This window comes from Bdellovibrionota bacterium, assembly GCA_040386775.1.
Classification (GTDB): domain Bacteria; phylum Bdellovibrionota; class Bdellovibrionia; order Bdellovibrionales; family JAEYZS01; genus JAEYZS01.
This window is the reverse complement of record JAZKEU010000008.1, coordinates 157,215-214,885: the sequence shown is the minus strand read 5'-3', so window position 1 is coordinate 214,885 and position 57,671 is coordinate 157,215. Positions and strand designations below refer to the sequence as shown.

General features: G+C 37.3%; 51 protein-coding genes and 1 tRNA gene (2 of these 52 cut by a window edge). 34 read left to right on the top strand and 18 right to left on the bottom strand.

What is annotated here, in order from left to right:
• Positions 1 to 141 carry the beginning of a serine protease gene (locus V4596_03955; protein MES2768277.1) on the bottom strand. It extends 846 nt beyond the left edge of the window, so 141 of the gene's 987 nt are visible here — the first part of the coding sequence; the start codon lies at positions 139 to 141; its stop codon lies off the left edge, out of view.
• Between the two features lie 211 nt (positions 142 to 352).
• Here V4596_03955 and V4596_03950 point away from each other — a divergent pair, with 211 nt between their 5' ends.
• From V4596_03950 to V4596_03940, 3 genes are all read left to right on the top strand, one after another.
• Positions 353 to 1,720: a peptide MFS transporter gene (locus V4596_03950; GenBank protein ID MES2768276.1), complete on the top strand. Its 1,368-nt coding sequence runs from the start codon at positions 353 to 355 to the stop codon at positions 1,718 to 1,720.
• Positions 1,721 to 2,055: 335 nt separating this feature from the next.
• Positions 2,056 to 2,919, top strand: a complete 864-nt coding sequence (locus V4596_03945) for a hypothetical protein (protein ID MES2768275.1) — start codon at positions 2,056 to 2,058, stop codon at positions 2,917 to 2,919.
• A 405-nt stretch (positions 2,920 to 3,324) separates the two neighbouring features.
• Positions 3,325 to 4,875 carry an FMN-binding glutamate synthase family protein gene (locus V4596_03940; protein MES2768274.1) on the top strand — a complete coding sequence of 517 codons (1,551 nt, stop codon included), beginning with the start codon at positions 3,325 to 3,327 and terminating at the stop codon, positions 4,873 to 4,875.
• A 21-nt stretch (positions 4,876 to 4,896) separates the two neighbouring features.
• On the opposite strand, the gene V4596_03935 is transcribed toward V4596_03940, so the two are convergent.
• From V4596_03935 to V4596_03910, 6 genes are all read right to left on the bottom strand, one after another.
• Positions 4,897 to 5,592, bottom strand: coding sequence for an SRPBCC family protein (locus tag V4596_03935; GenBank protein ID MES2768273.1), 696 nt, complete (start codon positions 5,590 to 5,592; stop codon positions 4,897 to 4,899).
• A gap of 1 nt (position 5,593) precedes the next feature.
• The gene (locus V4596_03930; protein MES2768272.1) at positions 5,594 to 5,944 is read right to left on the bottom strand and encodes a metalloregulator ArsR/SmtB family transcription factor; all 351 of its coding nucleotides are present in this window, start codon (positions 5,942 to 5,944) and stop codon (positions 5,594 to 5,596) included.
• Positions 5,945 to 6,102: 158 nt separating this feature from the next.
• Positions 6,103 to 7,416: a hypothetical protein gene (locus V4596_03925; protein MES2768271.1), complete on the bottom strand. Its 1,314-nt coding sequence runs from the start codon at positions 7,414 to 7,416 to the stop codon at positions 6,103 to 6,105.
• A gap of 576 nt (positions 7,417 to 7,992) precedes the next feature.
• A tRNA-Leu gene (locus V4596_03920) sits at positions 7,993 to 8,084 on the bottom strand.
• Between the two features lie 128 nt (positions 8,085 to 8,212).
• The gene (locus tag V4596_03915; protein MES2768270.1) at positions 8,213 to 10,525 is read right to left on the bottom strand and encodes a DUF4105 domain-containing protein; all 2,313 of its coding nucleotides are present in this window, start codon (positions 10,523 to 10,525) and stop codon (positions 8,213 to 8,215) included.
• Positions 10,526 to 10,746: 221 nt separating this feature from the next.
• Positions 10,747 to 11,535 (bottom strand): hypothetical protein, encoded by a 789-nt coding sequence (locus V4596_03910; protein ID MES2768269.1) that lies wholly within the window; start codon positions 11,533 to 11,535, stop codon positions 10,747 to 10,749.
• Between the two features lie 279 nt (positions 11,536 to 11,814).
• Between V4596_03910 and V4596_03905 the strand changes: the two genes are divergently transcribed.
• The 6 genes from V4596_03905 (at position 11,815) to V4596_03880 (ending at position 18,113) form a co-directional block, all read left to right on the top strand.
• The gene (locus V4596_03905; GenBank protein MES2768268.1) at positions 11,815 to 12,459 is read left to right on the top strand and encodes a hypothetical protein; all 645 of its coding nucleotides are present in this window, start codon (positions 11,815 to 11,817) and stop codon (positions 12,457 to 12,459) included.
• A gap of 21 nt (positions 12,460 to 12,480) precedes the next feature.
• Positions 12,481 to 13,548 carry an IMP dehydrogenase gene (locus V4596_03900; GenBank protein ID MES2768267.1) on the top strand — a complete coding sequence of 356 codons (1,068 nt, stop codon included), beginning with the start codon at positions 12,481 to 12,483 and terminating at the stop codon, positions 13,546 to 13,548.
• Positions 13,549 to 13,905: 357 nt separating this feature from the next.
• Positions 13,906 to 14,997, top strand: coding sequence for a hypothetical protein (locus V4596_03895; GenBank protein ID MES2768266.1), 1,092 nt, complete (start codon positions 13,906 to 13,908; stop codon positions 14,995 to 14,997).
• A 32-nt stretch (positions 14,998 to 15,029) separates the two neighbouring features.
• The gene (locus tag V4596_03890) at positions 15,030 to 16,103 is read left to right on the top strand and encodes a hypothetical protein (GenBank protein MES2768265.1); all 1,074 of its coding nucleotides are present in this window, start codon (positions 15,030 to 15,032) and stop codon (positions 16,101 to 16,103) included.
• Between the two features lie 39 nt (positions 16,104 to 16,142).
• Positions 16,143 to 17,330 carry a hypothetical protein gene (locus tag V4596_03885; protein ID MES2768264.1) on the top strand — a complete coding sequence of 396 codons (1,188 nt, stop codon included), beginning with the start codon at positions 16,143 to 16,145 and terminating at the stop codon, positions 17,328 to 17,330.
• Positions 17,331 to 17,399: 69 nt separating this feature from the next.
• Entirely contained in the window at positions 17,400 to 18,113 is a 714-nt protein-coding gene (locus V4596_03880; protein ID MES2768263.1) for a hypothetical protein, read from the top strand.
• 2 nt (positions 18,114 to 18,115) lie between these two features.
• On the opposite strand, the gene V4596_03875 is transcribed toward V4596_03880, so the two are convergent.
• On the bottom strand, positions 18,116 to 20,068 hold the full coding sequence (locus V4596_03875; GenBank protein MES2768262.1) for a hypothetical protein: 1,953 nt from the start codon (positions 20,066 to 20,068) through the stop codon (positions 18,116 to 18,118).
• A 51-nt stretch (positions 20,069 to 20,119) separates the two neighbouring features.
• Between V4596_03875 and V4596_03870 the strand changes: the two genes are divergently transcribed.
• Positions 20,120 to 21,679: a peptide ABC transporter substrate-binding protein gene (locus V4596_03870; GenBank protein MES2768261.1), complete on the top strand. Its 1,560-nt coding sequence runs from the start codon at positions 20,120 to 20,122 to the stop codon at positions 21,677 to 21,679.
• 58 nt (positions 21,680 to 21,737) lie between these two features.
• On the opposite strand, the gene V4596_03865 is transcribed toward V4596_03870, so the two are convergent.
• Positions 21,738 to 21,962, bottom strand: a complete 225-nt coding sequence (locus V4596_03865; protein MES2768260.1) for a hypothetical protein — start codon at positions 21,960 to 21,962, stop codon at positions 21,738 to 21,740.
• 271 nt (positions 21,963 to 22,233) lie between these two features.
• Here V4596_03865 and V4596_03860 point away from each other — a divergent pair, with 271 nt between their 5' ends.
• From V4596_03860 to V4596_03845, 4 genes are all read left to right on the top strand, one after another.
• Complete coding sequence (locus V4596_03860; GenBank protein ID MES2768259.1) at positions 22,234 to 23,964, top strand: HD domain-containing phosphohydrolase; 1,731 nt, start codon at positions 22,234 to 22,236, stop codon at positions 23,962 to 23,964.
• A gap of 167 nt (positions 23,965 to 24,131) precedes the next feature.
• Positions 24,132 to 24,632: a hypothetical protein gene (locus V4596_03855; protein ID MES2768258.1), complete on the top strand. Its 501-nt coding sequence runs from the start codon at positions 24,132 to 24,134 to the stop codon at positions 24,630 to 24,632.
• A 9-nt stretch (positions 24,633 to 24,641) separates the two neighbouring features.
• Positions 24,642 to 25,988 (top strand): DUF4105 domain-containing protein, encoded by a 1,347-nt coding sequence (locus tag V4596_03850; GenBank protein ID MES2768257.1) that lies wholly within the window; start codon positions 24,642 to 24,644, stop codon positions 25,986 to 25,988.
• Positions 25,989 to 26,111: 123 nt separating this feature from the next.
• On the top strand, positions 26,112 to 26,663 hold the full coding sequence (locus V4596_03845) for a transposase (GenBank protein ID MES2768256.1): 552 nt from the start codon (positions 26,112 to 26,114) through the stop codon (positions 26,661 to 26,663).
• A 139-nt stretch (positions 26,664 to 26,802) separates the two neighbouring features.
• Here V4596_03845 and V4596_03840 read toward each other — a convergent pair whose 3' ends face one another.
• A complete protein-coding gene (locus V4596_03840) occupies positions 26,803 to 27,915 on the bottom strand; it encodes a Glu/Leu/Phe/Val dehydrogenase (GenBank protein MES2768255.1) in 1,113 nt (370 codons plus the stop codon).
• A 273-nt stretch (positions 27,916 to 28,188) separates the two neighbouring features.
• On the opposite strand from V4596_03840, the gene V4596_03835 reads away from it, so the two are divergent.
• Positions 28,189 to 30,222 carry a hypothetical protein gene (locus V4596_03835; GenBank protein ID MES2768254.1) on the top strand — a complete coding sequence of 678 codons (2,034 nt, stop codon included), beginning with the start codon at positions 28,189 to 28,191 and terminating at the stop codon, positions 30,220 to 30,222.
• A gap of 7 nt (positions 30,223 to 30,229) precedes the next feature.
• Here the strand turns inward: V4596_03835 and V4596_03830 are convergent, their stop codons facing one another.
• Positions 30,230 to 30,883 carry a hypothetical protein gene (locus V4596_03830; protein ID MES2768253.1) on the bottom strand — a complete coding sequence of 218 codons (654 nt, stop codon included), beginning with the start codon at positions 30,881 to 30,883 and terminating at the stop codon, positions 30,230 to 30,232.
• 358 nt (positions 30,884 to 31,241) lie between these two features.
• Between V4596_03830 and V4596_03825 the strand changes: the two genes are divergently transcribed.
• From V4596_03825 to V4596_03795, 7 genes are all read left to right on the top strand, one after another.
• The gene (locus tag V4596_03825) at positions 31,242 to 31,775 is read left to right on the top strand and encodes a site-specific integrase (protein MES2768252.1); all 534 of its coding nucleotides are present in this window, start codon (positions 31,242 to 31,244) and stop codon (positions 31,773 to 31,775) included.
• 132 nt (positions 31,776 to 31,907) lie between these two features.
• Complete coding sequence (locus V4596_03820; protein ID MES2768251.1) at positions 31,908 to 32,615, top strand: outer membrane beta-barrel domain-containing protein; 708 nt, start codon at positions 31,908 to 31,910, stop codon at positions 32,613 to 32,615.
• Positions 32,593 to 34,173 (top strand): hypothetical protein, encoded by a 1,581-nt coding sequence (locus V4596_03815; GenBank protein ID MES2768250.1) that lies wholly within the window; start codon positions 32,593 to 32,595, stop codon positions 34,171 to 34,173. Before V4596_03820 ends, V4596_03815 begins: the two co-directional genes overlap by 23 nt.
• Complete coding sequence (locus V4596_03810; GenBank protein ID MES2768249.1) at positions 34,170 to 37,436, top strand: tetratricopeptide repeat protein; 3,267 nt, start codon at positions 34,170 to 34,172, stop codon at positions 37,434 to 37,436. The genes V4596_03815 and V4596_03810 overlap by 4 nt, the downstream gene beginning before the upstream one ends.
• A gap of 31 nt (positions 37,437 to 37,467) precedes the next feature.
• The gene (locus V4596_03805) at positions 37,468 to 39,651 is read left to right on the top strand and encodes an AgmX/PglI C-terminal domain-containing protein (protein ID MES2768248.1); all 2,184 of its coding nucleotides are present in this window, start codon (positions 37,468 to 37,470) and stop codon (positions 39,649 to 39,651) included.
• Positions 39,652 to 39,737: 86 nt separating this feature from the next.
• Positions 39,738 to 40,814, top strand: coding sequence for a cytochrome-c peroxidase (locus V4596_03800; protein ID MES2768247.1), 1,077 nt, complete (start codon positions 39,738 to 39,740; stop codon positions 40,812 to 40,814).
• Positions 40,795 to 42,459, top strand: coding sequence for a DAHL domain-containing protein (locus tag V4596_03795; protein MES2768246.1), 1,665 nt, complete (start codon positions 40,795 to 40,797; stop codon positions 42,457 to 42,459). Before V4596_03800 ends, V4596_03795 begins: the two co-directional genes overlap by 20 nt.
• Positions 42,460 to 42,474: 15 nt before the next feature.
• On the opposite strand, the gene V4596_03790 is transcribed toward V4596_03795, so the two are convergent.
• Positions 42,475 to 42,861, bottom strand: coding sequence for a hypothetical protein (locus V4596_03790; protein ID MES2768245.1), 387 nt, complete (start codon positions 42,859 to 42,861; stop codon positions 42,475 to 42,477).
• Positions 42,862 to 43,166: 305 nt separating this feature from the next.
• Between V4596_03790 and V4596_03785 the strand changes: the two genes are divergently transcribed.
• Positions 43,167 to 43,862, top strand: a complete 696-nt coding sequence (locus V4596_03785) for a DUF4423 domain-containing protein (protein ID MES2768244.1) — start codon at positions 43,167 to 43,169, stop codon at positions 43,860 to 43,862.
• Positions 43,863 to 43,873: 11 nt separating this feature from the next.
• Positions 43,874 to 44,290: a hypothetical protein gene (locus V4596_03780; protein ID MES2768243.1), complete on the top strand. Its 417-nt coding sequence runs from the start codon at positions 43,874 to 43,876 to the stop codon at positions 44,288 to 44,290.
• Positions 44,291 to 44,295: 5 nt separating this feature from the next.
• Here V4596_03780 and V4596_03775 read toward each other — a convergent pair whose 3' ends face one another.
• Positions 44,296 to 45,333 (bottom strand): HNH endonuclease signature motif containing protein, encoded by a 1,038-nt coding sequence (locus V4596_03775; GenBank protein MES2768242.1) that lies wholly within the window; start codon positions 45,331 to 45,333, stop codon positions 44,296 to 44,298.
• Positions 45,334 to 45,890: 557 nt separating this feature from the next.
• Here V4596_03775 and V4596_03770 point away from each other — a divergent pair.
• The 6 genes from V4596_03770 (at position 45,891) to V4596_03745 (ending at position 50,350) form a co-directional block, all read left to right on the top strand.
• Complete coding sequence (locus tag V4596_03770; protein MES2768241.1) at positions 45,891 to 46,532, top strand: MotA/TolQ/ExbB proton channel family protein; 642 nt, start codon at positions 45,891 to 45,893, stop codon at positions 46,530 to 46,532.
• A gap of 11 nt (positions 46,533 to 46,543) precedes the next feature.
• Positions 46,544 to 47,011 (top strand): biopolymer transporter ExbD, encoded by a 468-nt coding sequence (locus V4596_03765; protein ID MES2768240.1) that lies wholly within the window; start codon positions 46,544 to 46,546, stop codon positions 47,009 to 47,011.
• Positions 47,008 to 47,586 (top strand): biopolymer transporter ExbD, encoded by a 579-nt coding sequence (locus V4596_03760; GenBank protein ID MES2768239.1) that lies wholly within the window; start codon positions 47,008 to 47,010, stop codon positions 47,584 to 47,586. Before V4596_03765 ends, V4596_03760 begins: the two co-directional genes overlap by 4 nt.
• A 321-nt stretch (positions 47,587 to 47,907) precedes the next feature.
• Positions 47,908 to 48,465: a hypothetical protein gene (locus V4596_03755; protein ID MES2768238.1), complete on the top strand. Its 558-nt coding sequence runs from the start codon at positions 47,908 to 47,910 to the stop codon at positions 48,463 to 48,465.
• Positions 48,466 to 48,475: 10 nt separating this feature from the next.
• Entirely contained in the window at positions 48,476 to 49,342 is an 867-nt protein-coding gene (locus V4596_03750) for a hypothetical protein (protein MES2768237.1), read from the top strand.
• A 51-nt stretch (positions 49,343 to 49,393) separates the two neighbouring features.
• Positions 49,394 to 50,350 (top strand): hypothetical protein, encoded by a 957-nt coding sequence (locus V4596_03745; GenBank protein ID MES2768236.1) that lies wholly within the window; start codon positions 49,394 to 49,396, stop codon positions 50,348 to 50,350.
• On the opposite strand, the gene V4596_03740 is transcribed toward V4596_03745, so the two are convergent.
• From V4596_03740 to V4596_03730, 3 genes are all read right to left on the bottom strand, one after another.
• The gene (locus V4596_03740; GenBank protein MES2768235.1) at positions 50,347 to 50,625 is read right to left on the bottom strand and encodes a hypothetical protein; all 279 of its coding nucleotides are present in this window, start codon (positions 50,623 to 50,625) and stop codon (positions 50,347 to 50,349) included. The genes V4596_03745 and V4596_03740 overlap by 4 nt on opposite strands.
• A gap of 101 nt (positions 50,626 to 50,726) precedes the next feature.
• Complete coding sequence (locus V4596_03735) at positions 50,727 to 52,370, bottom strand: vWA domain-containing protein (GenBank protein ID MES2768234.1); 1,644 nt, start codon at positions 52,368 to 52,370, stop codon at positions 50,727 to 50,729.
• Positions 52,371 to 52,701: 331 nt separating this feature from the next.
• Complete coding sequence (locus V4596_03730; GenBank protein ID MES2768233.1) at positions 52,702 to 53,970, bottom strand: CCA tRNA nucleotidyltransferase; 1,269 nt, start codon at positions 53,968 to 53,970, stop codon at positions 52,702 to 52,704.
• A gap of 81 nt (positions 53,971 to 54,051) precedes the next feature.
• Between V4596_03730 and V4596_03725 the strand changes: the two genes are divergently transcribed.
• From V4596_03725 to queG, 3 genes are read left to right on the top strand one after another with little or no spacing between them, the layout of a single operon-like run.
• Positions 54,052 to 54,369, top strand: a complete 318-nt coding sequence (locus V4596_03725) for a nucleotidyltransferase domain-containing protein (protein ID MES2768232.1) — start codon at positions 54,052 to 54,054, stop codon at positions 54,367 to 54,369.
• On the top strand, positions 54,362 to 54,748 hold the full coding sequence (locus tag V4596_03720; protein ID MES2768231.1) for a HEPN domain-containing protein: 387 nt from the start codon (positions 54,362 to 54,364) through the stop codon (positions 54,746 to 54,748). Before V4596_03725 ends, V4596_03720 begins: the two co-directional genes overlap by 8 nt.
• Positions 54,741 to 55,787, top strand: coding sequence for a tRNA epoxyqueuosine(34) reductase QueG (queG, locus tag V4596_03715; protein MES2768230.1), 1,047 nt, complete (start codon positions 54,741 to 54,743; stop codon positions 55,785 to 55,787). Before V4596_03720 ends, queG begins: the two co-directional genes overlap by 8 nt.
• Before the next feature lie 180 nt (positions 55,788 to 55,967).
• Here queG and V4596_03710 read toward each other — a convergent pair whose 3' ends face one another.
• Complete coding sequence (locus V4596_03710; protein ID MES2768229.1) at positions 55,968 to 56,966, bottom strand: polysaccharide deacetylase family protein; 999 nt, start codon at positions 56,964 to 56,966, stop codon at positions 55,968 to 55,970.
• A 111-nt stretch (positions 56,967 to 57,077) separates the two neighbouring features.
• A complete protein-coding gene (locus V4596_03705; protein MES2768228.1) occupies positions 57,078 to 57,524 on the bottom strand; it encodes a hypothetical protein in 447 nt (148 codons plus the stop codon).
• Between the two features lie 23 nt (positions 57,525 to 57,547).
• On the opposite strand from V4596_03705, the gene V4596_03700 reads away from it, so the two are divergent.
• Positions 57,548 to 57,671: the beginning of a hypothetical protein gene (locus V4596_03700; protein ID MES2768227.1), read on the top strand. It continues 983 nt past the right edge of the window; 124 of the gene's 1,107 nt are visible here — the first part of the coding sequence; the start codon lies at positions 57,548 to 57,550; its stop codon lies off the right edge, out of view.

The following is a 57,671-nucleotide window of genomic DNA, read 5'->3' as shown; positions in this document are numbered from 1 at the left end:
TTTTACTTTCTTTTTTGAAAGGCTGTTCAATACAGCTCTCGGAGCCGGTTTTTTTACATTACGGATATCCCAGTTCGCTTGAGCTTGAACTTGGAATAACATCATTGACAACATAACGATCGATAGAAAAATATTTTTCATAGAATTCCCCCTTTAAAGAGGCAGAGAATCTAAAAACCACCCTTAAAAGGCAACTCTATTCTTAGAATTATGTTTAACGTGAGGCGACATATCCATATCAACTCTTGATACATCTGCCAAATTTTATTAATCAAGATACCTTACTTTAGCTTCCAAGAAAGTGGCTAAAATTAAAGACTTAACAATCTCTGTGAATCGAGAGGGAAAAAATATGAAAAGTTTGGTAACTAAGAAATTACAAGGTAAGGAGTTCTTCGGACATCCGGCTGGTTTGTTCGTTTTGTTCTTTACTGAAATGTGGGAAAGATTCTCGTACTACGGCATGAGAGCTCTTCTTGTCCTTTATATGACTAAATATCTATTACTGGAACCAGAAAGAGCAAAAGCAGTTCTTGGTTATGCAGCATTGGAATCAATGTTGATGTCGACATTTGGGGAAATGAATATTCAGCAGATGAGTTCTCAGATTTACGGTCTTTACACGGGCTTTGTATATTTCACACCATTTTTTGGTGGTATCATTGCCGATAAAGTTTTAGGTCAGTACCGCACAGTGTATCTTGGCGGTATTTTGATGGCGATTGGTCACTTTTTGATGGCTTCAGAAGAAATGTTCTTGTTGGCACTTCTTTTTATCATCTTGGGTAACGGTTGTTTTAAACCAAATATTTCTACTCAAGTGGGTAACCTTTATCCAGAAAACGATCCAAGACGCGATAGAGCATTCTCGATCTTTTACATGGGGATTAACTTAGGTGCGTTTTTCTCCCCTCTTGTTTGCGGAACACTAGGACAAAAAGTGGGATGGCACTGGGGCTTTGGCGCTGCTGGTGTGGGTATGATCATCGGTCTCTTCACTTACTGGTTAGGTAGTGATTTAGTTCCAAGAGATGTTTTTAAAGAAGATGAGAAAGTTGAAAAAAGACCTCTGACTAAAGCAGAGTGGAATTCTGTTTGGGCATTGGCCGTTCTTTGTTTCTTGAACATCACTTTCTGGGCGATTTTTGAACAGCAAGGTAATACGCTTCAGTTGTGGGCAGATGACAAAACAGATTGGAATTTCTTTGGCTGGGAAATACCATCGACATGGTTTCAATCTTTCAACCCAATGTTCATTTTCCTATTCGTTCCTGTAGTAAATATCCTATGGACTTGGCAAGCTAAGAGAAAATCAGAACCTTCTTCAGTATTGAAGATGGGTATTGGTTGTTTCCTTTGCGGTGCTGCTTATATTGTGATGATTGCCGCTGCGAAATTTGTTCCAGGGGCAGAAAAAGGAAGTGTGTTCTGGTTGATGGCTACAACATGGATATTCACTATGGGTGAAATCTTCTTGTCTCCAATCGGTCTATCGCTTGTAACAAAAGTTTCACCAAGACCAATCATGTCTATGATGATGGGTATGTGGTTCTTGTCTAGCTTCTTTGGAAACTACATGACTGGATTCTTAGGTACTTTCTACACCAAGATGTCATCAGACAGCTTCTTTATGATGCTTACAGCATTGGGAATCGGAACTGGTTTGGTTTTCTTCATATTGAAAAAACCATTATCAAACGCGATCGGAAAAGAAGTTTAACTTTCCTGTTTCAGCGTCGACATTTTGTTGACAACTATACTTAATTTTAAGGGCACTTCAGAGAGTGCCCTTTTTATTATTTAGAGACAGATATTTTCATAAGTAATCTGTGGTTGAATTTATTGTAGCCTATATATTGCAACAATATTGCAGCAATCCTTTAGATAACATTTTAGAGCCTTAAAATCAGAAGCTTAGACATCTTTTTTTCTTCAAAAACAAATAAACCTATTTTTAAGCAGGCATAATAACTGCAATATAATAGGTTTGAAAGCCCCTCAGATTTGAAAACCTTGGAAATTAATCCAACAACCTTCTGAAGCTACATCTTTTTTATGAAACTTTTAAATATAATTATTATAATTATCTTTTTCTATTCTCCCCATTCTTATTCAAGTGAATGTGCTAGCTTATTTGAAGCTAAAATACATGTGATTTCTCCAGACACTCAAAGATCTTCTGAGAGAAGATTGTCATTAAATAAATTTGTTATTAGTCGAGGGTTGTGGAGATACAATCGGTATCTTGGTACATTTTTTAAAAATGCTTTAAAAAAATTATCAAGCAATTCTAGTTGGTTTGATTTGGGCGCCGGACTAGCCAACGCCCAGAGAGATTTTGCAATAAAAAATCCAAAACTCAATGCAGATTTTATTGCGGTATCATATCAAAAGCCTCAAAATGAAGAGCTTATTAAATTTGAAAGAACAAATCCCAATTTTAGATACATTGATGGTAATTATTTTGAAAATTTAAATCTTCCTATAAAGTCGGCAGATCTAGTTACAGATCTATTTGGTCCGTTAAGTTACACTCGTGACATCACTCATACATTGTATAAAAGTTTGAATTTACTAAAAGAAGGAGGAACCTATACTGCAATTCTAGCAATTGAAGATACAACGGCATTACTTACGGCCATGTATCGTCGTGATCATATGGGAGGTTCTGCCTCAGTAGAAATTCTTAATACTATTTACGATAGAAAAGGTGAAAAAATAGATTTTACTGAATTTTTTAAAAAAGTTCGAGGCGTAGATATTTTGTTAGTGGAATCAAGGTCTTCATTCTTAATCGATACCCCAGTTATTAAAATTGCTTTCAGAAGAAACTCCGATACCCTTTTTGTTCCTAACTTGGAGCTGAGCTCTTACGTTGATAGCAGCCCCCCTACCCGTATCTTTTCTTGGCATGATTAATACAGAAGAGATCTCGCAACTAGATCTAAGCCTGCAATTAATGTTTTCTGCGCCATAACTAGCGATCTCAATGAGATTACTTATACTAAAATAGATCTGTCTTTTGCAGGGGTAGATTCCTGCCAGCTCTCTTACGGCTCATGTAGTTATGATTTGTATATAGACTTTTCCTTAGCAAATCCCACATTAAATTTTTCAGGCAACTCTGTTTGCGACTGATATAAAAAAACCGTTAAAGGCCGAAGACTAGTCCCATAACTTTTGATTCGAGCTAGACTCTTTATATTTATTGATGAAGATACCGATAGTTACTTCAGTTATATATTGAGTGGAGAGTCGATGAGAAAACAATTTATTATTGTAGCCTGTGCAGTTTTTGCGTTTTATTTTTGGGCAGCATTTTTTATGCCCATGGCACTTTATAGTTTAGTTGTTGTGGTGCCAATACTGGCTATTGGATTTAAAGATTACTTTCAAAAGAAGCAATCGATCTTGCGAAACTTCCCAGTCCTTGGACATTTTAGATATTTAATGGAAGCAATTCGCCCAGAGATACATCAATATTTTATTGAAACAAACTCTGAAGGAAAACCCTTCTCTCGTGAGAATAGATCTCTGATTTATCAACGTGCAAAAAAAGTTACGGACACATTACCGTTTGGAACACAGAAGAATGTTTATGAAATAGGTTACGAATGGGTCAATCATTCTATTGCCCCACAGTTTTGCGATTTGAATGAAATGAATGTCGTCGTGGGCGGCCCTCAATGTACCAAACCTTACATCGCGAGTAGATTCAATATCTCGGCCATGAGCTATGGCGCTCTCAGTAAAAATGCCATTCTCGCACTGAGTGAAGGCGCTAAGATGGGAAAATTCTATCACAACACCGGCGAAGGCGGATTGAGTCCTTATCACATCAAAGGTGGCGGTGATTTGGTTTGGCAAATCGGTACGGGATATTTTGGTTGCCGTGATACTGAAGGAAATTTCTCGGCCGAGAAATTTCAAGAAAAAGCTGTTCGTGATCAAGTGAAGATGATCGAAATTAAATTATCCCAAGGTGCAAAACCTGGTCATGGAGGCTTGCTCCCCGCTTCCAAGGTAACAAAAGAAATTTCGGAAATCCGTGGTGTAGAGATGGGTCAAGATGTGCACTCACCTTCTTATCATAAGGCTTTTAAAACCCCGACCGAGTTATTGGGCTTTGTTAAAAAACTGCGCGATCTGAGTGGTGGAAAACCTGTAGGATTTAAGCTCTGTGTAGGTAAACGCCATGAGTTTGCAGCAATCTGCAAGGCCATTATAAAAACTGGAATCTATCCTGACTTTGTAACGGTGGATGGTGGCGAAGGTGGAACTGGAGCCGCGCCATTAGAATTTTCAAACCATGTTGGCACTCCCCTTCGTGATGGTTTGATTCTCGTACACAACTCTTTAATCGGTTTTGGTCTACGCGATAAAATTCGTGTCATCGCAAGCGGTAAGATCACGACAGGTTTTGAAATCGTATCCAAACTTTGTATCGGTGCCGACATCTGCAATTCTGCGCGTGGGATGATGATGGCTTTGGGTTGCATCCAGGCTCTTCAATGCAACACCAACAAATGTCCCACAGGAGTTGCGACTCAAGATCCAAATTTAGTTCAAGGCCTTGATGTAATGACAAAATCAGTACGCGTTTTTAATTTCCACAAAGAAACTCTAAAAAGTGCGACAGATATGATAGGCGCTATGGGCCTAAAAAATCCTTTAGAGCTAAAACCATTCTTTCTTATTCGTCGTTATAGCGAAACCGAAGTTCGCAATTACACGCAAATGTATGAGTATCTCAAAGAAGGAGATCTGCTTCATGAGCCTTACCCAGACTCTTACAAGTTTGCGATGACAAGATCATCTCCTGACACTTTCAGTGCGTTAGAGCTAAATAGCGACGAGTACGCAAAGGCCGCATAATATTTGGTATGGCAAATATTACTATTTTTTAATGATCTCGGCTATGTTTTCAGTAAGAATTTCCCAGACGGCACGCTGAGCTTTTCTGTCCTTAATTGTTTCTAGTCCATTGTGAATAATTTCCAACGAAGACACATTGTCTTTTTGATCGAACGTTAAAGTCCCTTTTGTTTCTTTCAATGAAAATACGATTTTCTTGTTAGGTACTGTTTCTGAAATGTTAAGAGCAGAAAAGTGTTCTTGTTTTTTACATAAATCAAAAAGCATTTCCACTGGAGCATCAAATTTTCTAAGCATGCGCAAACGTCCATTTTGCATTTCTTCACCGAAATCCGGAACGATGCTGCTCCAACCTTGTTTATGATTGTCTGTATTTTGTTGGTTTATAAATCCAGTATGGACAAGAACTAATCGAGTTTTAGGACCATCTTCAAAGAGCTCTACGGTTACAGTTGAATCGGGCTTTTGATCAACCGCAAAAGTCTGGCACCAGCTAAAAACAATTTTTTTATTGGGAATGATTTCTAGAAATTCACCAAAGTTTGATACTTTGAGTCTCTTGAAATTAAAATGGTATTTTCCTCCAACTCTGAAATCTAGTTGCATAGATCTTGAATCTGCCCCGCAGTTCATAAAGAGAAGCCCTTCGCTCAAAGCGCGGAATACATCAGTGGCAGGTTTTGAAATGAATTTTTCGACTTTAACTTGAAATGACATATTACTTCCTTTTCTTTTTAGTTTTGATTTCGGATTCTAGGTTTTCAGCAAGAATATCCAAACGCTCATTCCAGAACTGAGTATAGAATTGAATGTACTCTTCGGCGGATTTCAGTGCTGCTGGATTTATTGAACACTCATGGATGCGCCCTAATTTTTTTCGATTTAGCAAATTTGCTTTTTCAAGAATCTTGATATGCTTTGATATCGCGGCAAGTGACATCTTAAAAGGATTTGCTAGCGCTCCAACCGTATTCACCCCTTCATTCAACATAGTTAAAATCTGACGGCGTGTCGGGTCCGAGAGTGCGTAAAAGAGCAAATCAAGTTCTGATGATAATGTGTTATTCATAAGAGTATATTAACTTGAATACACATAATAGTCAACCAAATGGTTAACTATTTGTATATAGCTGATTTTCTTTATGAATAAAGCGACGCTCTCGTCATGTGTATAATTCCTAACGCTTTTAATTCATTGCGAAGTAGCGCACCAAAACTAATATTATTTCAATTGAACAATTTACTGCAAACGTTAGACTTGTTGGATTTTGGATCTGACTTCTGCAGTGTAGGTTTCTGAATCAAAGACCTTGCAAATGATTTTAATTCTTTTATTGAAATGCCGACTTGTGTTTCTTTTATAGATTTATCATCAGCAAATTTTCTTAAGCCTTCAGAGATAATTTCTCTATTTCTCGCCTTACTCATAATGACTAAGAGACTAGCCATTGGCTGTATGTGATCTAGATAAGAAGTTTTCTTATAAAGAGAAACTCTTTCCTCAAAGGACTCCATGAGTCGGCTCAGATTATTACTATCAAAATCATTCATACGCTCTAAAAGCTTAAGCGAAACCCGGACTTTATTATAATTACTACTTGAAAGATCTGTAATCAGAGAATTTACGTTTAGATTAGTCCCAGCTTTCTCATGCTCAGAGATCAATCTATTTATCTTTTCTACTGTAAATGAGCTTGAAATTAATCTATATGTTCTTATTTTGATGAGAGTTTCATAATCTAATGGTTCGAACTGATCTAGTAATATTTCAGCTACAACTTTTGCAATTCGCACTCCCCGATCCAGCTCTAAAAGATCAATTAAGGCTTCTTTTATTTTCTCATTTTTGGGTATTGATTCTTTTTGTCTCTTAAGCTGGAAAAGAGGCAAGAGCTCGTCGGATTGATGTAATCTGTTATGAGTTGTTTCCTCAAGGATCAAATGTTTTAAGTAATTATCTTTTATAAATTTAAGAAACGCTAAAAAGTTTTCTGTGTTTTGCAATCTGCCATTTTGGGACAAAAAGAATTCCGCTTGCAGGCCTACTTTAAAATCACGATCTTGAAGGGCTTTATGTATTTCTGAAACTATCTCATTGTCATTGCCAAATGGAGATTTATTTAGCGCTGAAATTGCCTCAACTCTAATAGCAGGGTTTTTATCTTGGAGTTGCTTTAAAATAAAATCTTGTGCACCTTTTAAATCCATACCAACAACATCAATACGCTCATAAATCAAGGCAGACTCTATGATCATTAGTCCAATTTTTTTTAATTCTTTTTCTTGTGAATGTACTATTTGAGAAATTCTTTCTAGAACTTCCGTATTGGAAAAATTAAATGTTGAAAATATATAAATGATAATTAATTTTCTTTTTTCGTCAATATTGTTTCGAATGAGTGCATCAATAATTTTTAATTGTATTTTAGGATCCTTAATTTCTAAATCGAAATTTAAATTACTAAGAAATTGCTTTTTCCATATAACAGGATCTTGTGGGCCTGCTCTAAAAAAAGAAATAAGTTCTTCAAACCCTGCCACTTCAGCTTTCTTTAAATTTTCCGGTGAACCGAATCTATTTTTTAAACTTGTTACACTCGTGTTGCCAGGAGTCTTGGCCCAGTTCTCATGATCGGCTCCGTATCTCGTCAGATGATCATAATAAGGCCTAAGATTCGCATTTCCTAAGACATGTTTTGCCATATTGACTCGTCGGATATCATCGCTATCTGCCACTCCCTTATCAGGATGAAGTTGCTTGACCTGCAGTCTCCACGCCTTCTTAATCTCTTCCTGGGTAGCATTAGGTTTTAATCCAAGTGTAATGTAAAAGCTTTCAGCCTGAGAAGTGATCGAAAAGAAGAGGAAAAGCATAACTACACTTACGTTCAGACAACCCATTGATGCTCCAAATCTTCACGTTCGTCTAAACATTCCCCAGCGTGCCCAGATACGGCACTTAAAATGATTAGAAATGATGCTATAATTGATTTAACCATTCAACTCTCTTACTTACTGAATTTAAAACTTCATACTTAATATGTTTGCAATAGGAAGGCCACTCTGGTCACAACAAACCACAACTGGAAAACTTTTAAGTACTTGAAATTAAAGAAGTGGTGCCCCGGGCCAGACTCGAACTGGCACGCCCGTTTACACGAAGCTCAGGATTTTAAATCCTGTGCGTCTACCAATTTCGCCACCGGGGCATGGAAGTGAAATGAACTTATAAAATTAATGATTTACATAAAAAATGTCACCCATTATTTCAATGGGTGACTCTTTGACTAGGTGTGATGTTCTGCTTAAAAAGAGGACAGCTCTGAGTTGTCCTGAATTACTTAACTAAAGGAATTTCCTGGGCTCCATTTTTAACCATTTCGATTTTGAGTAGTTCAAGTTGTCCGATGATCTCTCTATCTGGGCCGATGAGTGGTCCTAAAGATTCAATAATCTGATCAATGATCTCGTTTTCTTGGCTCATCAATTTAGAAAACTCCTTGCCTCTCGTAACTTCATTAGCCAAAGGAATACCGTAACCAGGCATGGTCGAAAACTCTCTATATGGCATAAGGGCGCGTTGAGTTTCCGCGAAACGATCAATAGCATTCTTAACTAAAGTGTAAGCATTCGGTTCAAGCTTGGCCCGGATGTCGTCTTTTTCATTTTTAGGATAAGCTACGGCATAAGCCATTTGCACCGCTTCGGATCCAATCTCACTCTTTCTTTTTTCTAAAATTAAATAAATCAAATGGTAAAAAGATATAGAAACATTTTCTTTGTCCGCCGGGGTCTTGGCTTTGGCAATCAAGGCGGCATAACGATTTTTAATATTATTTAGAGTTTCATTGATCTCGGCTAATTTTTTCTCCGATACTTTTTTATTTTCCATGTAGTATTTGAGTTCAACTTCATCCACTTCTAAAGATGGCGAGGCAATGGCTACCCATTTTTTAGATTCTTTTTGAATTCCTTTAGAAGAATTGTATTCCTTTTCCGGACGACCTTCCAAGATCATGATGTTTCGGATGGATTTCATGATGTTGTAATTGAAGGAGAGATGAGTGGAAGCATCGCCTACTGCAGCCGCATTATTGTATGCAATTTCAAATTGATCCCATTTCATATCTTTTTTGATGATGGCCCCAATTAACTTTCTAAAGATGCCATGAGAAGGTTCTAAACCTTTTGTTTTGGCTTCATCCGCCAAACCCATTCTTGCCAATTTTTTATTAAAATCCTGGGGAAGGAGCACATCTAGATTCAATACTTGTTCATCGTCTGAGGACATTTGGTAAAGTCTCATAGATTCATCAGCGCAGTTATTTGAAATGAATTTGTATCGACCATAGTAAGACCAGTACTGATCAATTGTTGCTTGAATGAACCTTACTTTTTGATCTTCTGGAAGTACTTCAACAGTTTGATTTGTCGCAGGATCATGTATTGATCCGCCCGTCAATGGAACGTTGTAGAGATGGCGAAGTTCGCTTCTTCCATATTCAATCCTGATATCGTTCAATGGAGTGATCAAGAATTGAGATGGATAACCACCAAAAATACCTCTCATGGTTTCCAGTCTCATTTCTAAAGGATTGGCTCTGGGATTAACGACCAAACTAAAAAATTCTTTTCCACATTCAGAAGACTTAGTTTGTCCAGGAGCACAAGTTAAGAATCTAAACATAGAGTGACCAAAAGATCCAGCACCCGTGCTAGCCCCTGCTCTTAAGTAATTCACGTTGAAAACTTTTTCTGGGCTCATATCATAATCAACAAATTTTACTTCGGATTGAATAATTTTATCTTCTGCTTCCAAAGATCTAGTCTTTGGAATTCTCAGCACGTAATTCACTTTACAAGTCCTTTGTGCTGCAAGCGGGTCATGGTTATTAAAATGTCTTGAAAAGAAATCTTGTTGCAGTGGACGACGGCAAGCGTACTCAGGATCTAACAAGTAGAATTCCATATTCTGGGCAAAGTGTTCACCAGGTCCTCCGGCAAATTCAAATAGGTTTACTGCTCTCGGCCAGAAACCGTTGTTTCTTTTTCCTTTTTTGCTCCATCCCGCAATTGTTTTATATTTCAGGCTTTCGGAAATACCACTTACCCTTTTTGTTTTATTTCCCGTGTTCACGGTGGTTGCCGTGGCATCATCATAGATGGCGGCAAGCGCATTGATTAAAGAGCCTTGAGCCAATTTAAAAAGGTTTCTGTGTTCACAGGCATATGTCTTTGCGGCGTACTCTCCTGCGGAAATGATCGGTAAAAAACCGGCATTCATCACGATGTTATTGTTCTTGTCGGTGTAAGAGTAAATTTGTTTATTGTATCTTAAACTTTTTCCTTTGAGAAGGTCTTGAGCTTTGGCGTATTCCGCAATCACGGCGTCTGCTTCCGTGAAAGAGTCTATGGTATTTACGCAATTGGGAATTTGGATTTGATTGGAATCATTTTTTATATTTGAAAAAGTTAGAGTTATTTTTTTGGTAGAAAGAGTGTCTTTCATTTTCTGTGGAAGTTTGGCTTCGATATCGCTTGCGAACTTTGCAATTTCTAGAGTGTTGTTGCTGGGAGCGACCTGGATAATTCCAGCATTGGCTGAGTAAGAAGCTAAAGTTAAGAAAGCAGAAAAAATTATTGCATTCATGTACTACCCCTAAGAGCGACGGACTGTCGCGATTAAAATTTCAGCACACTATACACTGTACATAGGGCATTTTGAATTCGATTGTAAAAATGATACACCAAAATCGAGTGAATTCTGTTCAATGTACAATAACAAAAAAGCCTTTCTTTTCAGAAAGGCTTTTTTATTCGATCGTTAACTACATTCAATTAAGATAAGTAATTTTATAGATCAATCTTTAATTATAAAACTGAAGCAGCCATTTCAAGAGCTAATGCAGTATCAGCAGCTGAGAATGAAGCATCGCCAGTAGCGTATGCAACAGCATCAGTGAAGTAAGCAACAGCTAATTCGAAATCACGACCGTTGTTCCATTGACCTTCGTTCATTTCTTTCATTTGCATGAAAGCTGTCTTTAACTCAACAGAGCTAAGAGCGTTTGAAACGTTAGTAGATGAAGCTTCAGAAGCTTGAACAGCAGACTTTGGTCCTTTGTTCCATGAAGCAGAAGCAACAGCAGATGTTCCTTGGCCAGTTGCAGATAAAACAGTCGCTAAGTAGTTAGCTACAGCTTTAACTGAAGACTTTGCAGTTGCGTATGTTTTTTTAGCAGCAGCTGTAGAAAGAGCTACTGATGCGCTACCTGAGATTGCTTTTCCAGTGTTTGATACTGAAGCAGAAACACCTTTTCCAGTTGATGTTACATCAGCTGAAACTGTTCCTGGAGCAGCCGTAGTTCCTGCTGAAGATGCAGCAAGATCACCCTTTTGGTAAGGTGTAGCTTTTGAAGACAGAACAGCTGTAATTCTAGAAGAGATAGCTGTAGCTGAATTCTTAAGTGAACCCAAAACTTCGCTAGCTTTTACTTGAGCTGTAGCATCTGAAGAAACTTGTGTTGAACCTTCATAAGCTGAAGTTGTATCAACTGAAACTGCGTTTCCAACTTTTTTACCTGCATTTACTGTAGATTCTGCACCTGCAGTTGTTGCGATCCCCACTACTAATAATGCACTAAGCATTGTCTTTACCATTTTGATCCTCCTCTGTTTTAGATTCTTAATGGATTTGGTTAACTCTTTTATCTGTGGTGGAAACTACACTATGTGTCGTGAAAACTACAAACCGGAATAATTACATTCCAATCATTACATGGTTGAGTAAACTGAGTGGGTAGTAAAAAGTGTCTGGTATCCAAATGCGATATACGTGAACTAATTTTACCTGATGCGGCGGCTCAAATAATTGCTATTCAAACGATTTAAGAGTAATTTTTTTGAGCTACAAATCTAGATCATCTTTTAAGGAAGAGCATGCAAATCAAATATTTAACTTACCTTAAAAGCGTTCTCTTCTCCGTTCTATTTTTAACTTTACCTTTTGCTTTGATGGAGCAATTTATCTTTCAGGAAGCTTCTTCAACCGAAGATAAAATCATTTTTGGGTGTGTAGGAATTATATTAGGACTTATCGAAACTTTCCTTCTTTTGATAATTTTAGGGCACGGAATAAAAAAATATTCGGATCCAAATACTATAAATTTAGGGAAGTATTATAAAAAGCATCTTCGAGATCTAATAATAGAGACTTTCAGAGGGATGGGTCGCATTGCTGTCGGGTTCCTCCTTATATGGCCAGGAATTAAGCGATGTATTCAATATTATCTAATTCCTTATATCGTGCAGTTTGATTCCGATTACCAAGAAGGGAAAGTGGATGTACTCGAGGAGAGCGCACTGCTTTTAGAAGGAAGGCTTTCGAGATTTGCAGCTATCCTATGCTTGACTCAAATGGTTATGCTTGGGATACAAATTGCTTCGGTGAACTTTAATTTATTTACAACACCAGTAGCTTGGATTTTATTTTATATATTGGAAGTAACACTCCAGGTTTGTGTATTTTTGATGTTTTATAAGTACTACTTAGCTTTAAGTAATGCTCGCTGTGGCGAGCATTGAATCAGGACAGGAGAGATTATTATGGCGCTTCGTTTTTCATGGAAAGATATTCCGAACAGAGAAAAAGCTTTAACATTTGATGATGTTCTCTTAATTCCAAATAAATCCGACGTAAGATCCAGAAAAGATCCCGATCTCACTACCCGCTTTACTAAAAAATTAAATATCAAAACTCCCATCATGAGCGCAAACATGGATACCATCACAGAAATTGAAATGGCTAAAGCCATGAATCAATTGGGTGGCGTTGGAATTCTGCATAGATTTATGACCATCGAAGAACAGATTGCTCAAGTGATAGCTCTTCGAGATGCAAAACTGGAAATCATCGCGGCAAGCATTGGTGTCAACCAAGACTTCAAAGAGAGAGCTCAAGCCCTCGTGAATGCAGGAGTAAATGTTCTCACTGTAGACATCGCTCACGGACATTCGATTCAAATGATCGAAACAGTGAAATACCTAAAAGACACTTTCCAAGACAAAGTTCAAATCATCGCCGGAAATATCGCAACTCCAGAGGGAACTTTGGATTTGATCGAAGCAGGTGCTGATGCAATTAAAGTTGGTATTGGACCTGGTTCGATGTGCACAACAAGGATCATTACGGGCTGTGGCGTTCCGCAATTAACGGCCATTGCAATTTGTGCGGAAGCTGCAGAATCAAAAGGTGTTCCGATTATCGCGGATGGTGGGATTAAAACCTCGGGTGATATCGTAAAGGCTCTTGCTGCCGGGGCAAGCTCTGTGATGCTTGGAAGTATGCTTTCTGGAACTATTGAAACTCCGGGAGAGATAAAAAAAGGTCTTAAAATGTATCGTGGAATGGCTTCAAAAGCGGCTCAAGTCTCATGGAGAGGTGAACTCCCGACCGGTATGGCTCCAGAGGGAGAATCTACTTTTGTCTCTGTAAAAGGTCACGTGAGTGATGTGATAAATGAAGTGTGTGGCGGTATTAGATCCGGTATGAGCTATGTGAATGCGACTACAATTTTTGATATCAGAAATCGATCTTTGTTTATGGAAATGAGTTCTCATGGTCGCCTAGAATCCGGCGCTCATGGTGTTCGCTCGGAAGCAAAACCTCTCTAAATATAGAACAATTTTACTGCAATCTTAATAGTCTCTTAATAAACCAAGAGTTCCTGTGCCGCTCTGGTATGGAAAGTTTTGATTATCGATTAACTTTTGGTCACGTGAAAAAATAGTTATAACTTTTCGTGAATATCTCATGATGAGAATCCTCTATTCTATCCAATACATATCGTGTCTCATTTTAAGTCATCACTGAATTATACCAGACTTTTAGACCACTTGGACCTAGGTTCAGTTTGTGGTCAAAATGCCGAAAATAAATCATAAGGTTTAGAGAATCCTGTATGTAAGCACTCTCACTCTTTCACCTTAAAACGCATAGATATGGTTCTATGTTTTGAATTGGAGTGCTTTATGAAAAGATTAAGATTTCCAATTTTAGTTATCTTCTTAATCTCTTACATGTTTGTTCTTACAAGCTGTTCAGACAAGAGTGGTGATATTGCTATTCTTTCGGATTCAGATGTATTCCAAGCTTCTTCTCTCAATAACAAAATTGATATTCTGTGGATGATCGATTCTTCAGGGTCAATGCAAGAAGAACAAGATAACCTTGCCACAAACTTCAATGCCTTTATTAATGATTTCGTCACTAAAGGCTATGACTACAATATCGCCGTTGGTGCGACAGACGCTTGGAGATATGAATTCAATCCAGCAAGCACTACATTTCAAAATCTTGTGAAGTTTAGAGATGGGAACATTTATACTGGCTCTACTGCCGATAACTCAGGGGTGTTTATGATCAGCACTCTCACTCCTGATATTATTCCGACATTCAATAAAAACGTAAAAGTAGGTATAACAGGTAACGGTGATGAAAGAGCTTTTGAGAGTATTAGACAGTCTTTGCTTGCTCCAATGAACTCTGGTTTTAATTTTAGAAGAAGTGATGCTTATCTTGCAATCATCATCGTATCTGATGAAGAAGACTTCTCTCGTGATGATTCAACTCTTGATCCATGTACAGCAACTCCGCTTCCAGCAACTTGCCAAGATCTAAGACCGATCTCTGAATACACTGGCTTCTTAGATTCATACACAAGCAGTACTCCTGCAGATAGAAAATATGGTGTGTCTGCAATCGGTGTATTTGATAGCGCATGCTTAACTGAAGCTGGAGCTAGTGATCACATGGGTGAACGTTATGCAGAATTGGCAGTAGAAACAAATGGTGTTACGGGAAGTATCTGCGATGATGACTTCTCGCCTACCCTGGATGCAATTCAGGCGCATATCTCTGAAGAATCAACGCAGTTCAGACTCTCTAGAATTCCTGTTGTAAGTTCGATCGTTGTACGAATTAACTCTGTATTGATTCCGCAAGATGCGACCAACGGATGGACTTATGTGGCTGCTAGTAACAGTATCAAATTCCACGGAACAGCTATTCCGGCACAAGGAGCTTCGATTCAGGTATTATTTGATCCTACGACTTTGAATTAGGTATTAGAAAAATAAAATGTTGAGGAGGATTTATGTTGGACTTAAAGAAGAAAATCCTCGTGTTAGCTGGTGCAGTAATGGCCCTCAGCGCGTGTGCAGATAAGAGTGGAGATATTTCGATTCTTTCGGACTCGGATACCTTTTATCAATCAGCATCAGTGAATAATAAGATCGACATCATGTGGATGGTTGATTCTTCAGGGTCAATGGCTCCCTATCAGAATAACCTTTCTGACAACTTCGAAACCTTCATCACGGATTTCGTAACAAAAGGTTACGACTACAATATTGCGGTAACAGCGACAGACGCATGGAAATATACACAGAACCCATCTAACTCTTGGAATCAAAGTTTGGTTCGCTATAGAGATGGTGATATTTATGATGGATTAACGGGTCCGAATAACTCTGGCATATTTATGATCAATCTGCTCACTCCTAATATCGTAAATAATTTTAAGAAAAATATTAAAGTAGGAATTAATGGTGATGGTGATGAGAGAGGTTTCCAAAGCTTAAGAGAATCTTTTGGCGCAACCTCTATAAATGGTGGCTATAACTTCAAAAGAAGCTCTGCTTTCCTTGCCGTTATTCTGGTGGGTGACGAAGAAGACAGTTCGAGAAAATCCAATGGTGATGCTTACAGCAGTACCAACGAATACAAAAATGCTTTCGTAAGTTATCTTGATGGTTACACAGGAAGCACTGCTGGTAACAGAAAGTACAACGTTTCCACTATCACCGTAATGGATATCAATAACTGTCCTGGACACCATGCGGGCGCTTCCCAAGGCAATCGCTTTATGTCGATTGCTACGGCAACAGCCGGTATCTTAGGAAGTATTTGTGATACGAACTTCTCTGATAGCTTGGAAGATATTGCTTCAAGAATCGTGGAGTTATCGACTCGCTTTAAACTTTCACGCGAACCACTTCCATCTTCGATTGTAGTTAAAGTTAACTCTGTGGAAATTCCGCAAAATGCTACAAATGGCTGGGTTTATATTGCAGATTCAGGGTCTCATTATGTGGAGTTCCGTGGAACAGCTACGCCGCAACAAGGTGCGGCCATCAGCGTGGACTTTGATCCGGTATCACTAGAATAAGAAATAAAATTTAGAATATAAAATATTGAGGGGGGATTTATGTTGAACGTAATGAAGAAAAAAATCCTCGTGTTAGCTGGTGCAGTAATGGCCCTCGGCGCGTGTGCAGATAAGAGTGGGGATATCTCGATTCTTTCGGACTCGGATACTTTTGTTCAATCGACATCAGTAAACAATAAGATCGATATCATGTGGATGATTGATACTTCAGGGTCAATGGCGCCCTATCAATCTAATCTTGCTACAAACTTCAATGCTTTTATTGCAGACTTTGTAACAAAAGGTTACGACTACAACATGGCTGTTGCAGGCACAGACGCCTGGGTTCGAGAAACAAACTACGTGAGCACTGCTTGTGGTAACACAAGTAATGGAACAGCGGGATTCACTTATAGATCTTCAGCAGATTGTAATAATACTTCTGCCAATTACGGACAACTCACTCATTTTAGAGATGGAGACATTTATAATCCATCGACTCCGTCTACTCGCAGCGGAAATTATTTGATTACTAGCTTGATGAACCCAACAGATATTATCAATACATTCGGAATCAATGTAAAAGTAGGAATTCGTGGTGATGGTAGCGAAAGAGGTTTCCAAAGTATCAGGTCTGCACTTCGTAGAAATGAAAATGGCTCCGCAGGTTATAGCGGAGAAACTCACACCGCTCTTTCTGGATTTAAAAGAAGCGATGCCTTTACAGCCGTAATTATAGTGGCTGATGAAGAAGATGGTTCAAGAAAGCAGAATAACAGCACTTATGCCGATACAACTGAATATACAAATTCATTTGTTAGCTTCTTGGATGGTTACACAGGAAGCACTGCTGGCAATAGAAAGTACAACGTTTCAACTATCACTGTAATGGATATCAATAACTGTCCTGGACATCATGCAGGAGCATCTGAAGGTGATCGCTATATGGCAGTGGCCGGCGCAACAAATGGGATCATTGGAAGTATTTGCGATACAAACTTCTCAGACAACTTGGAAGATATTGCTTCAAGAATCGTGGAGTTATCGACTCGTTTTAAACTTTCACGTGAACCACTTCCATCTTCGATTGTAGTTAAAGTCAACTCTGTAGAGATTCCTCAGAATGCGACAAATGGTTGGACGTATGTCGTCGACTCAGGATCTCATTATGTTGAATTCCACGGCACAGCGACACCTCAGCAAGGTGCTGCAATCCAAGTGGACTTCGATCCAGTATCGCTCGAATAGCGAGCTTAGACATTCTGGACTTATGCTAGTGTATCCCTCTCACGTAAGATCATGTGAGAGGGATTTTTTTTGAAAAATATCAATAAGTACTTAACATTTACTACACAACAAAATTACATTGGTCTTTTCGTATTTTTCTTTGTCATTGGAACAGTTTGGGGAAAGTTCTTTTACTACAACGAAGAAAACCGTTCTGCCCTCTTTAAAAAATCCACATTGAATTTACTGGCTGAAGAAGGTTTTTTGCCTGATGACGTTACAGAAAGCTTTGCCATAGAAAATGGACTTCATCTCCAGATCACGACTTACAAAAATAAAGAAGATCTTATCACTCAACTCACAAATAAAAGAATTGATCTGGTCGCCTTTAAATCCTTTTATGCTCAAGATGTTATGAAGGATCTTTCAAAAATCACTTACAATAGTATTAAAAACAAAGAATTGATTTCGGTGGACTTTAAAAATCCACCTTATGATCCAGAAAATAAATTCGCGGTTCCCCTCTTCTGGGGTATTGAGAAAAAAGGAAGTGCAGAGAAATCTTTACTTTGGATTGAAAGTATTGGAATTGTTAAGAACTCTAATCGTAAAAAAGAAGCCCACGAGTTCTTGGATTACATTCTCCAAAGTGATGTGATCTTGCAGGTTATAAGTTTGAAAAAAGTTGCCTCGACAAATAGATCCATTGAAAGGGCCAAAAATATTGAATTTAACCTTAAGCCTTCGTATTTGAGAAAAATATCAATCAGGAATTTAGCTTTTGCAGATCGCGCAAGATTCTAATATCAATTACCGCTCGGATATGTATAGCTTCCTGCCGGTAACCCGATTAAACGTGTTCCACTGAACATTGTTGTTGCGCCTTCAAAATTAAATTCCGTTGGATAAGATATCTGTCTCATCGTTGTATCTGTTAATTCTGGATAGACTGTGGCATAAACCGAAGACATGACTTCGTTTTCGTTTACATAATCCACCGTATTTCTATAAGCTAAGTGATGAACAATCGTGTTGATATAAAGTTGAGTTAACCCATTTCCAAAATATTTCATTTGAGTATCTGTTGCATCAGGAATTGAAGCTCCCAAGACATGGCGAGATTTCATCTTGGTAGCACCAGCCAAGAAATATATTATTACTGCACAATCTCGAGCTGGAATTGCGACACTTAAATCATCACTGTAAGCGCATGTTGTATTGTTGTTAGCAAACGTTACGCCCTTTTGGACCATTCTGTAACTCAGATTATAATCTCTATCATAAAGACCATTTAAAAATCTGTGCGTGAGGCAAAGAGCAATTCTCTCTACAGAACTACTCGTATCATATCCTACAGTTCCTATTAAAGGATCCGTGACCTCTGGGTTTAAACCACACAAAGTTCCATTCCCGATACTCTTGTAAGGAATCGTCGTTGCGCCACCTAAGAAATAAATATTTCCAGAAGTCCCCGCATAGTTATTGCTGGATCCCGGGTATATCGACGGAGAAATATCTTCTGTCACTCCAAGCAACCATTTTACGATGAAAGCTCTCGTCCCAAAGCCATAGCGGCTCTCTCCGTTTGTAATCAATGGATCATAAAATTCATCCGCTGAGGTTAAGATTCTAAAAGCTTGATAATAATCATTGTTACCGGCATTGGTTCCATCTAAAGCACCCGTCGCAATATCGTTTGAGAAATTAAATGATTTCTTTACCCTTCTTAAAACTTCTAAAAGTGGTTCTGCGAGCCAGCCCTTTCCCGATCTTTCGTCTTTGAAATGTAAAAGTAATTTTCTTACGCTAAATACATCGTAATTAAAAGTGACGTCTCTTTGGAAGAAAGCGAGTGCCACTAAACGGTTTGTCATAAGATTTAATGGATTATTAATGCAATTGTAATCCCCGGCTGTACACGTAACAAACTGCCCTCCGGTGTATCTCATGTAAATTGAAAAAGCATCGATCTGAAAAAATCCAGTTCGCGCTCCTCTATTGGGAGAATTCAACGCCGTTGAGCTTTGGGAAACAGGCTTGCACTTTGTTGGAAGAACAATTGCCGTGTAAGTGCTAGAACCTTTAAATGAAAGCTTAGCACTGATATCATCAGCAGCTGCATTGTAATCACAGAAACCCTGAATGTACCCATCAAGAGTCACTTTATCGCTATCTGTTGGAAAATAATAAATTTTATCTTGAGCCCAAAAATTAGTTCCAGTGAACGAAGCCAATACCGGAGGCCTGATCGTATTCTGCGCTTGCATCTTGATCGGGGCTAACTTTGAATTTTTGCCATAAACCTCTTGTCCAAATTCATCTAAACCTACAATTTCTAAATTGAGTTTATGAAACCCCGGAACTAGCGTACTCACCGTCTCAGAAATTTCGAAATTCGTATTCATATTGCAAGTGGTGGTATTGATGTACTTTAAAGTATCACACACAGAACTTGATCCAACACATTGATAAATTTTGATTTTTACCAAAGTTTTTTCGTAACCGCCGTCTTTACAATTTCCTGTCAGCCTTAGATTCTCAAATCCACTTTCTGGGTTTGATGAAATCTTAAAAATTCCTCCAGGAACTAAATTCAAATCCATAGCTATGGAAAGTTGATCTGGATTTGCAGCACAACTCTCATCATTGCAGCTTTGACGGAATAGACCGCCATCTTGAACTTGCGCACAGTTTTGATATGTCATCAACAAACCAAAAGCGAGTAAAAATAATACTATTAGCGATGGTTTTTTGAACACTTTAAATACCCCTGATGACATAAGAGTCGTTAATATGTTATCGGTTTTTCTATGGCTCATATTAAGACTTTTAGCTATAAAAACTTGATCGTAAAAATCTCATTGATTGTTGCAGTAATGTTGCTGACGACAACAGCATTAAAAGCAGAAGAGCCAGTCTTTAAGTTTTTCTTAACTATGTCGCCCCAGACTCTCAACCCAGCTCATTTCTATGGAACAGAGACAACCTACTTAGTGTCTAACCTTTTTCGAGGGCTCTATAGAGTCGATAGCAAAAAAGGAATTGTTCCTGAGGGTGCTGAGAAATGCAGCTGGGATGGATTAAAGCTAAAATGCATATTGAATAAAAATGTAAAATGGAGCGATGGCGTTTCTGTAAAAGCTCAAGATTATGAAAGAGCCTTTAGGCATCTGATCAATCCAGAATCTAAAAGTCGTGAGGTCGCTCATCTTTTAAAACTTAAAAATGCGAAAAAAATATTGGAAGGTTCCTTAAAGCCTGAAGCCCTTGGTGTAACTGCTCAAGATGATTTTAATCTCATCTTTGAATTTGAGACCAAGGATCCTGAATTCATAGCCAGATTGACATCGACGGTTCTGGTTCCATGGAGAGTTCTTCCGGACATAAAAAGAGCCACAGAAAAAAATATAGAAATTTTGGTCAACGGTCCTTACAAGCTTAAAAACTTTAATAATAAAAAAGCTTATTTAGTAAAAAATGATTTTTATCCTTTTGGTAATCCCTCAAGACCTGACGTAGAAATTTATTATGTCGAGGAAAGCTCAACGGGACAGAATCTTTTTGATCTTGGAAAAATTGATTTGGTTCATCAACTGGTAACAGCTTTTATTCCTAAATATAAAGACAAAGATATGTTCAACGTACTTTTTTCTAGATTTGATTACATTGGATTTGGACCAGAGTTAGAGGGAAATATTCACTTTAGAAAAGCTCTTGCCATGAGTGTTGATTATGAAGAACTTAAAAAATTAATCTATGCCTCGGGCATGCCGGGCTGTCCAAGTCTTACAGATACCTACATTGATAAAAGACAATGTTACACTTTTGATGTGAAAGCTGCACAAAATGAACTCAAAAAAGTTCCTAAAGAATTATTAGAGAAGAAATTGACCATAAAATTCAGTCGTGCGAGTGGTGAAGAATTATCTCGCATTATTGAATGGTATCAAAACCAATGGAAAAAAAATCTAGGAGTTAATATTCAGATTGAAATGATTGAGCAAGGAATGTACCTACAAGATTTAAAAACCAATACTCCTGCCCTTTTTAGAAAAGGTGTGGTTCTGGATCGCCCAACTTGTCTTTCAGCTCTCGAAACCTTTCAAAAAGATAATGTGGATAATTTTATTAAATTCTCAAATGAAAATTATGAAAAAATTCTTAAAAAATTAGAATTTTCAGAAAATGAGAAAGAGAAGAAAAAACTGTGTTCTGCGGGTATTAAAATACTAATGGATGAGTATAGAATCATACCTCAGGGCGTTCTTCACTACACCATGTTGAAAAGCGATCGTTTTCAGGGAATTGAATTCAATGAATTGAATCAGCTCAATCTCTGTAATCTTAGATCGACTCGGAGTAAAAGATGAAAAAAAAGCTCAGGGAGAAATCACTGAGCTTTTTTGGAAACATATTATTTATGATATCTTAAGCAGCTTTACGTCTTTGAAGAGCCTGCATTTTTTTGTCGAAGTCAGAAACCTTAACACCGTCTTTGTTTACAAGACCTTCTTTAAACCACATATAGTGTTCTTCGCAGAATCCCGCTCTTGTATCTTTCTTTGAGCAGCCTTCACCTCTACACTTTTTTGGTAATTCTAAAACTTTCCCAGGTGCCGGATTTGTATTTGGTTGCTTATTTTCTTTTGCCATTGTGTTGTTCCCCTTTTAAGTCTTTAAGTAATGTCCGAACGTCTGGTTTCTAGTTAAATTTTCGGACAATCCACTATTCGGAGGTCCGGAGACCAAAGTGTAGAAACTTTTTAGAAAATTCATAACGTGTTGAAATGAAACAACTATAAGTTCTACCGCTAGTAAAATTCAAATTAATAAGTTTTTCCAGTAATTTAATTCAGTTTGGTAAAAGTTAAGACGATAAATTTATTGGTGGCATCGGTGATATGCATAAAGTTGAAAGCGGTGAATGAGAAAAATAACTAAGAAAAATAACATGCCTAGGTCAGTTCCTGTTGAAGATCAAAGTGAGTTACAAGCTCTCTTGGATGTAGGTAAAGCTTTATCCTCTGAACATGAGACCGAAAAAATTCTCGATATGATATTAGAAGAAGCCATCAACAACACTCAAAGTGATGGCGGTAGCATTTATTTGATCGAAAAAGTTCCACAAGATAGCATGGGTGGTGCTCGCCCTAAATTCAGCCACAAATTAAAATTCCATAAGAGTTTAAACAAAAGTTTATCTTATATCCAAGAATACAACAAATTCATGAACATCGATAACTCAAGCATCGCTGGTTACGTAGCTCTTTCTACAGAATCTATCACAATCAAAGATTGCTATGAACTTCCAAAAGATACGCCATTCACATTCAACTACGATTTTGACAAGAGTTACAATTACAAAACAAAATCTGTTCTCGCCGTTCCCATTAAGACAAACAAAGGCCGTGTTGTAGGCGTTGTGCAATTGGTGAATAAAACTAAAATTTACCGCAGAACAACAGATCCAAAGAACAAAAAAGCTCAACCGATTTCTATGGAAAACGTGATCGCTTATTCAAGCCATGACATCAGACTGATGGAAGCCTTCGCCTCTCATGCAGCCGTTGCCCTTGAGAATGCAAAACTAACCCAAGATATCGAAAAACTATTTGATAGTTTCGTAAAAGCATCAGTTACCGCCATCGAATCCAGAGATCCATCGACATCTGGTCATAGTGACCGTGTTGCAGATTTGACTTGTGGGATGGCGGAAAAAGTAGATGCTTCAAAATTAGGTATATATAAAGAAATCAATTTCTCTTTACAACAGATGAGAGAACTTCGTTACGCTGCCCTACTTCATGATTTTGGTAAAATCGGCGTAAAAGAAAATGTTCTCTTAAAAGCTAAAAAACTTTATCCTTATGAGCTTGAGAGCATCATGCAAAGACTTGATACCATCAAGTACAAGAACGAGGCTACAGTTTGGAGAGAGATTGCAGAGCAAGCTACAGAGGTGGTTGAAGAATTAAAAACTCTTCAAGAAAAGCCTCACATTTGTGCCTCTTCGGGCTGCGCTCATCTGGTGCACACTGCAAATGATCAAAAAACTCAACTGGCACAGGCTCTTTGGAAAGTGGATGGATTCAATAGAAAGATCGAACAAATCCGTGAATCTATTGTTAAGGCCAACGAGTCCCAAGTTCTTCAAGGTGATTTGAACATTAAAGAATTAGTGGAATTCATCGAAACTCTTTCTAAGAATGTGAATCGTACGATTTTAATGCCAGAAGAAAAGCAAAGATTATTGATTCCAAGAGGAACTCTTTCTCCAGAAGAAAGAAAAGAAATTGAATCTCACGTATCACATACCTTCACGTTTTTATATCAAATTGCTTGGACAGATGATTTAGGTGGTATTCCTGAAATTGCTCACGCCCATCACGAGAAATTGGATGGAACTGGCTACCCTCGTGGACTCAAATCAGATCAGATTCCAATTCAATCTAGAATGATGACAATCTGTGATATCTATGACGCCTTAACGGCAATGGATAGAGCTTATAAGAAATCAGTTTCTAATGAACGAGCACTTGATATTTTAAATCTTGAAGTCAAAGAAGGTAAACTCGACAAGAATCTTGTTGATCTATTTATCGAATCTGGCGTTTACAAGATCGTACAGAATTATAAGAAAAAAGCTGCTGCTTAATTGTTGTATAAATGTTGCGTATAATTTGCTCTGCCCTTTTACGTCACCTATTTTTCGAATTAGACACTTCATTTTTTTTAAATGCAATAAATTCTATTTATCATGGCATTCAATATGCATTAATATCACTTTGGATAGAAATAAAGTTAAAAAAACAGGAGAAAATTATGACAAAGAAATTTATTTTAGCAGTATTTGCAGGAATATTATCAGCTCAGGTTTCATTTGCTGATTGTACAGAAATATATAATGAACAAAAAGAACATACACTAATTAGCCGAATCAATACGGCTGGAAATGGTCTTATATCAGGTACAAGTTTAGGTATGCTTGCTGCTGTTACAGTCGACTCTCCTAGTAAAGGTCTGGGAACGGGACTAGCTGTATCTGGTACATCATCAACGGTACTTACAGCACAACACTTACGTGCTGTAAGTTTAAATTCAGTAATAAGCTTATTTCAAGAGTCTGAAGTCGGAGCAGGACTTTACCTAACCAAAGCAACTCAAGCCTTAAATAGAGATACAAAATCTAAAATTTCATCTGCTCAGGTAGCAAAAACAATACAATCTTTGAATGCAAAAAATGCTCTTTGTCAAAATCCTGAAAAACTTTTAACTTTTAATGAAGTTGTTATGGTTGTAAAAAATCAACTTTTGGCAGATTAGTAAATTATTTTGAAAGCAGGATTTGTGCAGCACTTAAAAATTATACTTCAGATAATATTGATTTTTAGTGTGAGCACACCTGCTTTTTCCTATGAAAGAAAACTCTACGATCCTTTTTATGAAGAAGTAAAGAAAAGACAAGAGCACGCTGCCCGAGCTGAAAGAATAATAAAAGAGCAAGAGCTTAAACGTTTTAAAATAAAGAAGGCTAAAGAATTAAACTTTGTTCGAGCTGATACAAAAATATTTCTAGAAAATTTGAAAACTAAACCTATTTATGGAATCGAGCTTTTAACAGCTGGATCCAACATAAATGAAATCGCAAGTGCCTTTGGGCATTCCACGATCAGATTGATTATGGGGGAAGACCCTCTTGAAGATATAGTTATTGGCCCAGAGGCATTTATTGATGATCCTGATGTAGAGATGGGTAAAGGAATGATGGGTGGCTATACTATTATTCCTCGAATAATGACATTTATGGATTTTCTAATTCAATATCATCGTGGAGAGTATCGTTCTATAACACGAACAATTATTCCAACCACAGATCTTATGAGAAGAAATTTGATCAGTGCCTTTCTTGATCTTAATAATCGCCCTTTATCCTATGGAAAAAACGGTTATAAATTTAAAACTAACAATTGTGCATCCATCGTTTTTAAACTTTTAAGTCGAGCTAATATAATTAACGGTAACGATAATGGAACAGGATCTGAAGAAATAGAAAAATTATCTCTATTATCCATGGTCCCTGCTCTTGCACCTTACACGGCTCCGTTAGGAATATTAACGGCGGATACACCTAAACTAATTGTAAATTCTTTGTATGATATTCTCTATGCGACGACTATTCCCGGGGCTTATATACCTGCTGCCGATGTATTCTTCGATGAAATGAAAAAGAATGGAAGTTGGTTTTTAGGCAAAAAATCAGAAAAGTGGACAAAAGAGGATATTTCTATTTTTCCCAAACTCTCAACTAGAGCTTTATACATGCTTTATGTCGGTCCAATAAAAATGCGTAAACCCTTAAGAGAGTATGTAATCTCGTTATTAGAGCAAAGAGAAATTGATTTGTATGATGTTTATAAAATGACATCTTATAATCAAAAATTATATGAAATCTGTGAGGATACTGCCTGCGCTAAAGAGCAATTCGAAATCATTCGAAAAAATTGGACTAAAGCAGAAAGATTCCAGACTGCGGCTATTTGGGGAGTATCAACTAATAAAAAATATGACCTAAAAAAATATTTTAAATTTTATGATTTTACTGACGGATATTTATCACCAAATCAAGTTTACAATCAATATATGCAAAATCTTTTTGTAGCAGACCTTGGACGCAAATAAGATCCACAAATAATATTGTGAACCCTCTATCTGCTAGCCATCGTAGCCAGAAACTCAATAACTCATTGCATTTTTTTATAATGATCCTTGAAATTTTTTGTCAAATTTATTATATTGCCCCATATGAAATCAACACAAACAAATTTTCTTAAAAATCTTAATGTTTCTAATAAAAAATCTCACGGAGGCCTTACCGAAGGTAAAAGAAAAACCGCTCGTCCTATTTCCACCAAAAAGTGGTCTCATTTGGTTTTGAAATCTAAGAAAGCCAAAGGTCCCTTAAGCCTCTCTCATCCTAAAAATATGACACAAGTGAAATACATCCTAAGAAAACAAGCCTCAAAGCATGGCGTAGAGATTACTGATTACGTAAACATGGGAAATCATCTTCATTTAAAGGTAAAACCACATTCAAGAATAGGATTTCAGAAGTTTCTAAAATCAACCACGGCCATGATTGCAAGAAAAGTAACGGGAGCTAGGAAGGGGTTTAAGTTTGGAAAGTTCTGGGATGGTTTAGCATTCACTAGAGTGATTCAATCGAGTTATGAGTTATTTCAATTAAAAGGTTATTTTGAAGCTAATCGCTTAGAATCTAGAAAAGGATATCAAGAAAGGCTTTCTTACTTAAATTCTTTTAATGCCTGGTTGAGATCTATGAGACTTCAAGCTTAAAGAAAATAAGAAAACCAAAAGAAAGACAGCTGAAAATACTTTTTCAGCTGTTAACAAGTGCCCTCAAGCCCCTCTTCAAATACTAAACACAAAAGCACGCGTTAGCCCCAGGACGTATCCCACCATTAAATACCCGATTCTATCTGTCTTCAACTTTAAGCGTACCGTATGTTCTTGGAGAATATCCGCTATGCTTTTGTTTTAACTTCCCGATTTGAGCGATACGTCTTTCTGCAAGTTTATCCGCTGCAAGATTAGTAGGGATGTTTTCTTTTTTCGCGATATCAAAAATAGCGAGAGTGTTATCGTAAATAGTTTGAGTCTTAGCAAACGCTCTTTCTGGAGAGTAATTTTCTAATTCTACGAATACGTTCATTAAACCACCAGCATTGATCACATAGTCTGGAGCATATAGAATTCCGACTTCTTTAAGTGCTTGTCCATGTCGTTGTTCTGCCAATTGGTTGTTTGCCCCACCCGCGATGATTTTTGCTTTTACTTTAGGTATTGTTTGATCGTTAAAGATTGCACCCAATGCACAAGGAGCTAGAACATCACACTCTGTGAAGAGAATTTGATCCTTATCCACTACTTTAACGTTAAATTCTTTTTCTACTTTTTTACATTTGTCAGTGTCGATATCTGCAACTGTAACTTGCGCACCTTCTTTAATTAGATACTGAACCAAGTGGTAACCCACGTTTCCTAAACCTTGAACCGCTATACGAACACCTTTGAGTGAATCTGTTTTTAGCTGTTCTTTTACAGAAGCTTTAATCCCCATCAAAACACCGTGTGCAGTGAATGGTGATGGATCGCCTGATCCGCCTAACGCTTTTGAAATTCCAGTGACCCAACGAGTTTCTGCGTAAATCCATTCCATATCTTTTTCGCTCGTACCCACATCTTCTGCCGTAATGTATCGACCGTTTAAAGACTGCACGTACTGTCCGAAAGCTCTAAATAGTGCTTCGTTTTTTTGTGTTTTTGGATCGCCAATGATAACTGCTTTACCGCCTCCAAGGTTCAATCCGCTAGCAGCTGCCTTGTAAGTCATACCTTTTGAAAGTCTAAGCACATCCACTAACGCTTCTTCATCCGATGCGTAATTCCACATTCTTGTTCCGCCGAGGGCTGGACCCAAAGCTGTGTTATGGATTGCGATGATGGCTTTAAGACCTGCATCTTTGTTATGACAGATAACGATTTCTTCGTGTTCACCTTGTTTCTCGATAAGATCAAAAAGCTTCATATTTTAGGTACTCCATAAACATTTCTGTAAAACATATGGTGGCTAGTATTCGGCCACACTTAAAGAACAGTTTGAGGAGTCATGTAATCACTTAAATTCATGAAATTCAAACGTTACATTACGAGTAGATGCAGAGCTTAAAAAATGCTTAAAAAGCACTCAAGTTCCATAAAAATACGTATCAAAACGATATTAAGAGTTCTTAAAGTTCAACCTTCAAAACTTCCGATAAGTAGTATTAACAGCATAATGGAACGTCATTGGGGTTTTATAATGAACTTATCTAAAAATAAGGTTTTATTTTTATTCGTAATTTCTGCGTTTGTAATTCTATTCAATACAAGCTGTAGCAGAAAAGTTCAGGATAGCTCTATCCTTCAGATTTCATTGCCCGCTGGAATGAGTTCTAAAATAACAGAATTTAAATACTCAGAACCTATGAGCATGCAGAGCGTTTCTGTGCAAAGTGAAGATAACGGTGCGGAGTGGAACTCATCTCTCAATCCCGAAACCATTGCTGATGTGAATTGTTATATGATCGCTGTTTCAGGCCCAGAATCTGATATGAGCAGAAATACCTGTGTTACAACCACTGGACAAAATTTAAAAGTGGGTCGTTTTGTCGGCGGTATCGCCGCAGGCGCTACCCTCTCCCTTGAAGTTCCTTCTGGATCTCAAAGGGAAATCACGATAGTTGGATTCAAAGCCACCGCCGGAGCTTGCACAAATTTTAAAACTACTGATGTCAGTGGATTGTCGCTCTCAGAACCACATATTTTGGGAAAAATAATTAAAGATCTTTCTCCTGGAAGCGTAGCTGTTACGGTTCCTGTCACAGTGAATGCTACAACATTAAAAATTGATGATTGCTCTGGGCCCGATTTTAACTTTGAACATGCTCCGCTTTATTTCGGAGATAAAACTATTGCAGATGGTACAGATACAATCAGTACAAGCACAACTTACTCAGGCCTAGGTGGTGCTTCATTTCAGGTTACAAATTTTAATACTCAACCTGCAAATCCCAACGAAGCTTATACGTTTATCCAAACTTCCGCTTTTCCTTCGGGCATTGCGGTTGACGATGAAGTGATGTTAACGATTCAAGGTCAATCTGGTGCATGGACTGTGCTTAATGGTGTTCCTACCATCGGTCCTTGTGGATATCGTGCCTGGGATGGGCGTTATCAATTTGGTCGAGTGGTGGCAGTCACTTCGACTCCCAACTATGGGATTTATATTTCCAAAGGAACATTCTTTGATAAGTTGGATTGGAATCCTGCAATCAGTGCTTTTGATCCAACTCTAAAATCTGCAATCGTAGCTCACATTGGGGCAACACCTGATCCCGCTAATGATTTTTGTAAAATGAGAGTTTCAAAAGTACTTCACTTTTATAATCTGACTATAAATAATGGAGTGAGCATTGCTCCAGATATGTTTGAACTCAATATGGGAAATTCTGGTATTTTACCAATCCGTGTTGCAAACAATTTAACTATGTTAGATGGCGCTATCATTGATGGAAATGGTACAGGCTATATGGGAAATTCGACTCGTCACGGTAGCGGTACAAGAGGAGCCTCTTCTCTAACTTGTGTAGCAAGTCCAACGGATACAGGATCTGGAGGAAGCTGTTCTCCTGATGCTAGAGGCGCCGGTGGTGGCGGACATGGAAATCCTATCGGCACAGCTTCGCCTTACTCTGGAAGTGGTGGCACAGGCGGAGGTGGAGCGCAAATTGGTGGCCAAGGTGTTGGTGATGATTGCGGTGATGGATCTTGCTTTGGATTTTTAACACACAAAATATTTATGGGTGGTGCTGGTGGAAGTAGCATCAATAGCTTAGCAAGTACTGGCGGATCTGGTGGCGGTATAATTTATATTATGGCAAAAAACTTGAATGTAGATACAAATGCTAACGTAATTATTAGTAACAATGGTGATGACGGACAGTCCAACTCCTCCTACGCAAATTATGGATCTGGTGGTGGTGGTGCTGGAGGATCAACTCTTCTCGGGTTCCAAAACTTTACTGCTCCCGGAACAGCACAAATGGATATTCAAGCTTACGGTGGAAATGGTGGTCTTGTGTCTGGTGCTGCGACAAATGGATCTGGCGGCGGCGGTGGCGGCGGAGGCAGAGTCCATATCATCGGTTGCAATACATCGACAATACCTGTGACCTCTGCCCTGCTCAATCTTCAGTTGAATGGTGGTAGCGGAGGCATCTCTTCGAGCGGTGGTTCTTCTGGAGCCGCAGGATATTCAGGATCTGTCGTAAAAGAATCTGTTCCATGTAACTAGAAGTATATCATCTAGTTTTTTTGAGTTTTCTTTTAGCCTTCTTAGAAGTCTTAATCTTTGATTTGGCTTTCTTAATGGACTTGGTTTTTTTGAAAGATTTTTTGAGAGACTTCTTTTTTTTCTTAAATGTTTTCTTCTTTTTAGGTTTTATTTTCAAAGAGACTGTTTTTGATTCTGTTGAAAGTTTAGTAAAAAGTTGATCCATTTTTTTCTCTAAATCTTGAATCGTGCTTTGGAGCTTCTTATTTTCATATTTAAGTGAGTCCACTTCCATCATTTTTAATGGAATCATCTGGTCTCTGAATTTCAAAAGAATATTTTCAAAAGAGTTCTGAATCTTCCCACCCAGCTGCTCGAACACTTCCCTTTTTTCTAAATTATCACGACGTAGGGTTTCGACTTCTCTTTTTATGCGAGAAAGCTGGATTTCTGATTCTTTATTTGAAGATTCGAACTTCTGTGCGAGAAGCTGAGGCGCATTCTGTTCAGGATTTTGTTCTACTAATTTCATATACCATTCAAGTGATTGATGGATGTGTGCGGGTGCTCCTTGAGGAGTTTTCATCCAACGGGTCCACGCCGAAGGATCTACTTTTAAAAGTTTACAAATTTGTCGTCTAGATAAACCAAGTTTCAACCGAATAGATTCTAATTGTTCCATCTGAGGGCCGCCTTTCTAGAGATTAAAAAATCTCATTCACGAGAAAAAGCATATTTTAATGTTGTGAAATAAGCAATTGATATTGTGATTTACGCATTTTAATATTGTGTTTCACAATTTTTAATTCAAAATATATATAACTATATGTTTTTACTCGTATTTATGGCAAAACCATAGCCAAGTATGCTGTTTTTCAATTTAAACTACATATTATAGTTATAAGTTATAGTATTAAGTACTTGTAATTACTATTTAAATAGGTATGATGATTAGAAATGACCTCAAAAAGGTTGTTTTTCGAAAAAGGGAAATTCGGACTCGCGAGGCAAATTGAAAGCATAATTTTGAGGCACACACTATGGCAACGTCTACCCGTTACTCTCTCAATAAGAATAAATATCTTCTGGAACCTGAGTTAGAAAAACTCAATTCTCTTCTCGACTCTTACATGGACACGGACACGAGAAATTGCCTGCTTCTAAGACTCGCCTTGAAAACTGGCGCGCGAGCTCAAGAGCTTTTAAATCTTAAAAAAGTAGATATAAATACCTATGAAGAATCCATTCTCATCCGCGGAATCAAAGGAAGCAATGATCGAGAGATTCCACTTAAAAATGACGTATTTCGCCTCCTTAAAAAATATTCTGACCAACAAGACACGCAACTTCTTTTTCCAATCAGTTATTCTCGCTTAAGGCAAATTTGGGAATTCTATCGTCCTGTTCCTAAGAAATTTCATTGTTTGCGACATACTTTTGCTATTCAAATATATAAAAAAACAAGAGACATTCGACTTGTGCAGGTAGCATTAGGTCATCGAAATGTCATGAATACGATGATCTATGCGGACTACGTTTATTCTCAGCAAGAATTAAAGCGATTAATTCTCTAGAAGCTGGGCGTAATTTTGTAATGTCAAATTTTATAGTGTCTTTGTCTTTGACTTAAAGAAGCTTAGCTTTCAGACTTAAATAGAGGTGCATATGCACCGACCAATATTATTGATTCAAGGAAGGATCGCATAATGAAGTGGCTAGGCTTTCTTAGTGTTTACTTATTTATATTCTTAACTCTTTTTGTCTCTTCATTCTTACCTTCAGAAGTTATCGCTGCTGAAGCAGAGGAAGATATTTTTGCAGTTCCAAAAACCTACGCAGTTCAAAATCGCAAATACAAATTGGGTGGCCAATATTCGGCACATTTAGGTTATATGCCGATGGATTCTTTTACCAAAGGTGTTGTCCTCGGAGCTTCCTACACGAAATATTTTTCTGATTTTACCGGCTGGGAAGTGATCAACGCCAATTGGGTTATGAGCATTGATACAGATTTAAAAAAACAATTGACCGAAGAATTCGCGGCAGATCCAGGACAAATTCCAGATTTTCCTGAGTGGTACATTACGACAAATATAGTTTATACGCCAATCTACAATAAGAACTTACTCTTTAATAAATCTGTAATTTGGGGAGATATCACCTTTGTCGCAGGACCGGGAGTAGGTTCATTCAAGAACGATGGCGTAAAACCTCTCGTGAATGGTGGAGCAATTCTTAGATTTTTCTTAAACGACAAGGAATCCATCAAAATTGATATTAGAGAAAACCTTCCGTTCTTAAGCACGGGAGTGGAACCTTTCTTATTCATAGGCGCAGCTTACACTTATCAATTTGACTCGAAAGAGAAAACACAAGGCGAAGAAGATGATTTTGAAAAAGAATTTGCTAAGTAGTAAATATACTGTAGCCATTTCTTTGATTATCCTTGTTGGTTTAACAGTGGGATCATTGAAGCTGACGGCGCAAAATATTCCGTCTGGTAAATCTACGACGGCAGTTCCTTTTCAGGATAAAATGGAAAAGCCATACAAGTATGAGCCCATTGATCCGGAATATTGGAAAATTGTAGAAGAACGCTTGGGAGATGAAAGTTATATCAAACTTATCGAAGATGGCTTGGAACTTCAGGAAGATTATGGAGTGGATTCTGACGATGGTATCGAAGGACTGCTCGCCGTCGGTATCGCCCTTCGCCACATGAAGCTTTACTATGCTGCAACTATGGTTTTAAAGGAAGTTGCTCTAAAAAGAATTTCATCAGAACTTGCGTCTAAAGCTCTCTACGAATTGGCCTTGATTGATCAAGAATCCTATCTCGATCCAGTCGATATGGTCGATGACTTTTTGAACAGCAATGAGTTTGGCACCCTTCATCCGGATATCCAAAGTTTTGTCAGCTACTATGTTTCTATGAGTGATTTGATCAACGGTTTTAAAGACTGGTCAAAGATTGAGGCGGCTCAAGTCAAAAGCCAATCTTACTGGTCACAAAAAACTCAGTACTTGAAAGCTTTAAATGAAATCACCCAGAATAAATTGGACGAAGCGGAAGCAAGACTTTCTCGAATTTCTCAGAATCCAAATCTTGCTGCTAAACTCAAGAAAAGAGCCAATCTGCAAATTGCGAGAATCAGTTTTGAAAGAAAAGATTTTACTAAAGCTGCAAATATGTACAAAGAACTCAAAGATTTTCCGCAGCGTGAAAAAGGAAGAATACTTCTTGAGAGAGCTTGGTCCAATTATTATTTGAAAAATTATTCTGAAAGTCTCGGCATTCTTCAAGGTTTAAAAGCTCCTGTCTATATGGTTTCTGTATCTCCTGAACGCTATGTTCTAGAGATGATCATTTATAAGCAGCTTTGTTACTTCGAAAAAGTAAGCTCAGTGGCAAAAGAATATTACACCGTATTTGGCAAGGCGATCAAAGACATTAAAAAGCGCCAAGATCTTAAGAAGAACGTTGTTACATCTCAACTTGCGATGTCGAGCATGAGAATGCAAGAACAAGCAAACTTCATCAATCAATTGAGGGATGAATTAGAGATCGTTAAAGAAATGGATCTCAAAGATTATAAATACTTTAAAGAGATCGAAAACAATTACAAAAATAAAGATCAAGAAATTCAAAAAAGACTTTATCTTTTTATGGACCAAGTCTATCCATTGGTTTCAGAAGAAATTCTAGATTCTGAAGAACAAGTCAAGTTTTTGGATTACACAGCAAAACTAGATGCACTAAGAATTGTCCGTAAAGGTGAAGAAAGAAATTATCAGTCAGAAAAAATTTCTTACGTTAAATTCGACAAGGTTTACTGGCCCGTGGAAGATGAATATTGGATTGATGAACTAGACGATTACCAAGTTCTTATTCGCAGTCAGTGTGATCAATCAATGCCATCATCATCTGGAGATGAGGGAATCATCAAGCAGTTTGGGGAGGAATTCAAATGATCCACCAAATGATCAAAAAAATCATACTTACTGCCCTCTTGGTACTTTTTTCTCTAACTTCTAATGCCCAGTTGATGAAGCAAAAAAGTTTAGCGGAGCTTGAATCTGATCTTAAAAAGATTGAGCTTTCGATTAAAACTACTCAAGATAGAATTAAAACCATTAGAGATGCCAATTTCCTTCCAGATCTCTATTTGGTTCTTGCTGAATTATTCGTAGATAAATCTCGTTACATGTACAGCATTAAAGTCATGAAGAATAAAAAGACTCCGCTGGATGAAATGGATTTTGCAAATGAAAAACGTCCTAAGCTTTTTGCTATCGAGACATACCAAAAACTAATCGAAAAATTTCCAAATTTTAGAGACAGGGATAAGGCTTTATTCTTTATGGCCCATGAACATCGCGAGATGGGGCAATTCGAAGAGATGATCTTAACTTATCAAAAATTGATTTCACAGTACCCGCAAAGCCCTTTTTATGCGGAGAGTTTGATCATTATCGGTAATTTCTTTTTTGAAGAGAAAAAAGAATTAGAGAGTGCCATTGGTTATTTTAAACGGGTTATCAATTTAAGAGACAATCCTTTTGTTCCTCTTGCAAGATATAAATTGGGATGGATTTACATCAACCAAGGGAAATTCCTAGATTCGCTTCTTTCGTTTGAACAAATCCTAACTACCGATGCAAAGATCGATACATCTAAACTTCCAGAAATTTACAGAAAAACAGATGTTAAGCGTGATGCTCTGGTTGCTATGGCTTGGCCATATAGCGAAATTCCACCGGTAGTCCTTAAGAAAATGGGCAAAAACAGAGTGGAGCCTGTGGAGTACTTTAAAGGACTTTCGAATAATAAAATCTCATATCAAAGAGCATTGGCTCGCTTAGGGAGACGTCTAGGCGTTAAGCAAAGATACATTCAAACGACAAAAATCTACTTTGAACTCTTAAAGATGACCAAGAACGTAGAATTAAGAATTGAAGCTGTGGAAAGACTCTACGAAGCCATGAAGAACTCATTAAAAGATTGGCCGGTTTATGGTTACACGGAAATCGTAGCTGATACGATCAACCAGGTTCGTTATTCTCCAGATGTGGCTCCAAAAATGAAATTCCAGCACGATAAGAACTTTGAAATCTACGCCAGAGATGCGGCGACTAGAGCTCAAGTGCGTGCAAGATCCACGCGCAGTCCTTCAGACTATAGACTTGCGATCTCGGCTTACAAAGCTTACCTGTGGGCTTTTGGGAATGGAAACAAGAATGGAGAAAAATATTCTAATGCCATTCGCCTAAACTTGGCAGAAAGTTATTTTAACTTAAAAGAATTCGTGAACGCCGGTAAAGAGTACGAGAAGTTAGCCAAAGAAATTAAAGTTCCAATAAAAAGAAAATCGTATTTGGATTCAAGTATCGAATCATATACGGCAGCTCTTAAAAATCCAGAAGCCCTGAACAGAACTCAATTAGCACAAGCCAGAAATGGCATCCGAGATGTGGGACTCTACTATGTAAAGTCTTATCCAACAGAAGGTGCTGTTCCTTCGATTATATTTAATGCTGGTAGGTCTTACTATGATGAGCGTGATTTTAAAGGATCGGAAAGAGTATTGTTCCAATACATCACTAAATTTCCAAATGGAAAAGACGCAGCCACTTCTGTGGATCTGATCTTAGATGCTTACAACCAAAGAGAAGATTATAAAGGTTTGACGGTTGCTGGTAAAAAAATCATTGGAATCAAAGCTTTGTCGGGATCTCTCAAGAAAATGGTTTCAGATATTATGAACCAGTCGGAATACAAAAATATCCAGACTTCGATTGCTGATTTTTCTTCTGACAATTATTCAAAAGAACTTTTAAAATTCGCAGAAAAGTACAAAGGCACGAATCTTGGAGATAGAGCTTTATTTGAAGCTTTTAACTCTTTAAAATCTAAAAAAGATCCTGGGGCATACATTCCTGGTGAAGAATTATTGATCAAACATGGTAACTCAAAATATGCAAAAGAAGTGACCATGGAAATGGGTAAACTCTCGCTACTTACGGCTGATTTTAGAAGAGCGGCAAAATACTTTGAAATTTACTCGAACAAATATCCAAAAGATCCTGAAAGTAGAAAGCTTCTTCAAAATGCAGCTCAGATGAGAGAAACTATGGGCGACTTTGAACAAGCGAGAAAAGATTATTTGGAGCTTGGCGATCGTACTGCGGTGGCAAGATCAGACTTCAGTGCCAACCAATGGTCAAAGTTGATTGGCTCGGCAAAATCTGTGGGAGGCATGCAGGGGTCTTACTATATGGGTATTGCAGCTTACAGATTGAATAACATTGGAACTGCTCAAAATTTCTTAAGACAAACAGCCGCGAACAAAGGTGGTTCTTTCGAAGAGAAAACTTGGAGAGCTCATGCGCTTTACCTTCTTTCTATGGAAGCGATGAAGCAGTATAAAGAAATTCAATTGGAATCTGGAAAAGAAGCTCAAGCTGTTCAAGCTAAAACAAAGATCCTCACAACACTTACAAATCAATTGAATCAAGTGATCACGAGTGGAAACGGAAGATGGTCCATCGCCGCCCTTTATGGTTTAGGACAAGTGAATAAAGAGTTTGCGGACTTTATTAAAAGAGCTCCGATGCCTCCAGGACTTACTCCAGATCAAGTGAACCAGTATAAGGCAGCCATTGCAGGACAAGCCAAAACTTACGAAGCAAACGCAAACAAGTTCTTTAGTGAATGCGTGAAGACTGCTGAAAAGTTTGATGTTTTCACAAATTTTGTAAAAGGTTGTCAATCCGGCGGACAGATCATGGTGGACGAAGAATCAGAAACTCAATTGCTAGTCTCTGCGGCTGATAGCACTCCACCGCAAACATTCCAAATTCGTAAAAAACTTTATGATGAATCTAGAAACCCAGATATCCTCTTAAAACTTGCGCAAACTTATGCGGAAGGAAGAGATTATTCTATGTCGGTGTTGATCTGTGATCGGATCTTGGAAATTCAGCCGACTTTTGCACCCGCTCAGGCTCTTAAGGGCACAAACTATATGTTTATGAATAATCTGGAGTTGGCTTTTGATGCTTTCAAGAAAGCTCAGAAACTCAGTCCAGGTCAGCCAACAGCGGCTTGGGGTATCGCCGCTCTCTACAAAGAATTTGATTTCAAATCCAAAGTCGGTAGTGCCATCGAAAAAGCAAAGAGATCAGGATCACCGTCCAGTCCAGTTCATCCATTTGTTCGAAGTGTAAGGCTTTAATAACCTTACACTTCCTCCGATAATTTAAGTGATGAACAATCGTAAAAGTTTACCCAATCCTTTAGTAGTCTCTATTTCTCACAAAGGGGAAATAGTTTTTGAGCATGTATTCAATGAATGCCCGATCACTTTAGGTCGTAGCTCGAAGTGTGATATTCCACTACAGAATTTTGATTTCTTGTCTCGTCAACACTGCTCAATCAGCGTTACAGATGATGGTGTCATCGAAGTTTCTGACTTGGACAGTTCCAATGGAATTTTCTTTGAAGGAAAGAGAGTTAAGCAAGCGATCATCTTAAATTCTTCACAAGTCGAAATTGGAGAAATTTTAATTCAATTACAACTTGAAAGACCTCTCGAAGATCAACCGACTGTGGTTGAAGCTTATGATCCTGAAGATGAAAAAACTCCAGTGAGAGAACTTCTGAACAAAAGACCAACTCCACCAAAAGCTGCTGCTTGTCCAGTGGTTGACGCTGCAAAAACTCATCAAAGAGATATGGAAGCAGAATTTGGAAAAAAACTTGGCAATCAAGAAAAATCTGAAGTTAAAGAAAAAGCTCGCATTCCTTTCAGTCCGACTCCAAAAAAAGCTCAAGACGTTATTCCTCAGATGGTTCACTTCAATGGTGAACATAAACCTTTAGATAAATCTCTGATAGATCTTAAATACAAAGAGCAGGAACCGTCAGTTTCCCAAGTAAAACCGAAAAAGAAAAAAGAAAAATCTGCCGTTGCCAAGAATGTTTCTTTCAGTGCTCGCCCTAAAGTAGAGTCGCCAAAGAAATTGACTTATCATCATCAAGCCGCGCAATTGCGACCTCAGCAACGAGTTTTGGAAAGTTATGTGACGTGGAAAGATCAAATTTATGATCTCCATCAATTCTACGCTGGCGATGATGTAATTATTGGGCCAGGATCCTCTGCAACTGTAGATATCCCCGTCTTGAATAAAAATCTAAATCTTGCAAAGTTTGACGGAATGAATACCCAAGTATTTATTCCGCAGAATTTGCAATTTGCCTTAGAAAGTTATGTCAGCGAAAATGAATCAAAGTCTTACTCTTTTGAGGAGTCTGCATTCAGTCCCACTGTTACCCGAAAGAAGAATTACTATACTTTAAAGCTAGGTCCAGCAGAACTTGTTTCTGTAAAACTAACTCCCGATGTATCTATTCACTTAAGATACGCTCCAGCTCCTAGGCAGCTTTCAAATCAAATGCGTCTCATCAAAGACGAGGAAATGAAAACTCCAGGAATGGTGATCGCTGCAATTGAGATGTTTATTCTCGCAGTTATTTTTTTAACAAAGACAAAAGAACCTGAATCTCCGCAAAAAATTATGCAAGAACGTGTTGCGAGGCTTATCATAGAGCAAAAACCGCCTCCTCCACCACCAGAAGAGAAAAAACCTGAACCACCAAAAGAAAAAGTGGCTCAGAAAAAACCAGAGCCAAAACCAGAAAAGAAAATTGTAGAAAAACAACCGAAGCCTAAAAAGGTTGTAAGACTTCAGAAGTCTAAACTTCTCATGAAGGTAAACAAATACCCAGTAGAAGTTGAAAAACCCATGAAGGTTGCAGAAAAACCAGTTGTAAAAAACATCCAAGCTGTTGGAGCTCTTGCTGCACTCAGTGCCGTTTCATCCAACACTCCGCCGTCTGATGTCCCAGTTGCAATCAACATCAACAAAAATGCTGGGGGCCAAACTGCCCTCAACACTGGTGGTGTCATTGGTACACTCAAAACTAAGTCTGGAAAATTAGCAGCAGGAGGATTAGCCTCTGTTAAAACAAAAGGTTTAGGTTACGGAACAGGAACTGGATACGGTGTTCAAGGGATAAAAGGAACCGCTGGATCTAGAGCTGTTGCCGGAACTGTTGTTGGTGCTCCTTCTTTGGTTCGTCTTGGAAAAGAGGATGGATTATCAAGATCGCAAGTGATGGACGTTGTGAAGCGCTACATGACTCAGATTCAACAGTGTTATGAAAGATCTTTGATCGATACTCCGGGACTTGCAGGTCGCGTAGAATATGAATGGGAAATTTCGGCCAAAGGTGCTGTTCAGTGGGCAAAGGTTAAGAAATCAGATATTTCTAGTGGCGACAACTTGAATAAATGTGTCACTGCGATCTTTAAAGACATGAAGTTCCCAGTGGCTACGAACGGTCAAAACACAATTCCAAATATTGGATTTCCATTTGGAAGACTCTAGGGATTTTGATACTTTAAGCACAGTCTTTAACTCAAGTTCTAATATTCTTTAGCCGATCTAGATAGATGAAACTAAATTGGTTGAGTATGTCATTCACAAAAAAACTCTTCCTTACTCTGATGCTTGTTGCAATAGTGGTTATAACTCAATTTGGCATTACAAAATTCAAGACAACAGCTCGCTCACCTTCTAATGTTGATTTATCAGAAAAAATAGATGAAGAAGAAATTGAGATGAGCGGTATTTTTGGTCCTCTTCGGGCTCCAAAAAAATACAATCCTACAAAAATTGAAATAGGACGTCTTCTTTTTAACGATCAGAGGTTATCAAAAAATAATACGGTTTCTTGTGCTTCTTGCCACAATCTCATGCATGGCGGAGCAGATAATCGACAATTTGCTATTGGAATTGACGGATCAATTGGTGATGCAAATACTCCTACTGTTTTTAATAGTGCATTGAACTTCCGACAATTTTGGGATGGTCGAGCTGAGACCTTATCCGAACAGGCAGAAAGCCCTATCCATAATCCAAAAGAGATGGGATCCAATTGGCCTGAGATCGTTGGAAAGCTAAATAAGGACAGCAAGCTTGAACAGTTATTTTCAAAAGTTTATAGCGATGGAATCAATCAAAAAAATATTGTAGATTCGATTGTTGAATTTGAAAAAACTCTGATCACATTAGATGCACCATTCGATAAATATCTAAAAGGTGATACTGCGGCACTTACTGAACTCCAAATTTCTGGTTACAAAAAATTTAGTTCCTATGGATGCGTTGCTTGCCATCAAGGGCAAAATATTGGAGGCAATATGTTTCAAACTATGGGCATTGCCGGTGATTACTTTAAAGAACGTGGTGGGTCTTATCCTTCTGACTTAGGTCGCTACAATATTACTAAAAATGAGATGGACAAACACACCTTTCGAGTTCCAAGCCTTCGAAATGTAGAGCTGACGGCACCTTATTTCCATGATGGCGCAGTAAAGACACTTGAGGAAGCTGTGAAAAAAATGGCACGCTTTCAGTTGGGCCGATCGCTGAGTAAAGAAGATACGGATGCAATTGTCGCTTTTCTTAAATCACTAACAGGAAAAGCTCCTGATACCATCAACGAGAGTACTTCTCAAGGAGCCCGCAGTGGCGAAAATAGCAAGTAAAAGTAATTTGTATTTAATTGTTATACTTATAACACTTGCTGTGATGGTGTTTACTACAAATAAATCAAAAGAAGAAAGCTTAGAAAGCCGACACAATACTCTTTCTACTTTAAGTGAATTGAAAAATATTGATCACAAATTGAATGAAGATATCTTGCGCCTTAGAACTTTTGTTTTAGAAAATTACGATTCAGTGGTGAAAAATATCAATCGATCAAAGCATATTTGTGAAGGACTGCAAAGGACATATGAGAGTCTTGAGTTATTAGAATCTATTAACACTTATTGTGAGGCAATCCAACTCAAAGCTTTAAATATCGAGCAATTCAAATCTAGAAATTCGGTATTGAAAAGTTCGATTAGGTACCTACCCGTTCTCGCAAAACAAGTAAAGCCTTCTGGCTTGAGAGCAAAAATAGAAATTTTGCTCAATGAGACCTATCGATATAGTTTAAACCCAAGAGATGAACTTGTTAAAGAAATTCAATTTCATCTCGACGATCTACGAAAAACATCTTCTTTGAGTAAAGCAAATGTAGAAATCATTAAAAATTTTATTTTTCATACTGATACTGTTACAAATCAGGCAAGAGCTCGTCAGACGCTTGAAGTCGAAATTCTTTCAGACCGTGTTAAAAAAGCAATTCATGGCTTAGAAAGTAAATATTTAAAATGGTTCTCTCATGAAGAAAAAATTGCATCATACTATCGTGCAGCACTCATTTTTATTTGTGCATTCTTAGTGTTTGCTCTTTCATCAATATTTCTTCGCTTACAAAAAACAACTTCACAATTGGAAGAATTGAACGAAAATTTAGAAAATAAAGTAAAAGCACGAACCTTAGAATTGGAAAGACAAAGCTCAGTACTCCAAAACGCTCTCAATGAAATAAAAAATATCGATAAATTAAAGGCCGAAAGAGAAATTGCAGAAAGAGCAAATCGAGCCAAGTCGGAGTTTCTAGCCAACATGTCTCACGAGCTTAGAACTCCGATGCATGGCATTTTGAGTTTTGCACGCTTTGGACAGCAAAAGATTGAACAAAGCTCTAAAGAAAAACTGAAAAGTTATTTTGATGAAATTTATGATAGTGGTTCGAGATTGATGTCGCTACTCAATGATCTCCTTGATCTCGCAAAGATGGAGTCAGGAAAGATGACTTACTCGTACTCAGAGGGCGATCTTCTGAATATGGCTCGAATCGTGAGTTCAGAGATGAGTGCTTTTGCCAGTGAAAAAGGATTGCGAATCGAAATTTCTGAAGAATCAGCATTTGCAATTTTTGATTCCGACCGACTCATGCAAGTAATACGCAATCTACTTTCAAACGCAATAAAATTTTCTACAAAAAATACAGCTATACAAATCAAAGTAGAACTCTTACATGAAAAAGTCAGATGCTCTATTTCAAATAAAGGTGTAGGAATACCTGCTGAAGAACTTCAATTGATCTTCGATAAGTTTGCTCAGAGCAGTAGAACTCAAAATGGTTCCGGAGGAACAGGACTCGGTCTTCCAATTTGCAAAGAAATTATAGAACATCACAAAGGATCAATTTGGGCAGAAAGCGCCACAGAAAATGAAACGCGCTTCATTTTCGAAATTCCCAGCGCCGTGGCAGCAGTTTCCTCTAAAGCGAGCTAAGCTTTAATTTTGTATCTACTGAGGGCACTCATTTTTTAAATAAATTATAGCAAATTCATAATTGCCAGCGTAGTTAGGTTCTATTGTAATTGCGCCTAATTTTATTAATGAATCTACGTCCTTTATAGCTTTTAGCAATTCTGAGCAGGTCCATTTATTTTGATCGGCTCTAAGTTCTAGTGACTTTGTTAGAAGGTTCAAGTAGGCGATTTCAGATTCCTGACTAAAAATGTATCTATGACTTGTTATTTCATAATTTAAAAACCTCACTTGATGATTTGTATAGAGATCTCTGATTATTTCAACGCTTCTTTCATAATCAGAAAGACTGCCGCCTTCTCTGCCCGCCCATGCTTGAAAGGTTGTTACTAAAACCATAAATGATAAAACCAATGCTTTCATAAAACTTCTCCTTTAATTGCTGTTGACGGCAATTTAAACTACGCAGGAATAAACCACTATCTTTAAAGAAATTAAGTGTTTATAAAGATAAACGAGAATTTTTTTCAGGTGTATAAATACTAGCCGAAAATTATAAAAATTTTCAATGTTTACAAATGTAAACACTTTGTTTACTTAAACTGGGCATAATTAAAGATTAATGTGTATAAAAGTATTCTATGGAAAAGCAATGCGTAGGAAAAGTATACAGAAGATATCTTCGCGAAGAGTTTCATCTCAGAACAAAGAAGAATGCTAATTATTCCTTGAGAGCTTTTGCTCGCCAATTGGATGTATCCCCTGCAATTTTATCTCTTGTATTGAATGGTAAAAAGTCAGTTACCCTTAATCTTATTGAGAAAACAGGATTAAAACTAGATTTGTCTTTACAAGATATAGGAGATCATCAGTTAGATCTAATTAGAGAAAAATCTGGACTTTCAGTAAATCATAAATCTTATGATCAAATAAGTGAGGATCGGTTCAATCTCATTCAAGACTGGTATCATTATGCAATATTGAATCTGATGAGGACAAAGAATTTTGTACCTTCCGCAAAATGGATTTCCAAAAGATTATCCATACCTCTTATGGAGGTTCAATCTGCTATTGAGAGATTGCAGCGTGTAAATTTATTAAAGATAAGTAAAAACAAGTGGGAAGACCTTTCAAATAAATTTACTACTCATGTGAATGACGAAAGAACTTCTGAGGCCAGAAAAAGAAATCAAATTCAATTTTTAGAAAAATCGGTATCTTCTATAAAAAATATTAAGCTCGAAGAAAGAGATAATTCTGGACTTACCCTGGCAATTAAAACTAAAGATATCAATAAAATGAAAAAACTGATTTCTAGATTTAGAAAACAATTTCACGAACAATTTGACACGATAAAAGATGGAGATGAAGTTTATCAATTAAGTGTCGCTTTATTTCCTTTGACAGATCTTACGAAAAAATAAAAAGAGGATACATGAATTTAAAATTCTTAGTTTTCGCGACAACATTGCTTTTTTCATGCTTCGCTTTATCCGGGAATGAGGGAAATGGTAGCGGAGGACTTCCGATATGCGGAGACATCAATGTCTATTTGCAATTGGACTCTGACGCACCAGCGGAATGTCCTGAATCAGAAGTGCAGGCTCAGTACACTTTAAAATTATGTATGTATGGCCAAAGTGAAATTACAAGAAACACTGGCCCCGCTCAAAATTTATTAAAAAATAATACTACCTGGATTGCCCAAAATATCATTAATTTCGACCAACAATCTAAGGAAGAAGATTCTCTAGAAATAAATTTAAAAATAAATAGATTTATGTATAAGAAAAAATTTAACCTCGCTGAGAATGAAATTATGTATTGCTCAGGAAAAATCCAGAGACTTTAATTCATTCAAGTTTTGCTTTTAAAATATTGCTGCATCTTTTGGAATCCAAACTTTTCGATGGCAGCTCTTTGGTTGTGCGTTCTGCAAAGTAGCCTGAGATTTTGAATTGCGGTCTCCCCTCCCATTGCTAGTGGTATGATGTGGTCGTATTCGAGAAACTTGTTTGAGTTGCAGTTCTTGTGAGTGCACTGGCCTTTGTCTCTCTTGTAGACGGCTTGCTTTATCGCGGAGAGGATGTATCTTGGACTGACGCCCTTCCTTGGTTGTCGATTCTTGAGACTCGAGGCATCCAGTCTCGACCCTGCGGGCTTGGTCTCAAGAATATTTTTACTTTGTTGATGTGTTGCTTTTTGTGCAGTTGTCTTTTTTAATACCGGCACCGGTAGTGATTCGATTTTGGTTTTTCTCATCTCTATTCTTTTTATTTTTTCTATGGGATCAATCTTTTTAATGACGATCTCTGCCATTGCTTCTATCAATTCTTGATCTGTCATATTTGGATTCTTGTGGGACATGAGAGCTTTAATCTTATCTAGCTTTGAGATGAGATCTTTATTTAGAACCACCTTAAGTTCGGTCTTATCAATGGTTAATTCTCTTCTTCTTTCTTGAGGCACACTTTGAGGAGAAATTGTGATGAGTTCTTTTATACATTCTCTTGTGGATTTATTCTCTAGTTTTTCTAAAACCTCTTTCTTTTCTACTAAGTTATAGCTCTTCCCGGATTTTGCTTCATTTCTAAAAAAGCTTTGTGCTTGAGATATGGAAGTTAAGTTTAATTCTCCTGAGATGATCTTTTGTTCTATCTCTGGGATCAGTTTCAGGGCTCTCATGGTATCGATTCTTCTTTGAGCACTAGAAGCAGAATACTTTAGAACTCTCACGCAATATTCAAACAATGAAGGGTGATCCTTAGAATAAAGCCTTCTTCTTTCTAATTCTGCTAATTTATGAAGAACAATAATTTTATGATGAGTTTCATCAGCGACAGATTGTTTAAGTGATATTTCTAGATCGGCATCTGATAAGTTTCTAAAGTTCATGCGTTTCTCCTTTGAATGAAGAAGAACATATCATATGTTTTAAGAATTCAATTTTTAGCGATTTTGAAAAGCGAAAGCGTAATTGATAAAATGGATTTACGCTTTCTTATCTGTCTTAGATTGTAACGATTGAATAAAATCATAAAAACCAAAGGAAAGAAAAAGTAAATTCAACTCAAGCCTCCTAATCAACCAAGAAACTCGTCAATAAATTTCTGAAAAATTTTTAAATAACGCAATTGCGACACATAAAGGTGCAGGGCACTTTTTGGATATTGACGTAATGACAGTGCGAAAAACTAAGGGGTACCTTTTCATATTCATATGCCGGCGCTGGCAGTGAAAGAGGTTGAAGATTCGACTTGGGGACGCCCAAGTCAATGGCTCTCTGTCGTTGCGGTGAAGTAACTTTAAGAGTCATTTTTTCTTAATAGCCTTTGGTCTAGTTTGGATTTTTGCACCTGACCTATCTCCTCTACACTCTTAAAATAATCTTAAGTAAACAAGGTATTTAGTGGTAATCCGTAACCGCTACTACCATTCAGTGGGGATAACAAATGTTACAAACTCTTATTCAGCAGTATAAAGCCGGTGGTATGACGATGAACCTTATTCTCATTATTGGTGGGATGGGAGTTTGGATTTTTATTGAAAGATTTGCGGCTCTCAAAGCTGCCGGTCGTATTGATAAAGACGAAGTTCTCAGCACGGTAAATTCATATATTCTTCAAGGACAAATTGATAAAGCCATTTCGGTTTGCTCGCAGGTAAAAAGTCCTCTGACAAACATCATCAACGCCGGATTAGTTGCCGTAAAAAATGGAAAGGGCGATGAACAAGTTCAAACTGCGATGGATGCTGTAGCGCTTAGAGAAATTCCAAAAATTGAAAAAAGAATTTCGCTTCTTTCTACAATTGCAAACCTTGCAACTCTTGCAGGTCTTCTTGGAACGATCATTGGTATGATCGGTGCCTTCGCCGGTGTGGCCAACGCTGCTCCTGCAGAAAAAGCTGCGATTCTTGCCGCAAAAATTTCTATGTCCATGAACTGTACAGGTTTTGGACTAGTATTTGCCGTTCCTCTACTCGGAATCTACGGATGGTTCAACTCTTGGGCAATTTCAATCGTGGATGATATCCACGAAGCGTCCGTGGCTACATTGAACTTTATTCTTTCAAACAGAGACAAAATTAAGTAAGGGGTTACGACGTGGGTGCTGGTGGTGGTCAAGACGATCTTAATTTAGTTCCATTTATCGATTTATTCTCGGTACTGATCTGTTTTTTGATTATGACAGCGGTATGGAATCAAATCGAAGCGCTCTCTACAAACGTAGACAATGTCACAAGCTCTGATAACGCCGCTTCAGCGGAAAATCCAAACAAGAAAAAAGAAACTCTCACGGTTACTGTCTTAAAAGATAGAATGGAAATGGCCGAAAGTGTTTCTATTGGTGCACGCAGTTTAAGAGAGAAAAATTACAAAATCGCAAATCTCGGCCCCGATGTAGATCTGGATAAAATGCAAAGAGTTTTAACAGACTGGAAAAAAAGATACCCAGAAAAAAAAGACGTTATCGTAAACACCGACAATCAAGTTCTCTACAAAAAACTAATTCAGGTCTTCGATGCTTTGGTGGGCGCAGGATATCCTGACGTAGGGATCAATACCCAATGAAATATTTAAAAGGTCATCACTCAAGAGTTATCAGTCCTCCTGGATATCATATCCATCCCCAATATGATCTTCACTTCCTAAGACACAAAAGGCATATGAGTCATAAGAGCACTTTCAATGATTCATTGAATTTAACTGCGATGATCGATATGTTCTCGATCCTGGTAGTATTTTTGATTATGAATTTCTCTTCTACTGGAGAGATCTTTTTTATTTCAAAAGATATTAAACTTCCTCAGGCCAATCACGCTCGCCCTATCGAGAACGCTCCTCTCATTTCTATTGTGGGCAACACGATCACATTGGAAGCTGAAAAATTGGGTGAAAACCCGGTATATCTAGAAGAAAAAGATGCAAATCTCCCAAGACTGAAAAGCAAACTTCAACAAATGCGAATCATGGCTGAAACCGTAAATCCCGGTCAACCTTTCAAAGGACAAGTGAATGTACAAGCGGATACGAACACCCCAGTGATTTATATCAAGCGCGTGATGAATACTTTGATTTCTGAGGGATGGACAGGTGTAAATTTCGCAGTGACGGATGCCGCTACTTCACAACCTTCTGGTCAGTGATATTATATCTTACCTCAACATCTGCTCGAGAGTAAGACACAAAGAAAACGAGAATCATAACTAAAGCAATTAACCATCTATTCATGATTTGATTATATAGAAATCCTCTTAGGAAAGCTAATAATCCAAATATTATGAAGATAATGACAAATAATGTTGTAAAAGTGTTGCAAGAATTTGGGCTCTTAAAGGGCACTAAAATTTATGCTATTGACACACTAGTGACACTTAAACGCATGAGTATTGCAGTTAGTGAAGGCATATAAATTGCAAATATTGTCCTTCGGTGAAAAGAACTCTAATTATTTAAAAGGATAGTTTATGAAAAAAGTTTTACGAATTTTTATTACAATTGCATTGACGTTAAGCTCTCTTAGCTTGAAGGCGCAAGAACAAATAAGCAGCACCTTAAAAGAATATTATCTGAGCATGCCGGCTTCAGTCTTAAGAGGTGAAATAGAGAAATTAGAAGCTGAGTCTGATATTCTTTTGGAAAGAGAGAAGCTTTTAAATGATTTCTTGCGTGGTAAATATCAAATTTTTCCACGTTATAATAATAAAATGATAGTTGGTGGGATTATAATAATTGCCGGTAGCGTAATTATATTGCCCAATTTGCCTCACTTTACGAAAAAAGGAGAGGGTTTAAAAGGAATTATATTAGGAATGTATGGAGCTGCTGCTGGCGCTATAATTACTTTTGCGGGAGGTCTTAGTAAACTCTTATATGAAACTGATACCTCTGAATTCTTAGCCGAAATAGATGCTAGCAATAAAGAACAGCGCTTGGCTCTAAGATCATACATCTTAGAAGAAAAATCCAATAACTATGCTAAAAGACTTTTGATTCAAGAAATAATAAATTCTAAATTAAAATAGGATATTTTTTTTGAAAAAATTAATAATTATTTTTGTTTTATTTATTTCAAATGTAGCTAGTGCGAGCAATATCTGCGCTAGCTTATTTCAAATTAATTTGCTGATAAAGTTAGAAGAAGTAAATAATTCAAATAATAATTATATAGCAGAAGCTACTATTGAAAGTAAAATTTTAAGCCTCAAAAAGAGAAAACAAAAACAAATCAAGAGAATTTTGGAAAGAGTTCAAACCGAAGGAGTGAGCTCTCAAAGAGAGCTCTACAATGTTTCAAATGAAATAATAATTTTATTATCAGGAAATAGAGACTTAATTGATAGGTATTTTTTCAAGAGCAAAGATGAGCGTAAAAAAGAATCAATACGATTTCAAGTTCAACAGCAATTAATGCAAAAAGGTCTAGAGGGATTTTTAAAAGAAAATTCTAAAAACTTTAAAGTTAATTTGTGGATACAGACAAAATTAGCTATTAGGAAACTACTTAATTCTCAATTTTTTAATTGGTACCAGTTACCATGGATGTTGCCTAGATTTAGAGACAAACAATTGTCTGAAGAACTATTACAAAAAATAATCTGGTCAGGAATCGATGCCAATAAATTAGAGATTCAGAAGCACTATGAGTTACAATCATATAAAGAATTTTATGCTTCAATGCGCAGATTGTACGCAGGAGCTTTTTTAGGAATGTCTTTAATCTATACTTATAATGGCGCATTAGATTATATACAAAAACAAAATATAACTGAGCAAGATTTAAAAGTCACAGAAGACCTCGCTTTCGAAAAAGCAACAGACAGCTTTATTGCTTTAATGAACAGAGAGCCTAATAACGAAGAACTAACCCAAATTAAAAAAATAATTTATACTACGAAGTGATAATTCACTGTAGTTCAACTAACTGAGAAAATTTAAGCTTTGGAGTCTTTTATGAAAATAATTCTACTAGTATTTTTAAGTATGAGTTTTACCTTCTCTAATTATGTTTTAGCTAAAAATTCTTGTGAAAGTTTATTCAGTTCAAAAAATACTCTGGTCAGTAGAGATGTGTTGTTAGATCTAACAAAGAAAATCGATATTTTGACATGGAAAATTGAAAAGCTTGAAAGGGCGATTAAGAATAATAATTTGGAAGTGCATGGTAATTTAGAACAACCCAATGTAAGAATTGCGCTCGGTAACTTAAAAAAAGCTGAAAGATCTCTTTTTTCTCCAATATATCGTCTCACTGGAAGAAAATCGAAATTAGAAGAGATTGCGGAACAAACAATGAATCTCGATGTCTTAAGACAATTACGCAGACAGTATAAAGATGAATATAAAAAACAAAGACATAAAATCGCCTCTAAAGATGAAGCGATGGCCTTAGAAAAATTAAATCTAAAAACCCAATTAGACATTATTTCTTTAATTAGCAAAGACCAAGCAGAGAAAAATAATGAAATTAAATTCAACGAAGAAACAGTAACTATTTTAGAATGGAAAGGCAGAAGAAATCCGAAACATCCTTTTTTACTTTTAGAGCAAATAAATCCGGAAAAGGGACTTGCGCAATTTAAAATAGCATTTAATCTGAATGAACAAAAAAGACCTTTAAACTATATTTTGGTCTATGATTACTTCAGTGATAAAATTATTTTTCAAGGCATTGAAACTACAGGGTCTTCGAGAAAAGTTATTCCTAAACAATTCTTATATGATGGAGAAATACCATATTACATTACATATGGACAACTTAATCCTAGACAAAATGATTCAATATTCCCTGCTTTGATTTTGATTAACGGCATATCCACAAATCATGGCAATGACTACAACCGCGACGTAGACTACGGTGGTAGCACCACTCATTCGAGTCCTGGTGACAGCTATGGTAATGATTATTAGTATTTCACGCCAGGAGCTGGCTGGGGAAGCTCTTCAGCCACTTCGGATCTGAAGTTGGTTCTGAATTTTACGTAGTTCTGAAGCTCGTTCTTTTCGCGGGATAAGATCACTAAGCGGTCATCGTTGATCAGCTCCCCTTTGACATCGATATCATCAAGGTCAAGACGAGCCTGCGCACGAGCTGGACTGATCTGAGTGAAGTAAATAGCTAGAATCAAAAATCCTACTACGATCACAAACAATGTATAAATTTTTGAGGTTGCCTTTCTACTCATACAATAATGATATCGGAAAATTCTAAAAAACTAAATAGAAAAAAATCAATCGAACTAAATCTAGTCCGATTGATTTTTTTAATTACTTCATGAATAAAAATTTATTCATCTATTTTTTTATAAATTTCATAGAGACTAAAAACAGAATCTTTCACTTGGAGTCCTGCGGCAGTGCCCACGGCTCCATTGTAAGTTTTGTCTACGTAAAGATTTTGAAAGCTATGCATGTACATGCCTTTGCCATTTGGATCTTTGAACTTGGTTTGCATAAAATAAACCATAACCGTATTTTGGTTCGATTTGCGTCGCGCTTTAGGATGAACATCAGCATCTTTCACATCCAACACGTCGTAAAGTGGTAACGATGACTGTTGGTACGTAAAGCACGATCTGCCATTATCGATTCCAATTGGTGCGATATTGACATCGTAACCCTTTGAATTTGCATCGGGCTCCAGCGGATTACGGTGCTGTTGCACTTGTCTGAAGGCAGAAGTTCCTTCGTTATCCCAGTCTTTGTCGACTCTATTGTCCAAAGCCCATCCAAAATGTTTTCTGAAGACTACAGCATCTAGACCATCAATGATCCCGTCATTGTCTGTGTCTGGATCTTTTGGATTTCCATGCTTCCAAACGATATCCTTGTACTCTGTTCCGATTGGAGTTTGGTTTGCGACAATATTTTCCTCACACTCATTAAGAAGATCGTTATCAAGATCTTCTAACAGTTTGGGGTCGTTACAGTTTGGAAGAATAGTTTTCCCTTGGATTTCTGCCAAGATAAAGTAGTCAGAATATCCTTTGTTAACAAGTACACCTTCGGCATTCTTTTGCGGAGTAGATCTTCTCACTGGATCAAGACCGTAGAAAACCTCGTCAAGATCGCATACGCCATCGGCATCTGAATCTGCTGCATATTTGTATCCCGCTCTTTCACAGATTGCCGAGTTTAAATTATAAACAAAGAAGGCATCATTTTTTAATATCCATGCTTCCTTCTGAGGTCCAGGTGGAGTCAATTCATCAAAATTTAAGGTATCCGTGTTGTTAAATTCTAAAAACTTACCATTACCAGCCTCAGCCATAGCTCTCAATTTGTTTGGATCACCTTGTCCACCATAATAGGCCGAGCTAAAAAATACTTTGCCAGCCTTAAGGCCAACCAGATTTTGCACTCTACGAACAAGGCCTGCTGTTGAAGTATCACCTCTATTTGGCTCTCCATCTGTCAGAAAAAATACAATATAATTATCGTCACGTTTATTTTGCGCCATATCCAGAGCTATGGCTTCCGTCGCCATATCTATAGTGTCTGAATAGTTAGTCGAGCCACTGTGACTTTCTTTTTTCATTCTTTCTATGCCAGGATTAATGATTGTTGGATCATTCGTAAATATTGGTTCTTGATTATTTGTTTCATAGATCATGGCTTTTGGATCATCATCGAACCCAATTGATCCCCAACGAACATAAGGCATTGCCTTCTTTTCTTCATAGAATGCTAGAGCTTTTTTTACTCTTGTTTTTTTACTGTCCGTCTGACCATTACTTCCGGAATAATCGATAATGAATAAATAGTTTGTGTAGGCCAATTTCTCTTCCGGATTGTAGGTACAAAACGATCCCTTGGAAACTGCGTTGGACGTTGAAGGCGCTATTTTACTTAAATTAACGTCGGAACATCTCGCTGTACAAAGTGCGATCAGTATTAGTAAGCTTAGATTAAGGTAGAGTCTATTAGACATAAATCCCCCGATATATAGTCTTGTCGAGCAAACTTTGATCCATGTTAAGTCCAGCCTAGTCCAGAATTCTCGACTTAAATTGAGTTAAAATGTCTAAAGAATAAATGCGTAAAAAAGATAAACAGAAACTCACTATTAATGACCTAAAGCTTTGAAAATGAGAGTGAAATGGTTACCAATGACGAAGGAATTGGGGCTACAGGCCGGAAAAAATAAAACCCTCATCTTCGAGGGCTTTTCTATGGATAAGTCCGCTACTAACTGGACTTATTAATTGGATACTTATGTCTCGTCGAGTAGAGAGAAATACTTTAGTCCCTAAAACAAAGATCTAGAAACTCTGTGCTTTGGTCCAGACGATGAGCTTCTCCTTGTCTGTAATTTTATTTTCGAGCTGATGGTAGTACACAGACTTTAAAATCTTTTTGAATTGAGGTCCCTGTTTCAAACCGAGATCCATTAGATCATTTCCATTTAAAAGCGGTTCTGGTAATTCTTTATATTGGTTTTTAAGTTTTATAATACGATCGAGACTCTGGAATTCCTGAGGAGAATGCGGGAGTTCGGCGTAGTAGCTCAAGAACTGCCTTCCATCTTTAGAAAAAATAAACTCTAATACTTCACCATTTCTATAGCTAGAGAAGGTCTCCATCCATTTGAGGCGGTCAAAGTTATACATTATAGAATCTACGAACTTCCCCGAGAATTTGTAGTCTTTCAAGAATACCTCAATGGCAGACAAAGAATTAAAGGTGTTCTCAAAATAAGGATGAAAAAACAAACTCCACTTTGTAATTTCATCTAGCTCTTTGTGGTTCTTTAATAGCTGAACTGATTTCTCAAATCTTAGATCTAAATCTTTAAAATGCTTAAAACTATCGAATAGCACTTCGTTCAAGTGACTTTCTTTGAAATATTTTAAACCCCTAATAAGGGCTTTGGAATTCATCATTTTGGTGACCTCTTGATGAATCCTTTCTTTCGAAACGACCGTGATTTCTTTTCGCTTCTTTTGAATGGCCTTAAAAGTTTGTTCTTCGATTTCAAAGTCCAGTTGCGCCGAGAACCTGATCGCACGGAGCATTCTCAATTTGTCTTCTTCAAAGCGCTTCATGGGATCGCCGACAGCTTTTAGGATTTTGAGTTTTAAATCATTTTGGCCTTCAACGAAGTCATAAAGTTTATTTTCTAAGGGATCGTAAAACATGGCATTTACTGTGAAGTCGCGCCTCAAAGCATCTTCTTCTGGAGTTGTGAAGTTGACTTCCTCAGGACGTCTTCCGTCCTTGTACTCACCGTCACTTCGGAAGGTTGCAATTTCGATTTGGAAGTTGGAGTTGTTGGCATCTTTGAGTGGAACCATTATGATGCCAAATTGCTCACCGATATCTAGAGATCCTGGAAATATTCTTTGAACATCCCGAGGTTTAGCATCAGTTGCGACATCAAAGTCCTTAGCCGGGATTCCCAACAGATAATCCCTTACGCAACCACCTGCAAGCCATGCCGTGTATCCATTCTTTTTCAAAAGGTTACAAACCTCTAAAACCTTTGGATATTGTGGATGCCCAGAAAATCTTGTGAGATCAAAGTTGCTCATGGATAATATCTTGATATCATTAATATAATTTGTAAACAGTTTAAGTTGTTTTTGAGTTGAGAATACGTTAAAAATATTTTTGTGCAAAACGAAGATCTAATTCTCAATCAAATAGTTCAAATCATAAAGAAGCAGTTGGCTCCTTCTAAGATTTACTTATTCGGATCTAGAGCTCGCGGGGATCACAGTGATCATAGCGATTATGACATTCTTATTATAGTAGACGAAGTCACAGGCAGAAGATCTGAACTCATTGGTAACTTACATTTATCAACATTTGATGTCCCTGCAAGTATTGATTTTTTAATTTATACTCAAAAAGAATTTGATGAATGGAAAACTGAATTTGGAGCAATTCCTTACGAATGCGTACAAGAAGGAATTGAGCTTAATGTCTAAGATGGTCCAGGAATGGTTAAAAATAGCCAGAACAGAATTAAACACAGCAAAAGTTCTTTCTTCTTTGGGAATTGAGCACGCAAATATCGTATTGTTTTTAAGTCAGCAAGTAGCTGAGAAATCAATTAAAGCATATCTGGTTTTTTTAAGAAAAAAAATTAAAAAAACTCATGATATTAATGAATTAACTAGAGATATTAATGTTCATGATGATAGTTTAAAAAACTTGCTAGATGGCGCACATTTTTTAACTCAGTATGCGGCTAAATTCCGATACCCACAACTTGTAGAGCAAAACTTAACTGGTGAAGAAGTTTCTAAAGCATTGAAAATTGCCGAAGATGTATATAAAAATATTCTTCAAAAAATAAATGAGTAATTCTCATAACGTCTCCAGCTTAAAGCAAACATTCGAAGAAAATGGTTTTGATCACTACGGCTGGACCACGCTCGAAAAGCCTATGAGTATGGCCTTCTACAAATCTTGGGTAGAGCAAAACTACCATGCGGATATGGATTATTTAAAACGGCATATAGAAATTAAAGAAACACCTCAACTATTACTCAAAAAGGCTCAGACCTCTTTCGTTTTTGGAAAAGAGTATTATTCAAAGCAAGATGAAGCGTTTCCATTAAAACATTTGAAAGTCGCTTCTTATGCGAAACAAGAAGATTATCATGTTTGGTTTCAAAAAGAACTCGATGATTTATGTAAAATACTTAAAGTAAAATATCCAGAACATGAGTTCGTAGCCTTCACCGATTCTAAGCCCGTGCTCGAAAGAGACCTTGCATATCGCGCAGGCCTAGGTTGGGTAGGAAAGAACACGTGTTTGATCAACGAGAAGAAAGGATCGTTTTTCTTTATCGGAGAGATTTACTCAACCTTGGAAGTTAAAGCAAAACTTGATGTTCACCCCGATCGTTGTGGGACTTGCACAAGGTGCATTGATATTTGCCCTACCAACGCTTTGGTTGAGCCGAGAGTTTTGGATTCCAACAAATGCATTTCTTACTGGACCATAGAATCTAAAAAGACCCCACCCCTCGAACTCCGGGATAAATTTGAAGGTTGGTATTATGGTTGCGATCTTTGCCAAACAGTTTGTCCGTGGAATCAGAAGATATATAAAGAAACTCTTAAGGTCTCTAACGACCTAGACCCTATTAAAAACCGCAATGAACTGATTGCTGAAATTAAAAGCATCCTCTGTTTAGATACTCAAAGCATAAAAACTTTTTTTAATAACACGCCCATGAACCGCGCAAAACCCTGGGCACACAAAAGAAACGCAATCCTCATCAGCGTTCATTACGACTTAAAAGAATTGAAACAAGATCTATTGAATCTAAGAAACGATGAAACTTTGCCGGACTTTTCTCAAGAGCTTATTGAGTGGGCAATTCAAAAAATGTGATTAAAAAAAGAGCTGGTCTAGTTCTTTAAAATTTAGAAAGCTTCTTTGACTGGAATTCTTCTCATGCGTAGACTTATAAAAGTAAGTTTCACAAGTAGCCCGTAGGTACTTCTGAATGGTGGTTTAAAAGCCTGGTTTCTTGTTTAAATAAAACAGAAAACCAGGCTTTTTTTTGCTCTCTTACTGAGGTTCGTAAACCACGGTGCTGTAACCTGAATTTGCGAGAGTATTCAGATACTCCGGTAAAATCGCCGATGTCTGTGGCTGCACATCATGGAATAAAACAATCCCTCTGCCCGTCTTTGTTGTTTGTTCAAGAGCGTATTTTAATAAAACATCTGGATCTTTGTATTTCCAATCCAGAGTGTCTACATTCCAGAAAAAATCAGAAATATTATTTTCGCTTAAATAAGCTCTAAGAGCTTTTGTTCTCGCACCATAGGGAAATCTAAAGAATGGATCTACTCCACTCAATATGCTTTTTACTATATCAAATGTTTGATCAATTTCTTTTTTAGCAGAATCAAAACTCAATTTATCCAAACTTGCATGAGTCATTGAGTGACCGCCAATAGCATGTCCAAGGGAAGCAGTTTTTTCGACCAGCGTTGGATATTTTTTGACGTTTCTACCCACCACGAAAAAATTCGCCTTAATATTATAATCCTCTAAGATCTTTAATACTCTTTCCGTATTGCTCTCATGAGGTCCATCATCGAAAGTAAGATTGATAACTTTGGCTGGCAGTTGTTTTTCAGCAGGCAGAGAGTAGGCTTTGTCTAAAATAATTTTAGCTGATTCCATTTTAGCAAGAGGTAATAATTTAATTAATGAATTAATTTTGATACGGTATATAGATCCATTTCTATAATTCTCATAAAAATCACTAATTCTTTGGCTTACAGGTACTGCACACGGAACTTCAGATCTTATTCCATCGATTACATCATTGAGATAAATCAATTCATTATCTGACATATGCGAAAGAGACTCACAAAATTCTAGAGGATTTTCTTTATATTTTTTTAAAGTTTTAACAATTCCAGGCTCTACAGTTTCTTCTATATACTCGTGAAAGGTTCTCGCTGCCTCAAGACCCGATCTGATATCATTAGCTATTAATGCATTTGAATACTGAGAGTAAGCAAGTAGAACGGAAAGAATTAGATATTTGAACATGATTCCCCCCTAGATTCGAAAAGTATGTCTTTGTCTTGGTGGTTAGACAATTCGAGACTTTAAATTGGAAGGGATTTCAAAAAGACTTTTGAAAAAAAGTGAGATGAAAAATCAGTCAAAGAAACTTTTGATCTTATTGTGGCTGTAAGTCAAGATTCTCAAGAGGTCACCCTTAACAAATAAGTCATCCGCAAGGGTTCCTAGAACGCCGTAAGGAAGCTTATACTCCATAATACTGGTTAAGAGCGTAGCCTTCTCCCCATGCTCCTCAAAAAGAATGGTATTTGTCCATTCATCAAAAAAACTTGTTTGGGATTTTTCAACAATCGTGCTGCCTTTAATGCAGTTTTCAATATTTACCGCGAAAGCATAGCTCATACCATACCTTGTGATCTTAAAGTTATAGATCACACCAGTTTTTAGCTCGCCAGGCACAGAAGTTAGCTCTAAACTTATGTCAGGTGGCATAATGCGTGGACGTTTGCGATAGTCTGATAGAAAATCAAAAAGATCGTTTTTTGAAACCGGTATTACGCTAGAATGCTGAACGTGAGCCATGGACATAAAGTATAGGAATTTTTATGAATACGCAAACCCTGACTGAGAGATTATTTAACCAACCAACTGCTCCATTTAGAGAGTCTTTTGTGCTCGCTGAAATCAAATCCATTTTAGAAGAAAACAAAATTCCCTACTTCGAAGATT

What these genes read in the sequence shown, in the direction of transcription:
- V4596_03910 (MES2768269.1), bottom strand. Translation starts at nt 11,535, where the DNA reads ATGGTAAAGACAATGCTTAGTGCATTATTAGTAGTGGGGATCGCAACA.
- V4596_03865 (MES2768260.1), bottom strand. Translation starts at nt 21,962, where the DNA reads ATGGCAAAAGAAAATAAGCAACCAAATACAAATCCGGCACCTGGGAAA.
- V4596_03770 (MES2768241.1), top strand. Translation starts at nt 45,891, where the DNA reads ATGTTACAAACTCTTATTCAGCAGTATAAAGCCGGTGGTATGACGATG.
- V4596_03825 (MES2768252.1), top strand. Translation starts at nt 31,242, where the DNA reads ATGGCAACGTCTACCCGTTACTCTCTCAATAAGAATAAATATCTTCTG.
- V4596_03935 (MES2768273.1), bottom strand. Translation starts at nt 5,592, where the DNA reads ATGTCATTTCAAGTTAAAGTCGAAAAATTCATTTCAAAACCTGCCACT.
- V4596_03870 (MES2768261.1), top strand. Translation starts at nt 20,120, where the DNA reads ATGGCTCATATTAAGACTTTTAGCTATAAAAACTTGATCGTAAAAATC.
- V4596_03800 (MES2768247.1), top strand. Translation starts at nt 39,738, where the DNA reads ATGTCATTCACAAAAAAACTCTTCCTTACTCTGATGCTTGTTGCAATA.
- V4596_03760 (MES2768239.1), top strand. Translation starts at nt 47,008, where the DNA reads ATGAAATATTTAAAAGGTCATCACTCAAGAGTTATCAGTCCTCCTGGA.
- V4596_03755 (MES2768238.1), top strand. Translation starts at nt 47,908, where the DNA reads ATGAAAAAAGTTTTACGAATTTTTATTACAATTGCATTGACGTTAAGC.
- V4596_03840 (MES2768255.1), bottom strand. Translation starts at nt 27,915, where the DNA reads ATGAAGCTTTTTGATCTTATCGAGAAACAAGGTGAACACGAAGAAATC.
- V4596_03895 (MES2768266.1), top strand. Translation starts at nt 13,906, where the DNA reads ATGAAAAGATTAAGATTTCCAATTTTAGTTATCTTCTTAATCTCTTAC.
- V4596_03780 (MES2768243.1), top strand. Translation starts at nt 43,874, where the DNA reads ATGAATTTAAAATTCTTAGTTTTCGCGACAACATTGCTTTTTTCATGC.
- V4596_03720 (MES2768231.1), top strand. Translation starts at nt 54,362, where the DNA reads ATGTCTAAGATGGTCCAGGAATGGTTAAAAATAGCCAGAACAGAATTA.
- V4596_03710 (MES2768229.1), bottom strand. Translation starts at nt 56,966, where the DNA reads ATGTTCAAATATCTAATTCTTTCCGTTCTACTTGCTTACTCTCAGTAT.
- V4596_03805 (MES2768248.1), top strand. Translation starts at nt 37,468, where the DNA reads ATGAACAATCGTAAAAGTTTACCCAATCCTTTAGTAGTCTCTATTTCT.
- V4596_03820 (MES2768251.1), top strand. Translation starts at nt 31,908, where the DNA reads ATGAAGTGGCTAGGCTTTCTTAGTGTTTACTTATTTATATTCTTAACT.
- V4596_03835 (MES2768254.1), top strand. Translation starts at nt 28,189, where the DNA reads ATGAACTTATCTAAAAATAAGGTTTTATTTTTATTCGTAATTTCTGCG.
- V4596_03900 (MES2768267.1), top strand. Translation starts at nt 12,481, where the DNA reads ATGGCGCTTCGTTTTTCATGGAAAGATATTCCGAACAGAGAAAAAGCT.
- V4596_03845 (MES2768256.1), top strand. Translation starts at nt 26,112, where the DNA reads ATGAAATCAACACAAACAAATTTTCTTAAAAATCTTAATGTTTCTAAT.
- V4596_03745 (MES2768236.1), top strand. Translation starts at nt 49,394, where the DNA reads ATGAAAATAATTCTACTAGTATTTTTAAGTATGAGTTTTACCTTCTCT.
- V4596_03740 (MES2768235.1), bottom strand. Translation starts at nt 50,625, where the DNA reads ATGAGTAGAAAGGCAACCTCAAAAATTTATACATTGTTTGTGATCGTA.
- V4596_03775 (MES2768242.1), bottom strand. Translation starts at nt 45,333, where the DNA reads ATGAACTTTAGAAACTTATCAGATGCCGATCTAGAAATATCACTTAAA.
- V4596_03930 (MES2768272.1), bottom strand. Translation starts at nt 5,944, where the DNA reads ATGAATAACACATTATCATCAGAACTTGATTTGCTCTTTTACGCACTC.
- V4596_03940 (MES2768274.1), top strand. Translation starts at nt 3,325, where the DNA reads ATGCCCATGGCACTTTATAGTTTAGTTGTTGTGGTGCCAATACTGGCT.
- V4596_03905 (MES2768268.1), top strand. Translation starts at nt 11,815, where the DNA reads ATGCAAATCAAATATTTAACTTACCTTAAAAGCGTTCTCTTCTCCGTT.
- V4596_03810 (MES2768249.1), top strand. Translation starts at nt 34,170, where the DNA reads ATGATCCACCAAATGATCAAAAAAATCATACTTACTGCCCTCTTGGTA.
- V4596_03950 (MES2768276.1), top strand. Translation starts at nt 353, where the DNA reads ATGAAAAGTTTGGTAACTAAGAAATTACAAGGTAAGGAGTTCTTCGGA.
- V4596_03830 (MES2768253.1), bottom strand. Translation starts at nt 30,883, where the DNA reads ATGGAACAATTAGAATCTATTCGGTTGAAACTTGGTTTATCTAGACGA.
- V4596_03860 (MES2768259.1), top strand. Translation starts at nt 22,234, where the DNA reads ATGAGAAAAATAACTAAGAAAAATAACATGCCTAGGTCAGTTCCTGTT.
- V4596_03730 (MES2768233.1), bottom strand. Translation starts at nt 53,970, where the DNA reads ATGAGCAACTTTGATCTCACAAGATTTTCTGGGCATCCACAATATCCA.
- V4596_03885 (MES2768264.1), top strand. Translation starts at nt 16,143, where the DNA reads ATGTTGAACGTAATGAAGAAAAAAATCCTCGTGTTAGCTGGTGCAGTA.
- V4596_03735 (MES2768234.1), bottom strand. Translation starts at nt 52,370, where the DNA reads ATGTCTAATAGACTCTACCTTAATCTAAGCTTACTAATACTGATCGCA.
- V4596_03855 (MES2768258.1), top strand. Translation starts at nt 24,132, where the DNA reads ATGACAAAGAAATTTATTTTAGCAGTATTTGCAGGAATATTATCAGCT.
- V4596_03945 (MES2768275.1), top strand. Translation starts at nt 2,056, where the DNA reads ATGAAACTTTTAAATATAATTATTATAATTATCTTTTTCTATTCTCCC.
- V4596_03790 (MES2768245.1), bottom strand. Translation starts at nt 42,861, where the DNA reads ATGAAAGCATTGGTTTTATCATTTATGGTTTTAGTAACAACCTTTCAA.
- queG (MES2768230.1), top strand. Translation starts at nt 54,741, where the DNA reads ATGAGTAATTCTCATAACGTCTCCAGCTTAAAGCAAACATTCGAAGAA.
- V4596_03705 (MES2768228.1), bottom strand. Translation starts at nt 57,524, where the DNA reads ATGGCTCACGTTCAGCATTCTAGCGTAATACCGGTTTCAAAAAACGAT.
- V4596_03915 (MES2768270.1), bottom strand. Translation starts at nt 10,525, where the DNA reads ATGAATGCAATAATTTTTTCTGCTTTCTTAACTTTAGCTTCTTACTCA.
- V4596_03890 (MES2768265.1), top strand. Translation starts at nt 15,030, where the DNA reads ATGTTGGACTTAAAGAAGAAAATCCTCGTGTTAGCTGGTGCAGTAATG.